The organism is Streptomyces sp. NPDC127100, from assembly GCF_042724095.1.
Classification (GTDB): Bacteria; Actinomycetota; Actinomycetes; order Streptomycetales; family Streptomycetaceae; genus Streptomyces.
In genome coordinates this window covers 57,672-112,285 of the sequence record NZ_JBHXFL010000002.1, presented here as the reverse complement: position 1 = coordinate 112,285, position 54,614 = coordinate 57,672, and the positions used below count along the sequence as shown (strand labels likewise).

Annotated in this window: 54 protein-coding genes, 2 tRNA genes and 1 riboswitch (2 of these 57 cut by a window edge); of the genes, 19 read left to right on the top strand and 37 right to left on the bottom strand. The window is 71.9% G+C overall.

Annotated features, from left to right (window positions below):
• A protein-coding gene (locus tag ACFWJB_RS03345) for a transglycosylase domain-containing protein (protein ID WP_386919965.1) crosses the window boundary here: on the top strand, nucleotides 1-1,102 show its end. 1,262 nt of this gene lie to the left of the window's left edge; the window shows 1,102 of its 2,364 coding nt (coding positions 1,263-2,364); its start codon lies beyond the left edge, outside the window; its stop codon occupies nucleotides 1,100-1,102.
• A 13-nt stretch (nucleotides 1,103-1,115) separates the two neighbouring features.
• Here ACFWJB_RS03345 and sugE read toward each other — a convergent pair whose 3' ends face one another.
• The 3 genes from sugE to ACFWJB_RS03330 form a co-directional block, all read right to left on the bottom strand.
• Complete coding sequence (sugE, locus tag ACFWJB_RS03340; protein ID WP_385461362.1) at nucleotides 1,116-1,436, bottom strand: quaternary ammonium compound efflux SMR transporter SugE; 321 nt, start codon at nucleotides 1,434-1,436, stop codon at nucleotides 1,116-1,118.
• Nucleotides 1,437-1,467: 31 nt separating this feature from the next.
• A riboswitch (guanidine-III (ykkC-III) riboswitch) is annotated at nucleotides 1,468-1,534 on the bottom strand.
• Between the two features lie 69 nt (nucleotides 1,535-1,603).
• The gene (locus ACFWJB_RS03335; RefSeq protein ID WP_189230979.1) at nucleotides 1,604-1,960 is read right to left on the bottom strand and encodes a co-chaperone GroES; all 357 of its coding nucleotides are present in this window, start codon (nucleotides 1,958-1,960) and stop codon (nucleotides 1,604-1,606) included.
• A 24-nt stretch (nucleotides 1,961-1,984) separates the two neighbouring features.
• Nucleotides 1,985-2,314 carry a DUF3618 domain-containing protein gene (locus ACFWJB_RS03330; protein ID WP_386919962.1) on the bottom strand — a complete coding sequence of 110 codons (330 nt, stop codon included), beginning with the start codon at nucleotides 2,312-2,314 and terminating at the stop codon, nucleotides 1,985-1,987.
• 93 nt (nucleotides 2,315-2,407) lie between these two features.
• Between ACFWJB_RS03330 and bcp the strand changes: the two genes are divergently transcribed.
• The 4 genes from bcp to ACFWJB_RS03310 all read left to right on the top strand — a co-directional run bounded on the left by bcp (nucleotide 2,408) and on the right by ACFWJB_RS03310 (nucleotide 4,242).
• Nucleotides 2,408-2,875, top strand: coding sequence for a thioredoxin-dependent thiol peroxidase (gene bcp / locus ACFWJB_RS03325; protein ID WP_385461368.1), 468 nt, complete (start codon nucleotides 2,408-2,410; stop codon nucleotides 2,873-2,875).
• A gap of 128 nt (nucleotides 2,876-3,003) precedes the next feature.
• Nucleotides 3,004-3,654: an HNH endonuclease signature motif containing protein gene (locus tag ACFWJB_RS03320; RefSeq protein ID WP_386919960.1), complete on the top strand. Its 651-nt coding sequence runs from the start codon at nucleotides 3,004-3,006 to the stop codon at nucleotides 3,652-3,654.
• Between the two features lie 350 nt (nucleotides 3,655-4,004).
• Nucleotides 4,005-4,193 (top strand): hypothetical protein, encoded by a 189-nt coding sequence (locus tag ACFWJB_RS03315; protein ID WP_386920263.1) that lies wholly within the window; start codon nucleotides 4,005-4,007, stop codon nucleotides 4,191-4,193.
• Nucleotides 4,159-4,242: transfer RNA gene (locus ACFWJB_RS03310), tRNA-Leu, on the top strand. The genes ACFWJB_RS03315 and ACFWJB_RS03310 overlap by 35 nt, the downstream gene beginning before the upstream one ends.
• A 53-nt stretch (nucleotides 4,243-4,295) precedes the next feature.
• Here ACFWJB_RS03310 and rdgB read toward each other — a convergent pair.
• From rdgB to ACFWJB_RS03290, 4 genes are all read right to left on the bottom strand, one after another.
• Nucleotides 4,296-4,898, bottom strand: coding sequence for an RdgB/HAM1 family non-canonical purine NTP pyrophosphatase (gene rdgB, locus ACFWJB_RS03305; RefSeq protein WP_385461377.1), 603 nt, complete (start codon nucleotides 4,896-4,898; stop codon nucleotides 4,296-4,298).
• Nucleotides 4,899-4,950: 52 nt separating this feature from the next.
• The gene (locus ACFWJB_RS03300) at nucleotides 4,951-5,358 is read right to left on the bottom strand and encodes a hypothetical protein (protein ID WP_385461380.1); all 408 of its coding nucleotides are present in this window, start codon (nucleotides 5,356-5,358) and stop codon (nucleotides 4,951-4,953) included.
• A 151-nt stretch (nucleotides 5,359-5,509) separates the two neighbouring features.
• Entirely contained in the window at nucleotides 5,510-6,247 is a 738-nt protein-coding gene (gene rph / locus ACFWJB_RS03295; RefSeq protein ID WP_385461383.1) for a ribonuclease PH, read from the bottom strand.
• A 98-nt stretch (nucleotides 6,248-6,345) separates the two neighbouring features.
• Complete coding sequence (locus ACFWJB_RS03290) at nucleotides 6,346-6,579, bottom strand: PTS glucose/sucrose transporter subunit IIB (RefSeq protein WP_356196196.1); 234 nt, start codon at nucleotides 6,577-6,579, stop codon at nucleotides 6,346-6,348.
• A gap of 206 nt (nucleotides 6,580-6,785) precedes the next feature.
• Between ACFWJB_RS03290 and ACFWJB_RS03285 the strand changes: the two genes are divergently transcribed.
• Nucleotides 6,786-8,081: a PTS transporter subunit EIIC gene (locus ACFWJB_RS03285; protein WP_386919956.1), complete on the top strand. Its 1,296-nt coding sequence runs from the start codon at nucleotides 6,786-6,788 to the stop codon at nucleotides 8,079-8,081.
• A 215-nt stretch (nucleotides 8,082-8,296) separates the two neighbouring features.
• Nucleotides 8,297-9,547, top strand: a complete 1,251-nt coding sequence (locus ACFWJB_RS03280; protein WP_385461390.1) for a PTS transporter subunit EIIC — start codon at nucleotides 8,297-8,299, stop codon at nucleotides 9,545-9,547.
• Nucleotides 9,548-9,622: 75 nt separating this feature from the next.
• On the opposite strand, the gene ACFWJB_RS03275 is transcribed toward ACFWJB_RS03280, so the two are convergent.
• Entirely contained in the window at nucleotides 9,623-10,375 is a 753-nt protein-coding gene (locus ACFWJB_RS03275; RefSeq protein ID WP_385461393.1) for an MBL fold metallo-hydrolase, read from the bottom strand.
• Nucleotides 10,376-10,577: 202 nt separating this feature from the next.
• Here ACFWJB_RS03275 and ACFWJB_RS03270 point away from each other — a divergent pair, with 202 nt between their 5' ends.
• Complete coding sequence (locus ACFWJB_RS03270) at nucleotides 10,578-11,036, top strand: type II toxin-antitoxin system PemK/MazF family toxin (protein WP_385461396.1); 459 nt, start codon at nucleotides 10,578-10,580, stop codon at nucleotides 11,034-11,036.
• 4 nt (nucleotides 11,037-11,040) lie between these two features.
• Here ACFWJB_RS03270 and ACFWJB_RS03265 read toward each other — a convergent pair whose 3' ends face one another.
• The 7 genes from ACFWJB_RS03265 to clpS all read right to left on the bottom strand — a co-directional run bounded on the left by ACFWJB_RS03265 (nucleotide 11,041) and on the right by clpS (nucleotide 15,813).
• The gene (locus tag ACFWJB_RS03265; RefSeq protein WP_385461399.1) at nucleotides 11,041-11,991 is read right to left on the bottom strand and encodes a PLP-dependent cysteine synthase family protein; all 951 of its coding nucleotides are present in this window, start codon (nucleotides 11,989-11,991) and stop codon (nucleotides 11,041-11,043) included.
• Between the two features lie 5 nt (nucleotides 11,992-11,996).
• Nucleotides 11,997-12,284, bottom strand: coding sequence for a MoaD/ThiS family protein (locus ACFWJB_RS03260; protein ID WP_239766340.1), 288 nt, complete (start codon nucleotides 12,282-12,284; stop codon nucleotides 11,997-11,999).
• Between the two features lie 100 nt (nucleotides 12,285-12,384).
• A complete protein-coding gene (locus ACFWJB_RS03255; RefSeq protein ID WP_385461403.1) occupies nucleotides 12,385-12,480 on the bottom strand; it encodes a putative leader peptide in 96 nt (31 codons plus the stop codon).
• 79 nt (nucleotides 12,481-12,559) lie between these two features.
• Nucleotides 12,560-12,982 (bottom strand): Mov34/MPN/PAD-1 family protein, encoded by a 423-nt coding sequence (locus tag ACFWJB_RS03250; RefSeq protein ID WP_385461406.1) that lies wholly within the window; start codon nucleotides 12,980-12,982, stop codon nucleotides 12,560-12,562.
• A gap of 83 nt (nucleotides 12,983-13,065) precedes the next feature.
• Entirely contained in the window at nucleotides 13,066-14,493 is a 1,428-nt protein-coding gene (locus ACFWJB_RS03245; protein WP_385461409.1) for an amino acid permease, read from the bottom strand.
• Between the two features lie 352 nt (nucleotides 14,494-14,845).
• On the bottom strand, nucleotides 14,846-15,454 hold the full coding sequence (locus tag ACFWJB_RS03240; RefSeq protein ID WP_385461413.1) for a DUF2017 domain-containing protein: 609 nt from the start codon (nucleotides 15,452-15,454) through the stop codon (nucleotides 14,846-14,848).
• Between the two features lie 41 nt (nucleotides 15,455-15,495).
• On the bottom strand, nucleotides 15,496-15,813 hold the full coding sequence (gene clpS / locus ACFWJB_RS03235; protein WP_385461416.1) for an ATP-dependent Clp protease adapter ClpS: 318 nt from the start codon (nucleotides 15,811-15,813) through the stop codon (nucleotides 15,496-15,498).
• Between the two features lie 180 nt (nucleotides 15,814-15,993).
• Between clpS and ACFWJB_RS03230 the strand changes: the two genes are divergently transcribed.
• Both ACFWJB_RS03230 and ACFWJB_RS03225 read left to right on the top strand, forming a co-directional pair.
• Nucleotides 15,994-17,340, top strand: a complete 1,347-nt coding sequence (locus ACFWJB_RS03230; RefSeq protein WP_385461419.1) for a nicotinate phosphoribosyltransferase — start codon at nucleotides 15,994-15,996, stop codon at nucleotides 17,338-17,340.
• 96 nt (nucleotides 17,341-17,436) lie between these two features.
• Nucleotides 17,437-18,024, top strand: a complete 588-nt coding sequence (locus ACFWJB_RS03225; RefSeq protein WP_385461422.1) for a nicotinamidase — start codon at nucleotides 17,437-17,439, stop codon at nucleotides 18,022-18,024.
• A gap of 10 nt (nucleotides 18,025-18,034) precedes the next feature.
• Here the strand turns inward: ACFWJB_RS03225 and ACFWJB_RS03220 are convergent, their stop codons facing one another.
• Nucleotides 18,035-18,358 (bottom strand): hypothetical protein, encoded by a 324-nt coding sequence (locus ACFWJB_RS03220; protein WP_385461425.1) that lies wholly within the window; start codon nucleotides 18,356-18,358, stop codon nucleotides 18,035-18,037.
• 134 nt (nucleotides 18,359-18,492) lie between these two features.
• The gene (locus ACFWJB_RS03215) at nucleotides 18,493-20,844 is read right to left on the bottom strand and encodes an immune inhibitor A domain-containing protein (RefSeq protein WP_385461428.1); all 2,352 of its coding nucleotides are present in this window, start codon (nucleotides 20,842-20,844) and stop codon (nucleotides 18,493-18,495) included.
• Nucleotides 20,845-21,247: 403 nt separating this feature from the next.
• On the opposite strand from ACFWJB_RS03215, the gene ACFWJB_RS03210 reads away from it, so the two are divergent.
• Nucleotides 21,248-21,523 carry a hypothetical protein gene (locus tag ACFWJB_RS03210; protein ID WP_385461431.1) on the top strand — a complete coding sequence of 92 codons (276 nt, stop codon included), beginning with the start codon at nucleotides 21,248-21,250 and terminating at the stop codon, nucleotides 21,521-21,523.
• 18 nt (nucleotides 21,524-21,541) lie between these two features.
• Here the strand turns inward: ACFWJB_RS03210 and ACFWJB_RS03205 are convergent, their stop codons facing one another.
• From ACFWJB_RS03205 to ACFWJB_RS03195, 3 genes are all read right to left on the bottom strand, one after another.
• Entirely contained in the window at nucleotides 21,542-22,258 is a 717-nt protein-coding gene (locus tag ACFWJB_RS03205; protein ID WP_386919950.1) for an RDD family protein, read from the bottom strand.
• Between the two features lie 276 nt (nucleotides 22,259-22,534).
• Nucleotides 22,535-24,145 (bottom strand): RDD family protein, encoded by a 1,611-nt coding sequence (locus ACFWJB_RS03200; RefSeq protein WP_386919948.1) that lies wholly within the window; start codon nucleotides 24,143-24,145, stop codon nucleotides 22,535-22,537.
• 137 nt (nucleotides 24,146-24,282) lie between these two features.
• A complete protein-coding gene (locus tag ACFWJB_RS03195; protein ID WP_385461440.1) occupies nucleotides 24,283-25,707 on the bottom strand; it encodes an FAD-binding oxidoreductase in 1,425 nt (474 codons plus the stop codon).
• Between the two features lie 92 nt (nucleotides 25,708-25,799).
• Here ACFWJB_RS03195 and ACFWJB_RS03190 point away from each other — a divergent pair, with 92 nt between their 5' ends.
• Nucleotides 25,800-27,212, top strand: coding sequence for a tetratricopeptide repeat protein (locus ACFWJB_RS03190; protein WP_386919946.1), 1,413 nt, complete (start codon nucleotides 25,800-25,802; stop codon nucleotides 27,210-27,212).
• A 13-nt stretch (nucleotides 27,213-27,225) separates the two neighbouring features.
• On the opposite strand, the gene hppD is transcribed toward ACFWJB_RS03190, so the two are convergent.
• On the bottom strand, nucleotides 27,226-28,371 hold the full coding sequence (gene hppD / locus ACFWJB_RS03185) for a 4-hydroxyphenylpyruvate dioxygenase (RefSeq protein WP_386919944.1): 1,146 nt from the start codon (nucleotides 28,369-28,371) through the stop codon (nucleotides 27,226-27,228).
• Between the two features lie 126 nt (nucleotides 28,372-28,497).
• Here hppD and ACFWJB_RS03180 point away from each other — a divergent pair, with 126 nt between their 5' ends.
• The 5 genes from ACFWJB_RS03180 to ACFWJB_RS03160 are packed head-to-tail and all read left to right on the top strand — an operon-like array spanning nucleotide 28,498 to nucleotide 32,742.
• Nucleotides 28,498-28,983 (top strand): Lrp/AsnC family transcriptional regulator, encoded by a 486-nt coding sequence (locus ACFWJB_RS03180; protein ID WP_385461449.1) that lies wholly within the window; start codon nucleotides 28,498-28,500, stop codon nucleotides 28,981-28,983.
• Nucleotides 28,984-29,011: 28 nt separating this feature from the next.
• Nucleotides 29,012-29,659, top strand: coding sequence for an ABC transporter permease (locus tag ACFWJB_RS03175; protein WP_386919942.1), 648 nt, complete (start codon nucleotides 29,012-29,014; stop codon nucleotides 29,657-29,659).
• Nucleotides 29,652-30,926: an ABC transporter ATP-binding protein gene (locus tag ACFWJB_RS03170; RefSeq protein ID WP_385461455.1), complete on the top strand. Its 1,275-nt coding sequence runs from the start codon at nucleotides 29,652-29,654 to the stop codon at nucleotides 30,924-30,926. The genes ACFWJB_RS03175 and ACFWJB_RS03170 overlap by 8 nt, the downstream gene beginning before the upstream one ends.
• Nucleotides 30,923-31,780 (top strand): ABC transporter permease, encoded by an 858-nt coding sequence (locus ACFWJB_RS03165; RefSeq protein WP_385461458.1) that lies wholly within the window; start codon nucleotides 30,923-30,925, stop codon nucleotides 31,778-31,780. Before ACFWJB_RS03170 ends, ACFWJB_RS03165 begins: the two co-directional genes overlap by 4 nt.
• A complete protein-coding gene (locus tag ACFWJB_RS03160) occupies nucleotides 31,777-32,742 on the top strand; it encodes a glycine betaine ABC transporter substrate-binding protein (protein ID WP_386919939.1) in 966 nt (321 codons plus the stop codon). Before ACFWJB_RS03165 ends, ACFWJB_RS03160 begins: the two co-directional genes overlap by 4 nt.
• A gap of 7 nt (nucleotides 32,743-32,749) precedes the next feature.
• Here ACFWJB_RS03160 and ACFWJB_RS03155 read toward each other — a convergent pair whose 3' ends face one another.
• The 4 genes from ACFWJB_RS03155 to ACFWJB_RS03140 all read right to left on the bottom strand — a co-directional run bounded on the left by ACFWJB_RS03155 (nucleotide 32,750) and on the right by ACFWJB_RS03140 (nucleotide 38,140).
• Complete coding sequence (locus ACFWJB_RS03155; protein ID WP_385461464.1) at nucleotides 32,750-33,541, bottom strand: S16 family serine protease; 792 nt, start codon at nucleotides 33,539-33,541, stop codon at nucleotides 32,750-32,752.
• 229 nt (nucleotides 33,542-33,770) lie between these two features.
• Entirely contained in the window at nucleotides 33,771-34,421 is a 651-nt protein-coding gene (locus tag ACFWJB_RS03150; RefSeq protein ID WP_385461467.1) for an IclR family transcriptional regulator, read from the bottom strand.
• Between the two features lie 302 nt (nucleotides 34,422-34,723).
• Nucleotides 34,724-36,520, bottom strand: a complete 1,797-nt coding sequence (locus ACFWJB_RS03145) for a DEAD/DEAH box helicase (RefSeq protein WP_386919936.1) — start codon at nucleotides 36,518-36,520, stop codon at nucleotides 34,724-34,726.
• A gap of 162 nt (nucleotides 36,521-36,682) precedes the next feature.
• On the bottom strand, nucleotides 36,683-38,140 hold the full coding sequence (locus ACFWJB_RS03140) for an MFS transporter (protein ID WP_385461473.1): 1,458 nt from the start codon (nucleotides 38,138-38,140) through the stop codon (nucleotides 36,683-36,685).
• Between the two features lie 207 nt (nucleotides 38,141-38,347).
• Between ACFWJB_RS03140 and ACFWJB_RS03135 the strand changes: the two genes are divergently transcribed.
• Nucleotides 38,348-38,422, top strand: a tRNA-Cys gene (locus tag ACFWJB_RS03135).
• A gap of 81 nt (nucleotides 38,423-38,503) precedes the next feature.
• Here ACFWJB_RS03135 and ACFWJB_RS03130 read toward each other — a convergent pair.
• From ACFWJB_RS03130 to ACFWJB_RS03090, 9 genes are all read right to left on the bottom strand, one after another.
• Nucleotides 38,504-40,816 carry a xanthine dehydrogenase family protein molybdopterin-binding subunit gene (locus ACFWJB_RS03130; protein ID WP_386919934.1) on the bottom strand — a complete coding sequence of 771 codons (2,313 nt, stop codon included), beginning with the start codon at nucleotides 40,814-40,816 and terminating at the stop codon, nucleotides 38,504-38,506.
• Nucleotides 40,813-42,717, bottom strand: a complete 1,905-nt coding sequence (locus ACFWJB_RS03125) for a 2Fe-2S iron-sulfur cluster-binding protein (protein WP_386919932.1) — start codon at nucleotides 42,715-42,717, stop codon at nucleotides 40,813-40,815. The genes ACFWJB_RS03130 and ACFWJB_RS03125 overlap by 4 nt, the downstream gene beginning before the upstream one ends.
• Complete coding sequence (locus tag ACFWJB_RS03120) at nucleotides 42,714-43,607, bottom strand: FAD binding domain-containing protein (protein ID WP_385471596.1); 894 nt, start codon at nucleotides 43,605-43,607, stop codon at nucleotides 42,714-42,716. The genes ACFWJB_RS03125 and ACFWJB_RS03120 overlap by 4 nt, the downstream gene beginning before the upstream one ends.
• A gap of 232 nt (nucleotides 43,608-43,839) precedes the next feature.
• Entirely contained in the window at nucleotides 43,840-45,453 is a 1,614-nt protein-coding gene (locus ACFWJB_RS03115) for a beta-N-acetylhexosaminidase (RefSeq protein WP_386919930.1), read from the bottom strand.
• A 1-nt stretch (nucleotide 45,454) separates the two neighbouring features.
• On the bottom strand, nucleotides 45,455-46,300 hold the full coding sequence (locus tag ACFWJB_RS03110; RefSeq protein WP_386919928.1) for a carbohydrate ABC transporter permease: 846 nt from the start codon (nucleotides 46,298-46,300) through the stop codon (nucleotides 45,455-45,457).
• Nucleotides 46,297-47,262 carry a carbohydrate ABC transporter permease gene (locus ACFWJB_RS03105; RefSeq protein ID WP_386919926.1) on the bottom strand — a complete coding sequence of 322 codons (966 nt, stop codon included), beginning with the start codon at nucleotides 47,260-47,262 and terminating at the stop codon, nucleotides 46,297-46,299. Before ACFWJB_RS03105 ends, ACFWJB_RS03110 begins: the two co-directional genes overlap by 4 nt.
• The gene (locus ACFWJB_RS03100; protein ID WP_385471608.1) at nucleotides 47,259-48,557 is read right to left on the bottom strand and encodes an extracellular solute-binding protein; all 1,299 of its coding nucleotides are present in this window, start codon (nucleotides 48,555-48,557) and stop codon (nucleotides 47,259-47,261) included. Before ACFWJB_RS03100 ends, ACFWJB_RS03105 begins: the two co-directional genes overlap by 4 nt.
• A gap of 206 nt (nucleotides 48,558-48,763) precedes the next feature.
• A complete protein-coding gene (locus ACFWJB_RS03095; protein WP_171991040.1) occupies nucleotides 48,764-49,048 on the bottom strand; it encodes a DUF3039 domain-containing protein in 285 nt (94 codons plus the stop codon).
• A 30-nt stretch (nucleotides 49,049-49,078) separates the two neighbouring features.
• On the bottom strand, nucleotides 49,079-49,651 hold the full coding sequence (locus tag ACFWJB_RS03090) for a YqgE/AlgH family protein (RefSeq protein ID WP_385471611.1): 573 nt from the start codon (nucleotides 49,649-49,651) through the stop codon (nucleotides 49,079-49,081).
• A gap of 233 nt (nucleotides 49,652-49,884) precedes the next feature.
• On the opposite strand from ACFWJB_RS03090, the gene murA reads away from it, so the two are divergent.
• The gene (gene murA, locus ACFWJB_RS03085; protein WP_385471614.1) at nucleotides 49,885-51,231 is read left to right on the top strand and encodes a UDP-N-acetylglucosamine 1-carboxyvinyltransferase; all 1,347 of its coding nucleotides are present in this window, start codon (nucleotides 49,885-49,887) and stop codon (nucleotides 51,229-51,231) included.
• A gap of 216 nt (nucleotides 51,232-51,447) precedes the next feature.
• On the opposite strand, the gene ACFWJB_RS03080 is transcribed toward murA, so the two are convergent.
• The 3 genes from ACFWJB_RS03080 to ACFWJB_RS03070 all read right to left on the bottom strand — a co-directional run.
• Nucleotides 51,448-51,729, bottom strand: a complete 282-nt coding sequence (locus ACFWJB_RS03080; RefSeq protein ID WP_003950507.1) for an HU family DNA-binding protein — start codon at nucleotides 51,727-51,729, stop codon at nucleotides 51,448-51,450.
• Nucleotides 51,730-52,086: 357 nt separating this feature from the next.
• The gene (locus ACFWJB_RS03075; RefSeq protein ID WP_386919922.1) at nucleotides 52,087-53,502 is read right to left on the bottom strand and encodes an NAD-dependent malic enzyme; all 1,416 of its coding nucleotides are present in this window, start codon (nucleotides 53,500-53,502) and stop codon (nucleotides 52,087-52,089) included.
• Nucleotides 53,503-53,917: 415 nt separating this feature from the next.
• Nucleotides 53,918-54,614 carry the 3' portion of a HelD family protein gene (locus ACFWJB_RS03070; protein ID WP_385470465.1) on the bottom strand. 1,601 nt of this gene lie beyond the right edge of the window, so the window shows 697 of its 2,298 coding nt (coding positions 1,602-2,298); its start codon lies off the right edge, out of view; the stop codon is at nucleotides 53,918-53,920.

Genomic DNA, 54,614 nt, shown 5'->3' with positions numbered 1-54,614 from the left:
CACGACCTACGACGGCACCAGCGAACGCCCCGTCGAGGGCTGGAGCGGCGCCCGCTACGCCCCCGAGAACGAGGACCACCGCGACTACGGCAACATCACCGTGCGCGAGGCCACCGACAAGTCCGTCAACGCCGTGTACGCGCAGATGGCCGTCGACGTCGGCGCCGACGAGGTCCGGCAGACCGCGATCGACCTCGGCCTGTCCCCCAAGACGCCCAGCCTCGGCGACGCCGGCCCCTCCATCGCCCTCGGCGTCGCCCAGGCCAGCCCCCTCGACATGGCCCAGGCCTACGCCACCCTCGCCAACCACGGCCGGCACAGCACGTACACCCTGGTCGAGAAGGTCATGAAGGACGGCAAGCACGCGCTGGAGCTGCCCGAGCGGCGCGAGAGCCAGGCCGTCAGCCGCGAGGCCGCCGACACCACCACCTCCGTGCTGCGCAGCGTCGTCCAGAACGGCACCGCGACCGCCGCCCAGGCCGCGGGCCGCCCCGCCGCCGGCAAGACCGGCACCGCGGAGGAGGACACCGCCGCCTGGTTCGCCGGGTACACCCCCGAACTCGCCACCGTCGTCGCCGTCATGGGCCAGGACCCGGTCACGGCCGCCCACAAGTCCCTCTACGGCGTCATGGGCCTCGACCGCATCAACGGCGGCGGGGCACCCGCCGAGATCTGGGGCCAGTACACCCGCGACGCCCTGAAGGGCAAGCCGGTCACCGACTTCGACCTCCAGCTCCAGGCGGGCGCCGACGTCACCGCACCGCCCTCCGCCGAGGCCTCCGACGACACCGGCACGGGCGACGAGACCGACGGCGGCACGGGCGACGAGGACGGCACCGACGCCCCGGAGACCGGCACCGCGACCCCCGGCCAGAACGGCGGCACCAGCACCGAACCGGGCGACACGGGCGGCGACGGCGACTCCTCGACCGGCGGGCCCACCACCGGCGGCCCCACCACCGAGCCCGGACCCACCGGCGGCGGGGACGGGGACAACGGCGACGGCGGCACCGGCGAGGGCGATCCCGGCGGGGCCGGCGGCGGGGAACCGGACCCCGGCGGACTCGTCGGCGGCATCCCCGCCACCCCACGGGGCCAGTGACCCCCGCGCCGGGTCAGTGACCCGAGGTCGCCTTCAGACCCACCACGGCGACCAGCAGCAGACAGATGAAGAAGATCCGGGCGGCGGTCGCCGGCTCCCCCAGCACCACCATGCCGAGCACCGCCGCCCCGGCCGCGCCTATCCCCACCCACACGCCGTAGGCGGTACCGATGGGAAGCGTCCGGGCGGCGTACGACAGCAGCACCATGCTGGTCACGATCCCGGCGCCGGTGAGCAGACTCGGCACGAGCCGGGTGAAACCGTCGGTGTACTTCATCCCGACCGACCAGCCGACCTCGAGCAGACCGGCGACGACAAGCAGGACCCACGCCATGACAGGCACCTCCGTGGAGCGAACTGAACGGGGTGCGTCGTCTTTTCCTTCGACCCGGTACGGCGCGTCTCGTCGGGATGCGTCCAAGGTAGCAAAGACAGGACGAAGGGGCTGGTGACACTGGTCACCAGCCCCTTCGCCACCCCTCGGCGGATACCGCCGCCGCGCTACAGGTACAGCCCGGTGGAGTCCTCCGACCCCTCGAACCGGTCCGCGGCCACGGCGTGCAGGTCGCGCTCGCGCATGAGCACGTACGCGGTGCCCCGCACCTCGACCTCCGCACGGTCCTCCGGGTCGTACAGCACCCGGTCGCCGGGCTCCACCGTGCGCACGTTCTGCCCCACCGCGACGACCTCGGCCCAGGCCAGCCGCTTGCCGACCGCCGCCGTCGCGGGGATCAGGATGCCGCCCCCGGAACGGCGCTCGCCCTCACTGGTGTCCTGCCGCACGAGTACCCGGTCGTGCAGCATCCGGATGGGCAGCTTGTCGTCCGGGGAACTGTGCTCGTTTCTCTTGGCGCTCACGCCCTGAAACCTACCTGCCCGGCCTCAGTCCCTGCGCCGCCGGGTGCCGAGGGCGAGGAGCCCCACGACCCCGACCACGACGAGGGCCACGGGCACCACCCGCTCCATGCGCGGCGAGCCCTCCTCGTCCACGAACTGCGACTTCACATCGCTGACCACCTTGTTGACCTGGACGTACGCCCGTCCGAGTGTGTGATCGACGCTGGAAGCGACCTTGGCCTTCGCATCGCCCATGATCGTCTTCGGGTGCACCCGCACCCCGATCTCGTCGAGCGTCTCGGCCAGCACCTCGCGGCGGCGCCTGATGTCCGCCTCGATCTGCGCCGGGGTTCTGATGTCCGACGTGTCCGCCACCGTACGGCCTCCGAAGTCTGCTGACGCTGTTCCGGACAGTCTGTCAGCTCCTGCCCGAGCCGCACTGTCAGGACCCCCCGATACCCTGGATCGATGAGCGAGCGACTCCAGCCGGGGGACCCGGCCCCCGCCTTCACCCTCCCGGACGCCGACGGCAACGAGGTGTCCCTGGCCGACCACAAGGGCCGCAAGGTCATCGTCTACTTCTACCCTGCCGCGCTTACCCCCGGCTGCACGAAGCAGGCGTGCGACTTCACGGACAACCTGGAGCTGCTGGCCGCCGCCGGCTACGACGTGCTCGGCATCTCCCCCGACAAGCCGGAGAAGCTCGCGAAGTTCCGCGACACCGAGTCCCTGCGGGTCACCCTCCTCGCCGACCCGGACAAGAAGGTCCTCGACGCGTACGGAGCCTTCGGCGAGAAGAAGAACTACGGCAAGACCTACATGGGCGTCATCCGCTCCACGATCGTCGTGGACGAGGCGGGCAACGTCGAACGCGCCCTGTACAACGTCCGCGCCACGGGTCACGTGGCCAAGATCATCAAGGACTTGGGCATCTGAGGTCCCCTGCGGGGCCCGTACCGGCCTACGCCGGTACGGGCCCTTCCGCATGCCGTGCGTGACGGTCCGATAAACGGTTCGTTACTCCGTACGAGGCTGCGAACGTGCGGCCGGGACGGAGGGGCGTGATGGGGACGAGCGCGTACAGCCGGGAGCGGCTGGAGGAGGCGGCCCGGGGGGCGAGAACGCTGTCGGAGGCGTTGGTACGGCTGGGGGTGGACCCGAAGAGCCCGACACGGCGGTACGTGCTGGGGCGGATGAGGAAACTCGGCGTGGACGTGTCGCACTTCCAACGCGAGGGCGCGAAGTGGACCAGAGAAGTCCTCGAACCGGTGGTCGCCTCGTCCACGAGCGTCAACGAGGTCCTGCGTCGTCTCGGTCTCGACCTGGTGGGAGGCCACCACACGAACATCTCCCGGCGTATCTCGGCGCACGGCATCGACACCTCGCACTTCACGACCGCCGTCCGCACCGAACGGCAGAGGGAAGACCGGCGCCGCCGAACCGCGGGGGAGATCCTCGTCGAGGCGACTTCGGAGCATGCCAAGCGCGTACCGGGGAGCCGACTGAAGAGGGCGATGCTCGAACTCGGCATGGTAGAGCGTTGCGCGCTCTGCGGGATCGAGCCGATGTGGCTCGGGGAGCCACTCCCGCTCGAGGTCGACCACATCGACGGCGACTGGCGGAACAACCGGATCGAGAACCTTCGGACGCTCTGCCCCAACTGCCATGCGGCGACGGACAATTACCGAGGCCGCGGCAAGGGGCGTACCTCGTGACGGGCAGCAGGCGACCTCGGCCCTCGGAGGGCGAGTTGCGGGCGGCGATCGCCGGCGCGGTCTCCCTGGCGGAGGCTCTGCGCCTCCTGAATCGTCCTGGCCATGGTTCGCAACGCGCACAGCTTCGGAAGTGGATCGCCGAGCACCAGATCTCGACGTCGCACTTTCTCGGGCAGGCACACCAACGAGGGAAACCGGGCACCACGACCAAGCCGCCGGAAGAAGTGCTCGTCAAGCACAACGGCCCTGGCCGGAATTCGACCGAACGCCTTCGCCGAGCGCTCCTCGCTGTCGGTGTGGCCGAGAAGTGCGTCCGCTGCGGCACCGGGCCCGAGTGGCGGGGGAAGCCGATGACTCTGGAGCTCGATCACATCAACGGTGACTGGACCGACGACCGACGCGAGAACCTGCGGTTGCTGTGTCCCAACTGCCACGCGACGACCGGCACCTGGTGCAGGGGACGCGCAAGGCGACGTGCGACTCCCGGTACGATGTCAGACGCTGGCGGCGGTGGCGCAATGGCGACGCAGCAGACTTAGGATCTGTGGCCCCTGACCGGGCTTGAGGGTTCGAATCCCTTCCGCCGCACACAAACGGCCTGCGATTCCAAAGAGGATGCGCAGGCCGTTGTCATAGGCGTCTCACCCCAGCAGCTCCCGCACCGCCGGTACCAGGGCGCGGAAGGCCTTGCCTCGGTGGCTGATCGCGTTCTTCTCCGCGGCCGTCAGTTCCGCGCAGGTGCGGGTCTCGCCGTCCGGCTGGAGGATCGGGTCGTAGCCGAAGCCGCCCGTGCCCGCCGGGGCGTGGCGGAGGGTGCCGCGGAGCTGTCCCTCGACCACGCGCTCCGTGCCGTCGGGCAGTGCCAGGGCGGCCGCGCACGCGAAGTGCGCGCCCCGGTGCCCGTCGGCGATGTCGCCGATCTGGGCGAGGAGGAGGTCCAGGTTCGCCTTGTCGTCACCGTGGCGTCCCGCCCAGCGGGCGGAGAAGATGCCGGGGGCGCCGTTCAGGACGTCGACGCAGAGGCCGGAGTCGTCGGCGACGGCGGGGAGGCCGGTGGCCCGGGCGAGGGCGTGGGCCTTGAGGAGGGCGTTCTCGGCGAAGGTGACGCCGGTCTCCTTGACGTCGGGGATCTCCGGGTAGGCGTCCGCGCCGACGAGGTCGTGGGGCAGGCCCGCGTCGGCGAGGATGGCCCTGAGTTCGGTGATCTTTCCGGCGTTGCGGGTGGCGAGGATCAGGCGGGTCATGGGGCCCAGTATCCCGGACGCCCCCGGGGCCCTTTCCCCGCGGCGGCCCTCGCTAGGGCGTGCACACCTTCGTCAGTTCGCCGGCCGCGTCGGTGACGGGGCTGATGTCGGGGGTGTTGTCGCCGTTGCGGACGGACGTGCGGATGTTGTCCACGGCCTTGCCGAGGTCGTCGACGGCCTTGTTGACGTCGGCGTTGTCGGTGCGGTCGCCGATCCGGTCGAGGTCCTTGTCTATGGAGTCGAGGGACTCCTCGAGCCGCGTCGGGTCGTCGGACGCGTTCTCCACGGCCTGCTGGAGCGAGGTGACGCTGTCGGCGATGGCGTCGGCGGTCTGGACGCAGTCGAGTGCCTTGCCGACGGCGTCGCAGCCGGTGGTCAGGCCCACGGTCAGGGCGGCGGCCGTCAGGGCTGCGGCGGCGTAGGCAGTGCGGCGACGGCGGCTGCGTCGGGTCGCGGCCATGGGTCTCGGTCCTCCCCTTGGGACGGGGCCGGTCGGCCCGTGTGCGGTGCGGCGCGGGGCGTACGGCGGTGTGGCCGTACGCCCGTACTGCCGAAGACGCGGTGGCGGGCGGTCGAGTTGCGCGCCGGGCGTTGTTTTCTTGGCGTCCTCTTTACCGTTCGAGGGTGGTGGCGAGTGCCTTGCGCTGCAGCTCGGCCAGTTCCGTGCAGCCGGCGGTGGCGAGGTCGAGGAGGGCGTTGAGTTCGTCGCGGGCGAAGGGTTCGGCCTCGGCGGTGCCCTGGACCTCGACGAAGCGGCCGTCGCCGGTGCAGACGACGTTCATGTCGGTGTCGGCGCGGACGTCCTCCTCGTAGCGGAGGTCGAGGAGCGGGGTGCCGCCGACGATGCCGACGGAGACGGCGGAGACGGTGCCGGTGAGGGGCTTGCGGCCCGCCTTGATCAGCTTCTTGCCCTGGGCCCAGCCGACGGCGTCGGCCAGCGCGACGTAGGCGCCGGTGATGGCGGCCGTGCGGGTGCCGCCGTCGGCCTGGAGGACGTCGCAGTCGAGGACGATGGTGTTCTCGCCGAGCGCCTTGTAGTCGATGACGGCGCGCAGGGAGCGGCCGATGAGGCGGCTGATCTCGTGGGTGCGGCCGCCGATGCGGCCCTTGACGGACTCGCGGTCGCCGCGGGTGTTGGTGGCGCGGGGCAGCATGGCGTACTCGGCGGTCACCCAGCCTTCTCCGCTGCCCTTGCGCCAGCGGGGGACGCCTTCGGTGACGGAGGCGGTGCAGAGGACCTTGGTGTCGCCGAAGGAGACGAGGACGGAGCCTTCGGCGTGCTTGCTCCAGCCGCGCTCGATGGTGACGGGGCGGAGCTGTTGGGGGGTGCGGCCGTCGATTCGTGACATGCGGGTGAGCCTAGCGGCCCATGCGGAAGGGGCCTTCCCCGCTGCGGAGGACCGCTGCGGGGAAGGCCCCTGGCCGGTGCACCGGTGTGGGCCGGTGGTCACATCATGTCTTCGATCTCCGCGGCGATCGGGTCGGCGTCGGTGCCGATGACGACCTGGATGGCGGTGCCCATCTTCACGACGCCGTGGGCGCCGGCGGCCTTGAGGGCGGCGTCGTCGACCAGGGCGGGGTCGTTGACCTCGGTGCGGAGGCGGGTGATGCAGCCTTCGATCTCGTCGATGTTGTCGATGCCGCCGAGGCCGGCGACGATCTTCTCAGCCTTGCTGGCCATGTTCCTTCTCCCTGATCCGAACCGCTTTGTCGCAGTAACCCACAGTTGGCCCATCTTCGCGAGCGTTCATGCGGTGTGTACCGAATGATGGCGTCACGACGGCGGAACCGTCTCATTTGGTCTACACCACTGTGGGGACGGCCGCCAAACCGCCTCCTGCCCGAGGGGACTTCCAGGCGGCCGGACGCAGACCGGATGGAGACCGGATGAGTGCCGAGAGCGCGGTCAGTCCTGCGCGCGCCCGCTGGAACAAGGGGTTCCAGGGTCTGCAGAAGATGGGCCGCAGCCTCCAGTTGCCGATCGCGGTCCTGCCCGCCGCGGGCATCCTCAACAGGCTTGGGCAGCCGGACGTGTTCGGGGCCGACGGCCTGGGGTGGACGGACGTCTCGAAGGTGATGACGGGCGCGGGCGGCGCTCTGCTCGACGGTTCGCTGGGGCTGCCGCTGCTGTTCTGCGTGGGCGTGGCCATCGGGATGGCGAGGAAGTCGGACGGTTCGACGGCGCTGGCGGCGGTGGCGGGGTTCCTCGTCTACTTCAACGTGCTGCGGCAGTTCCCGGAGGACTGTCCGGAGGGGTCGAAGGCGATCCCGCAGGTCGGCTGTCAGGTGACCGACGGTTCGGGCACGGTGACGGCGTTCGTCTTCCAGAACCCGGGGGTGTTCGGCGGGATCGTGATGGGGCTGCTGTCGGCGTACTTCTGGCAGCGGTTCCACCGGACGAAGCTGGTGGACTGGCTGGGCTTCTTCAACGGCCGGCGGCTGGTGCCGATCATCATGGCGTTCGTGGCGATCGCGTTCGCGGCGCTGTGCCTGTGGGTGTGGCCGCCCATCGGTGACGCGCTGGAGAGCTTCAGCGACTGGCTGAACGGGATCGGCGCGTGGGGCGCGGGGGTGTTCGGGCTGGCGAACCGGGCGCTGCTGGTGATCGGGCTGCACCAGTTCCTGAACGTGCCGACGTGGTTCCAGTTCGGCAGTTTCACGAAGCCGGACGGCACGGTGGTGCACGGCGACATCAACATGTTCCTCGCGGGCGACCCGGACGCGGGCCAGTTCACGTCGGGCTTCTTCCCGATCATGATGTTCGCGCTGCCGGCCGCGGCGCTGGCCATGACGCACTGCGCGAAGCCGCACCGCCGCAAGGAGGTCGGCGGTCTGATGCTGTCGGTGGCGCTGACGTCGTTCGTGACGGGCATCACGGAGCCGCTGGAGTACTCGTTCCTGTTCGTCGCGCCGGCCCTGTACGCGGTGCACGCGGTGCTGACGGGTGTGTCGATGGCGGTGACGTGGGCGCTGGGGGTGCACGACGGGTTCAGCTTCTCGGCGGGGCTGATCGACTACGTCATCAACTGGAACCTGGCGACCAGGCCGTGGCTGATCATCCCGATCGGCCTGTGCTTCGCGGCGGTGTACTACATGGTCTTCCGGTTCGCGATCACGAAGTTCGACCTGAAGACGCCGGGGCGCGAGGCGGAGGACCAGGTCGAGGACGTCACCAAGGTGTAGGCGTCACGTATCCTGGGTGCGTGGTCTTGCGAAGGCCCCCGGACTTCTCGTCCGGGGGCCTTCGACGCGCTCTCCGGGGGTCTGACCTGGGCGGCTCGATCGGCACTGCGCGTAGTGCCGCGGTAGCGGAAGAGCGGGTTCCTCACGCGGCCTTCATCGTGCTACAACAGGTCTACACCACTCAGTGGTGTAGACCATCACCCGATGGAGGACTTATGAGCACCGCCACCGCAACGGCGGCCCCCGCAAAGAAGCGGGGACAGGGCCTTTTCCAGGGCCTGCAGAAGGTCGGCCGCAGCCTGCAGCTCCCGATCGCCGTACTGCCGGCAGCGGGCATCATGGTCCGGCTCGGCCAGAAGGACATCTTCGGTGCGGACGGCCTGGGCTGGGACAAGGTCGCCGCCGTCTTCAACAACGCGGGCGGTGCCCTCACCGGCTCGCTGCCGCTGCTGTTCTGCATAGGCGTGGCCATCGGCTTCGCCAAGAAGGCGGACGGCTCGACGGCCCTGGCCGCCGTGGTCGGCTTCCTCGTCTACAGCAAGGTCCTCCAGGCCTTCCCGGTCACCGAGGCGGTGGTCCAGAAGGGCGAGGACATCGCCGCGACGTACAACGACCCCGGTGTGCTCGGCGGCATCATCATGGGTCTGCTCTCCGCCGTGCTGTGGCAGCGGTTCCACCGGACGAAGCTGGTGGACTGGCTGGGCTTCTTCAACGGCCGCCGGCTGGTGCCGATCATCATGGCCTTCGTCGGCATCGTCGTCGGCGTCTTCTTCGGCCTGGTCTGGGAGCCCATCGGCACCGGCATCTCGAACTTCGGCGAGTGGATGACCGGCCTCGGCTCCGGCGGCGCCGCCCTGTTCGGCGGCGTGAACCGCGCGCTGATCCCGGTCGGCATGCACCAGTTCGTGAACACCGTGGCCTGGTTCCAGCTCGGCGACTTCACCAACTCCGCCGGTGAGGTCGTGCACGGCGACATCACCCGTTTCCTGGCCGGCGACCCGAACGCCGGGCTCTTCCAGGCCGGCTTCTTCCCGATCATGATGTTCGGCCTGCCGGCCGCCGCGATCGCCATCGCCCACTGCGCCCGCCCGGAGCGCCGCAAGGCGGTCCTCGGCATGATGGTCTCGCTCGCCCTGACCTCGTTCGTCACCGGTGTGACCGAGCCGATCGAGTTCTCGTTCATGTTCATCGCGCCGGTCCTGTACGTCCTGCACGCGGTGCTGACGGCCGTCTCGATGGCGGTGACCTGGGGCCTCGGGGTGCACGCCGGCTTCAACTTCTCGGCCGGCTTCATCGACTACGCCCTGAACTGGCACCTGGCGACCAAGCCGTGGCTGATCATCCCGATCGGTCTGGTGTTCGCCGCGATCTACTACGTGACGTTCCGCTTCGCGATCGTCAGGTTCGACCTCAAGACCCCGGGCCGCGAGCCCGAGGAGGAGGTCGAGGACCTCACCAAGGCGTGAGGTCCCGCCACCCGGCACGACGAGGCCCCCGGAGCATCCTGTTCCGGGGGCCTCGTCGTGTGCGTCGCGCTCTCGTCAGATCCGGTACACCGCGCCCGGCGCCGCCACGTCCACCGGGCCGTCGTAGACCTCGCGGGCGTCGGCCAGGTTCACCTGCGGGTCGGTCCACGGCGGGATGTGGGTGAGGACCAGGCGGCGGGCACCGGCCCGGCTCGCGCTCTCCCCCGCCTCGCGCCCGTTGAGGTGCAGGTCGGGGATGTCCTCCTTGCCGTGCGTGAAGGCGGCCTCGCACAGGAACAGGTCGGTGTCCCGGGCGAGTTCGTCCAGCACGGGGGTGACGCCGGTGTCGCCCGAGTACGTCAGCGACCGGCCGCCGTGCTCCACGCGGACGGCGTAGGCCTCGACGGGGTGGGCGACGCGCTCGGTGTGCACGGTGAAGGGGCCGACCTCGAATGTGGACGGCTTGACCGTGTGGAAGTCGAAGACCTCGCTCATGGACGAGGCGGAGGGGGTGTCGGCGTAGGCGGTGGTGAGCCGGTGCTCGGTGCCCTCGGGTCCGTAGACGGGGAGGGGCTCGCAGCGGCCGCCGTCGTGCCGGTAGTAGCGCGCCACGAAGTAGGCGCACATGTCGATGCAGTGGTCGGCGTGCAGGTGGCTGAGGAAGATCGCGTCGAGGTCGTAGAGACCGCAGTGGCGCTGCAGCTCGCCCAGGGCGCCGTTGCCCATGTCGAGGAGCAGCCGGAAGCCGTCGGCCTCGACGAGGTAGCTCGAGCAGGCCGATTCCGCGGACGGGAACGACCCCGAGCAGCCGACGACGGTGAGCTTCATGAAGCAGAAACCTCCGCTGCGGGTATGGGGAGACGGGGGTCGTGCGGTCCGTCGAGCGTAAGGCGCAAAACCTTGGGTCGCTCCTCCGCCAGGGGCCGTTGTGGGCGAACTCACCTGTGGTGTCACCGGTTCGGCTGGAAGTGGGGCGCCCGGGACCACTGAGGGGCGCGCGGTGCGGGCGCGCGCCGGTAACGTCTGCGGTATGGACACGTCCTGGTGGCTCGCCCTCGCCGCGGTGGTGCTTCTCGCGCTCGTGGCCACGGTCGTCGACGGCTGGGGCCCGGGGCGGCGGCGGCCCGCCGGCAGCCGGCGCCCGCCGGGACGCCCCCGGGGCCCGCGCGACCGGGCCGTGCGGCCGCGGCCGGCGGAGATCTGGTGGGCGAACGTGCCCTTCGAGGACGTCCGGGGCGCGAAGGACCGGCCCTGTCTGGTGATCGCGGTGCGCGGGCGGCAGGTGCTGGTCGCGAAGATCACCAGCAGGCACCGGGAGGGGCGCCCCGGGGTGATCCCGCTGCCGCCCGGCTCGGTCGGGGACGGACAGGGGCGGGCGAGCTACCTGGAGACGGACGAGCTGCGCCGGGTCCCGGTGGGGGACTTCCGGCGCCGGGTGGGCGAGGTGGACCCGGCCCTGTGGGACCAGGTGCGGCACCTCGCCCGGTGAGACGTCAGGCCCAGAGCTGGCCGTGGAGGGTCTCGATGGCCTCTTCGGTGGTGGCGGCGGTGTAGACGCCGGTGGAGAGGTACTTCCAGCCGCCGTCGGCGACGACGAACACGATGTCCGCGCTCTCCCCCGCCTTGACCGCCTTCCTGCCGACGCCGATGGCGGCGTGCAGGGCGGCGCCGGTGGAGACGCCCGCGAAGATGCCCTCCTGCTGGAGGAGTTCGCGGGTGCGGGTGACCGCGTCGGCCGAGCCCACCGAGAAGCGGGTGGTGAGCACGGAGGCGTCGTACAGCTCGGGCACGAAGCCCTCGTCGAGGTTGCGCAGGCCGTAGACCAGGTCGTCGTAGCGCGGTTCGGCGGCGACGATCCTGACGTCGGGCTTGTGCTCGCGCAGGTAGCGGCCGACGCCCATGAGGGTGCCGGTGGTGCCGAGGCCGGCCACGAAGTGGGTGATCGAGGGCAGGTCGGCGAGGATCTCGGGGCCGGTGCCGGCGTAGTGGGCGCCGGCGTTGTCCGGGTTGCCGTACTGGTAGAGCATCACCCAGTCGGGGTGCTCGGCGGAGAGTTCCTTGGCGACCCGCACGGCGGTGTTGGAGCCGCCCGCGGCCGGGGAGGAGATGATCTCCGCGCCCCACATGGCGAGGAGGTCCCGGCGCTCCTGCGAGGTGTTCTCGGGCATCACGCAGACGATGCGGTAGCCCTTGAGCTTGGCGGCCATGGCCAGCGAGATGCCGGTGTTGCCGGACGTGGGCTCGAGGATGGTGCACCCGGGGGTGAGACGGCCGTCCTTCTCCGCCTGCTCGATCATGTGCAGGGCGGGGCGGTCCTTGATCGAGCCGGTCGGGTTGCGGTCCTCCAGCTTGGCCCAGATGCGGACGTCGTCGGACGGCGAGAGCCGCGGCAGGCGCACCAGGGGGGTGTTGCCCACCGCGGCCAGCGGGGAGTCGTACCGCATCCCGATCAGGCCATACCGCCGGCGACGGCCGGCAGGATCGTGATGCTGTCGCCGTCGGCGAGCTTGGTGTTGATGCCGTCGAGGAAGCGGACGTCCTCGTCGTTCAGGTAGACGTTGACGAAGCGGCGCAGCTGGTCGCCGTTCGCCTTGTCGATGAGTCGGTCCTGAATGCCCGTGTGCCGGGTCTCGAGGTCGGCGAAGAGCTCGGTGAGGGTGTCCCCGTTGCCCTCCACCGCCTTCTGGCCGTCGGTGTACTGGCGGAGGATGGTCGGGATGCGGACCTCGATGGCCATGGCTGAGGGCTCCTGTCGGAAGGTGTCGTGGGTTCGGTGGGGCGCGCTGCGGCACGCGGCGGCCCGCCGCGGCTCACGGCCGGACGGCGGCAGCGGACGATCAACAGATGGCGCTGTTCAGCCTGCACAGGTCGACGTGCAGCCGCGCCACGAGCAGCGTGCCCGGCGGCTTTTCGCTCACGTCGAGATGAACCATGAACTCATCGTATCGATTCCCGGTCCGGCCCCCGGAGTGTGATCTCACCCTTCGGACGTTTTTCATCCGCGATACGAGATCAGTACGCCTCCACCACCTTGACCTCCTCCTCCGTGACCTCCCCTTCCAGGATCCGGAACGAGCGGAACTGGAAGTCGCCCGCGCCGTCGGTGTCCGCGGTGGAGACGAGGACGTAGTGGGCGCCGGGTTCGTTGGCGTAGGTGATGTCGGTGCGGGAGGGGTACGCCTCGGTGGCCGTGTGGGAGTGGTAGATGATCACCGGCTCCTCGTCGCGGTCGTCCATCTCCCGGTAGAGCTTGAGCAGATCCTGCGAGTCGAACTCGTAGAAGGTGGGCGAGCGGGCGGCGTTGAGCATGGGGATGAACCGCTCCGCGCGGCCGGCGCCCACGGGACCGGCCACCACGCCGCACGCCTCGTCGGGGTGGTCCTCGCGCGCGTGGGCGACGATCTGGTCGTACAGGGCCTGGGTGATGGTCAGCATGCGGCCAGCATAAGCAGAAGGGCCGATCCGTACCGGTGGGTGGTACGGATCGGCCCATATGCCGGACATTCGGGGAGGAGAGGTCAGCCGACCTTCTCGAACTCCGGCTCGCCGCGGCGGTCGGTGATCTGCGGGTTGCGGGCCTTGAGCACGAACCAGCCGATGCCCAGGGCGGCGGCCCAGCCCGCCATCACGTACAGGCAGATCCGCGAGTCGGCGTCGTAGGCGATCAGGCCGGTGACGAAGAGCAGGAAGGCGATGGCGACGTAGGAGAAGACCGAGCCGCCCGGTGCCGGGAAGGAGGAGGCGGGCAGCCGCCCCGCGACCACGTGGCGGCGGTAGAGGACGTGGCTGACCAGGATCATCAGCCAGGTCCAGATGCCGGCGGCGGTGGCGACGGAGGTGACGTAGCCGAAGGCCTTCTCCGGGACGATGTAGTTCAGCACCACGCCGATGCCCATGAAGAAGACGGAGACCGTGATGCCGAACGCCGGGGTCTTGGTCGACGACAGCCGGCTGAAGACCCTGGGCGCCTCGCCGTTGTCCGCGAGGGTGCGCAGCATCCGGCCCGTGGAGTACATGCCGGAGTTGCAGGAGGACAGGGCGGCGGTGAGCACGACGAAGTTGACGATGCCGGCGCCGGCCGGGATGCCGATGACCGCGAACGCCTTGACGAAGGGGCTGACACCCTCGGCGAACTCGGTCCACTTGACCACGGCCAGGATGACGGTGAGGGCGCCGACGTAGAACAGCGCGATGCGCCACGGCAGGGTGTTGATCGCCTTGGGGAGGGTCTTCTCGGGGTTCTCCGACTCACCGGCGGTGACGCCGACCAGCTCGACGGCGAGGTAGGCGAACATGACGCCCTGGAGGGTCATCAGGGACGAGCCGATGCCCTTGGGGAAGAAGCCGTCGAACTCCCACAGGTTGGAGACGGCGGCGGTGTCGCCGGCCTGGCTGAAGCCGAGGGTGAGCACGCCGACGCCGATCACGATCATGCCGATGATCGCGGTGACCTTCACCATCGAGAACCAGAACTCGATCTCGCCGAAGAGCTTCACCGAGATCAGGTTGGCCGCGAACAGCACGACCAGGAAGACCAGGGCGGAGACCCACTGCGGGATGTCCGGGAACCAGTAGTGGATGTAGATGGCGGCGGCGGTGAGTTCCGCCATGCCGGTGACCACCCACATCAGCCAGTACGTCCAGCCGGTGAAGTAGCCGAAGAAGGGGCCGAGGAACTCGCGCGAGTACTCGGCGAAGGAGCCCGAGACGGGTCGGTAGAGCAGGAGCTCGCCGAGCGCCCGCATGATGAAGAAGATGACCACGCCCGCGAGGGCGTACATGAGGATGATGCTGGGGCCGGCCTTGGCGATGTTGGCCCCGGCTCCCAGGAAGAGGCCGACGCCGATGGCGCCGCCGATGGCGATCATCTGGACCTGACGGCTGCCGAGCCCGCGCTCGTATCCCTCTTCGGGGGCCTTCTCCGTGTCGACCTGCGCAGAGGTCATGTGTGGTGCGCCTTTCTCCATGCCGACCCGGGCCTGTCGTCGGCCGCGGATCGGGTCTCGATCCCCCCGGATGATGGAGCTGAGCGGGCCTCGCGTACCGCTCGTGCCTGGCCGGCGGTCCGCCGGCTCGGTGGCGCACCCGGCCGAACATTCGGGTGGTGTTCGCCGGGCGGTCGTGAAGATTTACCACGGCCGCAGCACTGATCACAGGGGGCGCCTGTGACGTGTCCCACAGGCAGAAGCGGACAAAAGAACGCCGGAGGGTGCAAAGAAGGGCGCGGGTTTGACGCGATCGTTATCCGGATTTGAGGCTCCGCTGAGCGGACAGATGAGCCTCACCGAACGGGACGGATCAGGGCATAAGGGTCGCGACGAGCGTCTCCTGGAGCCCGCCGAGCCACAGGTACGCCATGACCATCGGCTTGCGCGGGTCCTCGTCGGGGAGCCGGAAGAGGAGGTCGGAGTCGTCCTCGTCGGCGATCTCCAGCCGGGAGCCGATCGCCAGGCGCAGGTCGTTCAGGGCGCCCAGCCACTGCCGGGACTCGTCCGGCGACAGCTTCAGCACCGCGCCGTCCTCGCCCGCCGACTCGGACGCCAGGGCGTCCAGGGCGCGGATCACCGCCAGCGCGTTCTCACGCTTGCCGGCGCGCAGGTCGTTCTCGGTGTAGCGGCGGAACTCGGCGGAGTGCGCGCGCTGCTCCTCGGCCTCCCGGGCCTGCGGCGTCTCCTCGGGGTCCCCGTAGGCGTCCGGGAACAGGCGGCGCAGCACCGGGTCGGAGGGCGGCTCGCTGGGGCCCTCGGCGAAGAGCTCCGCGAGCGGGTCGTCGGAGGCGTTCTCGGCCGGGCCGGGGCCGATCAGCTCCAGGAGCTGGACCGCCAGCGAACGGATGATGGAGATCTCGACGTCGTCGAGGGCGACGGCCGCGCCGCCGCCGGGGAGCGGTTCGAACTGTCCGGGCATGGAGGTGATTCAGCTGCTTCCGTCCTGCGGGCGGGCGTCGGTCATTTCCGGTCCTGCTGGAGAGTGGCCCACAGGCCGTAGCCGTGCATGGCCTGCACGTCCCGTTCCATCTCCTCGCGGCTGCCGCTGGAGACGACCGCCCGGCCCTTGTGGTGGACGTCGAGCATGAGCTTGGTGGCCTTGTCCTTCGAATAGCCGAAGTACGCCTGGAAGACGTAGGTCACGTAGCTCATGAGGTTGACGGGGTCGTTGTGCACGATCGTCACCCAGGGCACGTCGGGCTCGGGTACGGCGAAGACCTCCTCCGCCGGCTCGGTCTTCTCGATCTCCATGGGTGCGGCTGCCGTCACAGAGCCCATGCTGCCACCACAGGGGGGCACCCGCACAAACGGGCCCGCGGGCCGCGCCGCACGACCTTAAATCGTCAGACTGACGAAATGGGGGTAGCATCTGTCGTCGTGCTCAAACACGCCCGGGGACCTTCCCCGGAGCCCCGGCCTGCCCGGGGACGCCCGGAAAGTCACAGCTAGGAGAGTTCGGTGGACGTAGCGGACCTTGGGCTGCCGGTGGACGTGCCCTCCACGGCGCTCTTCACGGACCAGTACGAGCTGACCATGCTCCGGGCCGCCCTGGAGGCGGGCACGGCGGGGCGGCGGAGCGTGTTCGAGGTCTTCACCAGGCGACTGCCGAACGGGCGCCGCTACGGCGTCGTGGCGGGCACCGGCCGGGTGCTGGACGCGGTGGAGAACTTCCGCTTCGACGCCGGTGTCCTGCGCTTCCTGCGCGAGAAGGACATCGTCGACGACGCGACCCTGGACTGGCTCGCCGACTACCGCTTCAGCGGCGACATCTGGGGCTACCCGGAGGGCGAGGTGTACTTCCCCGGCTCGCCGATCATGCGGGTCGAGGGCACCTTCGGCGAGTGCGTGCTGCTGGAGACGGTGCTCCTGTCCATCCTCAACCACGACTCGGCCATCGCCGCCGCCGCCTCCCGCATGGCCTCGGCCGCCGGTGACCGGCCGCTGATCGAGATGGGCGCCCGCCGCACCCACGAGCTGGCCGCGGTGGCCGCCGCCCGCTCCGCCTACGTCGGCGGTTTCGCGACCACCTCCGACCTGGCCGCCGGCTTCCGCTACAACATCCCCACCGTCGGCACCTCCGCCCACGCCTTCACCCTGCTGCACGACACCGAGCGCGACGCCTTCCGGGCCCAGGTGGACGCCCTCGGCGGCGACACCACGCTGCTCGTGGACACCTACGACGTCGCCGAGGCCGTCCGCACGGCCGTGGAGGTGGCCGGGCCCGGACTGGGCGCCGTGCGCATCGACTCCGGCGACCTGCTGCTGGTCGCGCACCGGGTGCGGCAGCAGCTCGACGAGCTGGGCGCCACCGGGACGAAGATCGTCGTCACCTCCGACCTGGACGAGTACGCCATCGCCTCGCTGGCGGCGGCGCCCGTGGACGCCTACGGCGTCGGCACCCAGCTCGTGACCGGGTCCGGGCACCCCACGGCCTCCATGGTCTACAAGCTCGTCGCCCGTGCGGAGTCCGGCGACGCCGGGGCGCCGCTGGTGCCGGTGGCCAAGAAGTCCAGCGGCGGCAAGACCTCGATCGGCGGCCGCAAGTGGGCCGCCCGGCGCCTGGACTCCGCCGGCCACGCCGAGGCCGAGGTCGTCGGCACCGGTCCGGTCCCCGCCGGCCTGGCCGACCGGCAGCTGCTGGTCCAGCTCGTCAAGGGCGGCGAGGTCGTCGCCCGCGAGCCGCTGGACGTCGCCCGGGACCGGCACGCCGCCGCGCGCGCCAACCTGCCGCTGTCCGCCACCCAGCTCTCCCGGGGGGAACCGGTCATTCCGACGGAGTACGTCCACGAGGGCTCGGGTAGCTAATGCTGGTGCGACGCGACAAGGCCCGCACCACCCGTCCGACCACGTCCCCCCTGCCCCCGCCGACCCCGTAGTCGACCCAGTCGAAGGACACCGCCCATGCGCCGCGCCCTGATCGTCGTAGACGTGCAGAACGACTTCTGCGAGGGAGGCAGCCTCGCGGTGACCGGCGGTGCCGACGTGGCCGCCGCCATCACCGAGCTGATCGGGCAGGCGCCCGCCGGCTACCGCCACGTCGTGGCCACCCGGGACCACCACATAGCGCCCGGCGGCCACTTCGCCGACAACCCCGACTACGTCCACTCCTGGCCGGCGCACTGCGTCGCCGGCACCGAGGGCGTGGGCTTCCACCCGAACTTCGCCCCCGCCGTCGCGTCCGGCGCCATCGACGCCGTCTTCGACAAGGGGGCGTACTCGGCGGCCTACAGCGGCTTCGAGGGCACCGACGAGAACGGCACGTCGCTCGCCGACTGGCTGCGCGACCGGCAGATCGACGAGGTCGACGTCGTCGGCATCGCCACGGACCACTGCGTCCGGGCCACCGCCCTGGACGCCGCCCGGGAGGGCTTCCGCACGCAGGTGCTGCTCGACCTGACCGCCGGAGTCGCCCCGCGGACGACCGAGCGGGCGCTGGAGGAGCTGCGGGCGGCGGGCGTGGAGCTGTCGGGGAAGCCGGTCGTCCAGTAGGCCGGCCGTCCTAGGTCTGTGCCGCCGGGCGGCCGAGCAGGGCCCGGATCGGGTGCCACAGCTCCTGGACGAGGGCCCCGCCGACGGGGGCCGTGCGCCATATGAGGCCGTCGGGGTGGTGCAGGACCGCCGTGATCTCGTCCGGGGTGGGCGGTGCCGCGTTGCCCCGCAGGTAGACCGCGCGCAGACCCAGGTTGCGCAGCCTGGTCAGGGCGCGCGCCCGGTTGCGGGCGTGGACGAGGACGCGGACGTTGCCCTCGGCGGCGGGGCTGGGCAGGTTCAGCGCCACCACCACGGTGCCGTTCGGCAGCTTGCAGAAGCCTCCTGCGGCCATGCGGTCATACCCCCGTGTCGGTCGGTGCGGGTTCCGGTGTCAATAAGCGAGCCACAGGACGCACCTAAACACGGATCGGCGGCGACCCGCCAGGGGGTCGCCGCCGATCACGCGCTGACCTGCGCAGATACTACTTACCTACCTGCGGAGCCCACCTCGAGCTCGATCGTCGAGCCGTCCTTGGCCTCCTTGAGGATCTTGACCTGGGTGTTGGTGTCAGTGATCTTGACACCGCCGGTCGGGTTCGCCGGGTCGTAGTAGGTGTTCTTGCGGTCGTTGAAGACCGAGACGCCCTTCGAGCCCGGGAAGTACTTCGCCACGTCCGCCTTGTGCAGCGTGATGGCGTCCGTGCGGTACAGGCTGAACGGCGAGTCGTACGCCTGGATGCGGTTGCGCATCAGGGTGCCGTCCTTCCACTTCATCGCGGTCGGGTGCGAGTCGATGGGCAGGACCAGGCCGGTACCGGGGTGCTGGCTGGTGTTGTTGTCCGCCTGGGAGGTGTCCCACTTCCAGATCAGCAGGCCGTTCTGGTACGGGTAGTGCTCCACCCAGTCCGGACGCTCCGTGAAGCCGAAGTTGTACGGACCGGTCTGCAGCGTCTTGTCGTACGACACGTACTGCCGGTTCTCGGCGATGTAGTACTGCGCGTAGTCCTTGGTGAAGGACGCGCCCTGCCGGGTGAAGCCGTTGGCGGTCCACGCGGCGTCCGCGGTCTCGACGTCGTCCGCGAAGACGACGGCGCCGTCGGCCGTCAGCGTGATCTGGTCGGCGGCGAAGCCCTTCATGGCCAGACCACCGTCGGTCTGGTAGCGGAAGCGCAGGTCGAACTTCTTGCCGGCGTAGGCGTCCAGCGGGTAGACGAGCTTGCCGTAGGCGTCGACGGAGGCGCTCAGCGCGGGCTTGTCGCTGCCGTCGCGCTCGATCGGCCGGCCGTCGAACGTGCCGTCGAGGGCCGTCCAGTTGGCGCCGCCGTCGGTGGACACCTCGGCGTAGAGGTAGTCGTAGTTGGCCTCGATGTCGTACCAGGCGTCGAGGGACAGGGCGGCCGACGTCTTGCCGGTCAGGTCGACGCTGCGGGTCAGCGTGTTCTTGAGGTCGTCACCGCTGCCGCTCCACCACTGGGTCTGGCCCTGGGCGGGGGGAACGATCTCGGTGGTGACCGCCTTCTTCGGCAGCTCGACGACCAGGCCCTGCTTGTGCTTGGTGTTGTACTCGGCCAGGCCCAGCTTGTGCCAGGAGTTGACGCCCGCCTTGGCGGTGTCGTAGTTCAGCCAGCCCAGCTGGAGCTTGTCCCAGGCGTTCATGTCGCCGGGCAGGTCGCCGATCTCGTTGCGGCCGGTGCCGAGCCACGAGCCGGACGACATCAGCGTCCAGAAGCCGGTGGAGTTGTCGCCGCCGGCGGTGTCGTAGAGGTCCGGCAGACCGAGGTCGTGGCCGTACTCGTGGGCGTAGACGCCGAGTCCGCCGTTCTCCGGCTGGATGGTGTAGTCGCCGACCCAGATGCCGGTGCTGCCGATCTGGGCGCCGCCGAGCCGGTTCTGCGCCGGGCCGGTCGCGCCGGCGTCGGTGCCGAAGGCGTACCAGCGGTGGGCCCAGATCGCGTCGGTGCCCTGGACGCCGCCGCCCGCGGACTCGTCCTCGCCGGCGTGCACGATCTGGAAGTGGTCGATGTAGCCGTCGGGCTCGTTGAAGTCGCCGTCGCCGTCGAAGTCGTAACGGTCCCACTGGTCGAAGCGGGCGACGTCGGCCTGGATCTGGGCGTCGGTGCGGCCGGCCGCCTTCTGCTGGGCGACCCAGGCGTTCAGACCGTCGCTGACGACGTTCCACACGCTCGGGCAGTTGGTGTCGCCGCAGGCGTTGTTGCCGTACCGGGCCTCGTTGTACGGGACCTTGACCCAGTCGGACACCTCGCCGTCGACCGAGTAGCGGCCCGAGGACTGCTTCTCGTAGTACGTCTTGACGGAGTTGACGCCGCTGCCGGAACCGAAGTACAGGTCCTGGTAGTGCTGCTGGTCGTAGTCCTCCTGCCAGGCCGTGGAGTTGTCCTTCTTGCGGTTCGGCTTGGCTATCTGGTTGTGCAGCGGGCCGGCGTCGCCGCCGTAGCGGCTGTCGACCTTGTCGCCGAACTCGACCAGGATGGTGAAGATCTTGTCGGTCTTCTCCCGGCCCAGTTCGACGTACTTGGCGTCGCCCTTCTTGCTCTTGAGCTGGACGACGTTGGAGCCGTCCTTCTTCTTGACCGAGGCCTTGCCCGCGATGACCTGGTTCAGCGCCTCCTGACGCTGCGCCTCCTGGGTCTTGCTGAGCGGGCCGTCGAGGTCGTGCGAGTCCACGCCCGTGGCCGGGTGCGGGTCGTTGCCCTCCGAGGCCGCCGGGCGGACGGGTACGTCCGCGTAGGCCACGGTGGCGGTGGAGAGCGTGGCGCCCGCCGCGGCGAGCGCGACGGCGGTGGCCGCCGTTCTGAACGTCCAGGATCTACTGGTCACTTGAGTTCCTCCCCCGCGTCCACGCGCGCGGATCGGGGGACCAGGGCATGGCAAAGTCCGCGCACACGTGCTCAACGCGTGTATTCAAGTGACGACATTTGACTAGAGGTTCGCGGGAAAAGACAGACCTTGACTTGAGCAGAACAAGTGCACTATGCGGAGTCGCCGTTCGCTTTGCGGACACCGGCCACGGCCCGCGGGCGCGTGGGAGGGGTCCCGTGTCCGACACCATGAATCCGTGCGCCCCCCGTGCATCTGCCCTGTCGGTTAGGTCACGCTTACTATTTGTTCCACTCGGGCACACAGCCCGTTAGAGTCGTCTGGCGGAACGCCCGGAGGTCGGCGGAAAACCAGGCTGACAGCCGGTTCTACCCACAGATTGCCTTCCGAGGACACGATGGCCATGCCCCGTCCGACCGCCGCCCAGTTCGCCTACGGTTCGTGCACCGTGATCGTCTCGACGCTCGCCATGCTGCTGCTGTCACGGACGAGTTCGGGTCCGGGAGTCGCCGTCGTCGCCGTCGCCGCCCTCGCCCTCGGGTTGCTGGTCGCCATGACGGTCCCGCAGCCGAGGACACGCACGGTGGCCGCCGTACGGCCCGCCGCGACCGGCGAACCGGCGCGGACCGCCTCCAGGATCCACGCGACGGCCGGCGAGTCGCGGGGCCGGGCCGCCTGACCACGGGCCCGGCGTCCCTCAACGGGCGCTGACCACCACGGTCTTGGCCGCCTTGTCGTGCAGGCCCTGTTTGTAGGGCTTGTCGAAGAAGCTCCAGCCGCCCGCGATGATCGTCCACACACAGGCGCAGCAGAACGCGAACGGGATCCACAGCACGAGCGCGCGGATCAGCGAGGTCTGCACGGAGGGCGTGGCGCCGTTGTCCAGGTTCGCCACCCGCATCCCGAGCCACCTCTTGCCGAGCGTCTGGCCGGTGCGGGAGATCCAGTAGGTGTCGTAGGCGACGTAGAGCACGGCCGCGATCAGGGACTGCCCGAAGGACTTGCCGACCGAGGCGTCGTCGCCGTTGACCTGGTACTCCTGGACGTTGAAGGCCCAGCTCAGCAGCCAGACCACGATGCCCACGAGGATCATGTCGATGATGCGGGCGAGCGTGCGCCGGCCGCTGTCCGCGAGCGGCGGCATGCCGGCCAGCGGGTCGGAGGGGTAGGAACCGCCGCCGTACGGGTCACCGCCGTAGGGACCGCCGCCGCCGTAGGGTCCGCCGCCGCCGGGAGGCGGGGGTTCGCCGCCGCCGGGAGGCGGAGGCTCGCCGCCCCCGTACGGCGGCGGGTTGTCGTACGGCGAGCCGGCGCCGCCCGGACCCTGGCCCGGTCCGTGGGGCGGGGGAGGCTTCCTGAACGGGTCGTCCTCGGGCGGCTGCCCGCCGGGGCCGTGGGGCGGTTCGCTGCTCATGTCCCGAGTGGACCTCGGACCCTTTTACGGCGCATCCGCCGAGGGGCCGTCCGGTGGACGGGGGTGCGACGTTCGGTGGACGGGGTGCGCCGTTCGGGGAGGGGTGCGGGTTTCGTCGGCGGTGCGGGTGGTGTGTGGCTGGTCGCGCAGTTCCCCGCCCCTTCAAGGCACGTCCACTGAACGGCCCCTGAAAGGGGCGCGGGGAACTGCGCGAGCAACCACAACGCACCCGCACCCGACCGCGGGACGGGAGCCCCACGGCCTCCGCCCGACGAGCTAGCCCGCGACGAACGTGCCGGCCGCCTTGTCGTGCCAGCACTGGTGCCACGGACGGTCGAAGAGGCACCACGCGACGCCCACCACTCCGACCACCAGGAGGCCGGGGACCCCGTAGACCAGCCAGCGGCGCAGCGCGGCCCCGAAGGACGGGGGCTCGTGGGCCTCGATGTCCCGCACCTCGAGGCCCAGCAGCTTCTTGCCCAGGGTGCGGCCCCACTTGGCGGTGGGCAGCGCCTCGTAGACGACGCCGAAGAGCAGCAGGACGGCCAGCACGATGCCCAGGTACGTGGCCGTCGTGCCGTCGAGCAGCCACACGGTGACGGTCTCGCCGGAGAGCTTCGCCGCGTCGATCTTGTCGTTGACGTGGTCCAGCGCCTTGGTGCCGAGGGGTACGGCGGCCACGGCGGTCACGCCCGCCAGGAGAACGGTGTCGATCAGCCGGGCGGCCAGCCGCTTGCCGAGCCCGGCGGGGCGGGCCGAGGCCTGGCGCCGGGCGGCGGCCTGGAACACGTCGTCGACCGGCGGCTTCCAGGGCGCGACGGGCCCCTCGTCCCCGCCGGCCCCGGCGAGCCGGTGCACCTGCTGCGCCCAGGAGGACTGCCCGCCCCCGGGGCCGACGGCGACCGGGGGCGAGGCGGCGTACTGAGGCTGGGCGGGCTGCTGGGCGGGCTGGGGCGCGGCGGTCTGCCGGGGGACGCCGGGCCCGGCCGGACCTCCGGCCCGCTGCGGTCCGGAGGGGGCCGCCGGGACGGCTGTGGGGGCCGGCTGCGGGCCCGCCGTGCCCTGGACGGCGGCCCGGGCGGCGGCGGCCCTTCCGGCGGCGAAGCCGGGACCGCCCGTGGCGGGTGAGGCGCCGGGGGCGTCCGGGGTGCCGGGCACCGCCGGGCGCGGGGTGACCGCGCGGAAGGTGATGGTGCCCTCGTCGCCCCCCGGGGCGTCGGCAGCCGGTGCGGCCTGCGGCCCGGCCACCGGACGGCGGAAGACGAAGGTGCTGCCCGCGTCGGCGGATACGGACGGGGCGTCGGCACCGCCGTCGGCGGAGCCGACGGCGGCGGTCCGCCGGGCGTCCGGGACGCCGTACGCCGGTCCGGCCTGTGCCCCGGGCGCCGGACCGGTGGACGTCGACCCGGCGGGCGTCGATGCGGCAGGCGTCGTCGCGGCGGGCCCGGCGGGTGCGTGACCGGAGCCGTCGCCGGCGGGCCCCGTGGCCGCGTCACCGCCGGTGCGCGCGTGCGGCACCCTCGGGTCGGCTCCCTGCGCGTGGGGCCACGCGACGCGCCCGTCTCCCGGCCCCGCCGCGGGGTCGGCGCCCCAGGCCGAGGCGGGCTCCGGACGGCTGCCGTGCTGCGACGCGGCGGCGGGCGGCTCCTCGACCGGGTCCTCGTCGAAGAAGTGCGGCCCGGTCTCCTCCACGGAGGCCGCCGCGGGCGCCGCGGACCGCACGCCGGGCGGCGGCGCGAGCGGCTCGCCGTCCTTGGGCGCCGGCCGGCTGGTGCCGGCCACCCAGGAGGCACCGTTCCAGTACCGGACGTATCCAGGAATGGACGGGTCCGGGTAATACCCTTCGCGGGGCCTGTCGTCGCCGGGGGCCGGGGTTGGGGCGCTCATGTCCGTCGTCCCGTATCTGCTCGGGGGTTGATTTGGGGGCCTCCACATCTATCAGACGGGCGCAACCCGCACGCCCGGTCCCGCCGTACCGGCCCCTTTCCGGGCAATCCCGTGCACGGACCTTCACACGGAGGAGGTCAGAAGAGCTTGCCCGGGTTGAGGATGCCGAGCGGGTCGAAGACCTGCTTGACGGCCCGCTGCATCTCCAGTCCCACCGGGCCGATCTCGCGGGCCAGCCACTCCTTCTTCAGGACGCCCACGCCGTGCTCGCCGGTGATGGTGCCGCCGAGCTCCAGGCCGAGGGCCATGATCTCGTCGAAGGACTCGCGGGCGCGCCGGGACTCGTCGGGGTCCTGCGCGTCGAAGCAGACCGTGGGGTGGGTGTTGCCGTCGCCCGCGTGGGCGCAGACCCCGATGGTCAGGCCGTACTTGGCGGCGACGCGCTCGATGCCCTCCAGCATGTCGCCGAGCCGGGAGCGCGGCACGCACACGTCGTCGATCATGGTCGTGCCCTTCACCGCCTCCAGGGCCGTGAGGGACAGGCGCCGGGCCTGGAGGAGGAGTTCGGACTCGGCCGCGTCGTCGGCGGGGACCACCTGGGTGGCACCGGCGGCCTCGCACAGCGCGCCGACGGCGGCGAGGTCGGCGGCCGGGTCGGCGGTGTCGAAGGCGGCGAGCAGGAGCGCCTCGGTCGTCTCCGGCAGACCCATGTGGGCGAGATCGTTGACCGCCTTGACGGTCGTACGGTCCATCAGTTCGAGGAGGGACGGGACGTGCCCACCCTCCATGATCCGGCAGATCGCGTCGCAGGCGGCGGACGCGGAGGCGAACTCGGCGGCCAGCACCAGCTGCTCGGGCGGTTTGGGCCGCAGCGCGAGGACGGCCCGTACGACGATGCCGAGGGAGCCCTCGGAGCCGACGAACAGGCGGGTGAGGTCGTACCCGGCGACGCCCTTGGCCGTGCGGCGGCCGGTGGACATCAGGCGGCCGTCGGCGAGGACGACGTCCAGGCCGAGGACGTACTCGGCGGTCACCCCGTACTTCACGCAGCACAGGCCGCCGGAGGCGGTGCCGATGTTGCCGCCGATCGTGCACGTCTCCCAGCTGGAGGGGTCGGGCGGGTAGTACAGCCCGTGCTCTCCGACCGCGCGGGACAGCGCCGCGTTGACGACGCCCGGTTCGACGACGGCGACGCGGTCGACGGGGTTGATCTCCAGGATGGCGTCCATCCTGGTCAGCGAGAGGACCACGCAGCCGTCGGTGGCGTTGGCCCCGCCGGACAGGCCGGTGCGGGCGCCCTGGGGGACGACGGGGACGCGCAGCTCGGTGGCGGTGCGCATGACGTGCTGGACGTGCTCCACGGTGCGCGGCAGGACGACCACGGCGGGGGCGCCGGCCGGGCAGAAGCTCGCCATGTCGTTGGCGTACGAGGCGGTGACGTCGGGGTCGGTGAGGACGGCCTCGGCGGGCAGCCCGGCGAGCAGCCGGTCGACGAGGGTGCCGGAGACCGCCGTGGCTGCGTCGTCTGCGTCGCGAGGCGCTTCGATACGGCTCATGATCACAGCGTGGCACCCGGGGCCATCGGTGTGAACCCCGTCGACGGCACCCTTCGCCTGCCCGGGTGTGCTCGTCGTACTGACGCACAGTGAGCGCCATGGACATCCAGACGTCGAGCGCCCGGCCGGGCCCGCGGGGGCGGCGCGCGCACCGGGTGCTGATCGCCTCGGCCGCGGGCTGCGCGGTCCTCGGCGGGGCGCTGGTGCTGCTGCCGGACGGACGGGGCTCCGCTCCCCCGCCCGCGCCGGGCCCGGCGGCGCTGGCGCGGGGCGCGGTCACCGGTGGGACGCCGGCGTCGCCGGGGGACCTGGCGGCGCTGATCGGCGACCGGGAGAGGCATCTGCGGGCGCATCCGCTGGACGGGCCGTCGTGGGCGGTGCTGGGCGCGGCCTACGTGGAGCGGGGCCGGCGGACCGCGGACGCCGCGAACTGGCCGAAGGCCGAGGAGGCGCTGCGTACCTCGCTGCGGGTGGGGGCGCGCGGCAACGCGCAGACCCTGGAGTCGCTGGCGGCTCTCGCGGTGGAGCGGCGGGACTTCCCCGCGGCGAGGAAGTGGGGCGAGAGCGCGGTGGGGCTGGCGCCGAAGCGGTGGACGGCGCACGCGGTGCTGGTCGAGGCGTACACCGGGCTCGGCGACCACGAGGCCGTGGGGCGGGCCCTGGACCGGATGCGGAAGCTGCGCCCGGGCCTGCCCGCCGTGCGGGCGCGGGCCGCCGCCGTCTACCGGGACCGGGGCTGGCGGGAGGACGCGGCGGCGCAGGTCTCCGACGCGGCGGCTGCGGCCACGGCGCCGGCCGAGCGGGCGGCGTACCTGGAGCAGGCGGGCCGGCTGGCGTTCGAGCGCGGGGACCGCGAGGAGGCGCTGCGGTACTTCCGGGCGGCGCTGCGCACCGACCCCGGTGAGCGGGCCGCGCGGGCCGGCGAGGGCGGGGCGCTGGCGGCGCTGGGGCGGACGACGGAGGCGCTGGCCGCCTACCGGACGGCGCTGGCCGAGCGGCCGTGCCCGCGGTACGCGCTGGAGCTGGGCGAGCTGTACCAGTCGCTGGGGCTGACGCGGGCGGCGCGGGCGCAGTACGACCTGCTGCGGGAGCGGGTGCGGGACGCCGAGGAGGCCGGGGCGGACGAGGAGCTGGTGGTGGGCCGGTTCGAGGCGGACCACGGGGACCCGGAGGCGGCGGTGGAGGGGCTGCGGGCCGAGTGGCGGCGGCAGCCGGGGATCGCGGTGGCCGACGCGCTGGGCTGGGCGCTGTACCGGACCGGTGAGCACGACGAGGCGCTGCGGTTCGCGGAGATCGCGACGGACGGCGAGCAGGGCGGCGGCGTGCGCAGTGCCCCGCACATGTTCCACCGGGGGATGATCGAGCGGGCGCTGGAGCAGTACGGTCCCGCGCGGCGGCACCTTCAGGAGGCGCTGATGATCAATCCGTACTTCTCCCCGCTGGGCGCTCCCGAGGCGCGGCGGGCGCTGGCGGACCTGGGCGAGCCCTCCCTGGAGGACCCGCCCGGGTAGCCGCTCGCGGCCGTCAGAGGTTGCCGCGCTTCTCCTGCTCGCGCTCGATCGCCTCGAACAGGGCCTTGAAGTTGCCCTTGCCGAAGCCCATCGAGCCGTGCCGCTCGATCATCTCGAAGAAGACCGTCGGACGGTCCTGGACGGGCTTGGTGAAGATCTGCAGCAGGTAGCCGTCCTCGTCGCGGTCGACGAGGATCTTCAGTTCCCGGAGGATCTCGACGGGGACGCGGGTCTCGCCGGCCCACTCGCCGAGCGTGTCGTAGTACGAGTCGGGGGTGTCCAGGAACTCGACGCCGGCCGCCTTCATCGTGCGCACGGACTGCACGATGTCGTTGGTGTTCAGCGCGATGTGCTGGACGCCGGCGCCGCCGTAGAACTCCAGGTACTCGTCGATCTGGGACTTCTTCTTGGCGACGGCGGGCTCGTTGATCGGGAACTTGACCTTGAGCGTGCCGTCGGCGACGACCTTGGACATCAGCGCGCTGTACTCGGTGGCGATGTCGTCGCCCACGAACTCCTTCATGTTCGTGAAGCCCATGACCTTGTTGTAGAAGCCGACCCACTCGTTCATGCGGCCGAGTTCCACGTTGCCGACGCAGTGGTCGACGGCCTGGAAGGTGCGCTGCGCGGGCGGCTCGACCATCGGCGCGGCGGCGGCGTAGCCGGGCAGGTAGGGGCCGTCGTAGCCGGTGCGCTCGACCAGCGTGTGGCGGGTCTCGCCGTAGGTGGCGATGGCGGCGAGGACGACGGTGCCGTGCTCGTCCTTGACCTCGTACGGCTCCGCGATCGAGCGGGCGCCGTGCTCGACGGCGTAGGCGTGGGCGGCGCGGGCGTCCGGGACCTCGATGGCGAGGTCGACGACGCCGTCGCCGTGCTCGGCCACGTGCTGGGCGAGGAAGCTGCCCCACTCGGTGGAGGGCTTGATCACCGAGGTGAACACGAAGCGGGCGGAGCCGTTCTCCAGGACGTAGCTGGCGGTCTCGCGGCTGCCGTTCTCCGGTCCGGAGTAGGCGACCAGCCGCATGCCGAAGGCGGTGGAGTAGTAGTGCGCCGCCTGCTTGGCGTTGCCCACGGCGAAGACGACCGCGTCCATTCCCTTGACCGGGAAGGGGTCGGCCTGCCGGGCGGTGTCGGGAGTGTGGTGTGTGGTCTGCGTCATAGCGGCAGGGTCTCCCGCGTCCGCAAGGTGCGCAATAGTTTGCGTCTTCACTGGACATCCTGCCCAGTGGAACACCGGTCGTGGCGGGCGATCCGTACAGGATGACCAGCCGGGAGGGTCGCGGGGATGGGGATAGATCGTCTGGACGGGCGGATCATCGGGCTGCTGGCGCGGGAGCCCCGGATCGGGGTGCTGGAGATGTCCCGGCGGCTGGGGGTGGCACGCGGCACGGCGCAGGCGCGGCTGGACCGGCTTCAGTCGAACGGAGTCATCCGCGGATTCGGGCCCGAGGTGGACCCGGCGGCGCTCGGCTACCCGGTGACGGCCTTCGCGACGCTGGAGATCCGGCAGGGTCAAGGGGCCGATGTCCGGGCGCACTTGGCGAGCGTGCCGGAGGTACTGGAGCTGCACACCACGACCGGCACCGGGGACATGCTGTGCCGGCTGGTGGCCCGCTCGAACGCCGATCTCCAACGGGTGATCGACCGGGTTGTCGGTTTTGATGGCATCGTCCGGGCCGCCACGGCGATCGTGATGGAGAACCCGGTTCCGCTGCGGATCATCCCGCTGGTGGAGCAGGCGGCCGAGGACCGCGACCGACGACGTGAGTGAGACCGCCCGAACCCGGAGGTGAGCGGACGTGAACTTCTGGGAGTTCGTCAGCAGCCGCCACCAGCAACTGCTCACCGACGCCTACCAGCACGCCAGCGCCGTCTTCCAGTGCATGGTGGTGGCCACGCTGCTCGGGGTGCTGATCGGCGTCGCCACCTATCGCAGCGAGTGGGCGGGGAACCTGGCGACGCTCAGCACCGCCACCATCCTGACCATCCCGTCCCTGGCCATGATCGGCCTGCTGATCCCGCTCGTCGGGCTGGGCGTCCCGCCGACGGTGATCGCGCTGACCCTGTACGGGCTGCTGCCCATCGTGCGCAACGCGATCGTCGGACTGCGCGGGGTGGACCCGGCGCTGGTGGACGCGGCCCGGGGCATCGGGATGTCGCGGACGGCGCGGCTGCTGAGGGTGGAGCTGCCGCTGGCCTGGCCGCCGATCCTGACCGGCATCCGGGTCTCGACGCAGATGCTGATGGGCATCGCCGCGATCGCCGCCTACGCCTCCGGGCCCGGCCTCGGCAACGAGATCTTCCGCGGGATCGCGTCGCTGGGCAGCAAGAACGCGCTCAACCAGGTCCTCTCGGGCACGCTCGGCATCATCGTCCTGGCCCTGCTGTTCGACGCCGCCTACGTCCTGCTGGGGCGGCTGACCATCTCACGGGGGATCCGTGCCTGAGACGCCCGAGACGACCTCCGCCGAACCGACGGGCACCGCGGGTGCCACGGGCGCGACCATCGAGCTGGAGAACCTGACCAAGCGCTATCCCGGCAGCCCCCTGCCCGCCGTGGACAACGTCTCCATGCAGATCGGGGCGGGCGAGACGGTGATCTTCGTCGGCCCGTCGGGCTGCGGGAAGTCCACCACCCTGAAGATGATCAACCGGCTGATCGAGCCGAGCGGCGGACGCATCCGCATCGACGGCGAGGACGTCACCGACATCGACCCGGTGAAGCTGCGCCGGAAGGTCGGGTACGCGATCCAGTCCTCCGGGCTCTTCCCGCACATGACGGTCGCCGACAACATCGCGCTGGTGCCCCGCATGACCGGCTGGCCGAAGGCGCGGATCCGGTCCCGGGTGGAGGAGATGCTCGACCTGGTCGGCCTGGACCCCGGGGAGTTCCGCGACCGGTATCCCCGCGGGCTCTCCGGCGGCCAGCAGCAGCGGGTCGGCGTGGCCCGGGCGCTGGCGGCGGACCCGCCGGTCCTGCTGATGGACGAGCCGTTCGGCGCGGTCGACCCGATCACCCGGGACCACCTCCAGGACGAGCTGATCCGCCTCCAGCGCGAGCTGCACAAGACCATCGTCTTCGTCACGCACGACTTCGACGAGGCGATCAAGCTGGGCGACCGGATCGCCGTGCTGCGCGAGCAGTCCCACATCGCGCAGTTCGACACCCCCGAGGCGATCCTCACCAACCCGGCCGACGACTTCGTCTCCGGGTTCGTGGGCGCCGGAGCCGCGCTGAAGCGGCTGAACCTGACCCGGGTGCGGGACGTGGAGATCACCGACTACCCGACGGCGACCGTGGACGACCCGCTCCAGCACATCTTCGACCGGCTGCGGACCGGCGGCACCAACGAGATCCTGCTGCTGGACCGGCGCGGCCGCCCGTACAAGTGGCTGCGGCGCGGCGACCTGATGCTGGCCAGGACCTCGCTCGCGCGGGCCGGGACGCTGGTCAGCGACACGGTGACCCGGGACGCGACCCTGCGCGACGCCCTGGAGGCGGTGCTGACCGACAACGCCGGGCGGGTCGCGGTCACCGGGCGGCGGGGCGAGTACACGGGCGTCGTCGACATGGAGACGCTGATGACCTCCGTGCAGGAGCTGCTGGAGGCGGACCGGCTGGACGCGCTGGAGCACCGGCACGACCTGGAGGAGGCCCGGGCCGAGCGGACCCACTCCGAGCAGGAGGGCTTCGGAGGGGCGGCGAAGGCGTGACGTCACCGACGGGCCGCCGCGACGAGGACGGGCACGGCGGCGGCGAGGCGCCCACCGCCCCGGACGAGGCCGGCGGGGAGCAGGGGCCGCGCCCGCCGGGGCCCGCCCGGACCGCACGGCGGATCAGCTGGCAGAAGCTGACCGTCCTGCCCGCGGTGCTCGTGGTGGTGCTGCTGGTGACCTGGCTGTGGTTCCGGCAGGCCGAGCTGGACGCGCTCAGCGAGAACGCCCTCGCGGGCGGCGCCGTCACCAAGGCCCTGTGGCAGCACATCCAGCTCACCGTGATCTCGACGTTCTTCGTGCTGATCATCGCCATCCCTCTGGGGATCCTCCTGACCCGCCGGATGTTCCGGAAGGCGACCCCGGTGGCGATGGCGTTCGCCAACATGGGCCAGGCGACGCCGGCGCTGGGTCTGCTGGCCCTGCTGGTGATCTGGCTCGGCATCGGCCGCCGGTCGGCCCTGATCGGCATCATCATCTACGCCATCCTTCCGGTGCTCTCGAACACCATCGCGGGCCTGAAGGCCAACGACCCGACGCTGCTGGAGGCGGCCCGCGGGATCGGCATGTCCCCGACGGGCGTGCTCACCCGGGTGGAACTGCCGCTGGCGGTCCCGCTGATCCTGGCCGGGGTGCGCACCGCCCTCGTGCTGAACGTCGGCACGGCGACGCTGGCCGTGTTCGGGGGCGGCGGCGGCCTGGGCGTCCTGATCACCACCGGCATCACCAGCCAGCGCATGCCGGTGCTGGTGCTGGGCTCGATCCTCACCGTCGCCCTGGCACTGCTGGTGGACTGGCTGGCCTCGCTCGCCGAGGTGCTGCTGCGCCCCCGCGGCCTGGAGGTCGGCACATGAGGCGGCGTACCGGCCTGCTGGCCGCGGCGGTGCTGGTGGCGGCGTCCGGCTGCGGCCTGACCAGCGGCTCCCCCATGGTGGACGACGTCGATCCCGGCACGATCGGGCGGGGCCTGCCCCTGGAGGGCGCCGACCTCACCGTCGTCTCCAAGGAGTTCACCGAGCAGCTGATCCTCGGCGCGATCATGGGCATCGCCTTCGAGGCGGCCGGCGCGAACGTACTGGACCGCACCGGCATCCAGGGCTCCGTCGGCACCCGCGCGGCGGTGGAGAACGGCGACGGGGACGCGACCTACGAGTACACGGGCACCGCCTGGATCACGTACCTCGGCAACAGCAAGCCGATCCCGGATCCGCGGCGGCAGTGGGAGGCGGTGCGGGACGCGGACGCGGAGAAGGGGCTGACGTGGCTGCCGCCGGCACCGATGAACAACACCTACGCGCTGGCGATGAACCAGGCCAACTACCGCAAGTACCGCACCCGGACGATGTCGCAGGTGGCCGAGCTGGCCGAGAAGGACCCCGGCGCCGTGACGCTGTGCGTGGAGGGCGAGTTCGCCAACCGCGCGGACGGCCTGCCGGGCCTGGAGCGGGCGTACGGGATGAGCGTCCCGCAGCGCAACATCACCCAGATGGACACCGGCATCATCTACACGCAGACCGCGAAGGGCGCCTGCACCTACGGCGAGGTGTTCACCACCGACGGACGGATCAAGTCGATGAACCTGGTGGTGATGGCGGACGACAGGAAGTTCTTCCCGAACTACAACGCGGCGCCCATGGTCAGGACCTCCACCCTGAAGAAGTGGCCGGCCATCGCCTCCGTCCTCGCCCCCGTCACCAAGGCGCTGGACAACGACGTCGCGCAGACCCTGAACGCGAAGGTCGACGTCGACGGGCAGGACCCGCACCAGGTGGCGCTGGACTGGATGAAGGAGAAGGGCTTCGTGAAGGGGGGCTGAGCGCAGCTCAGCAGGAGGGGACCCGTCCCTGGCCCGTGCTCAGGGCCCGCAGCGCGTCGACCGCGCCCTTCAGGGAGGTCACCGGGACCAGCCGCAGCCCCTGGGGGAGCTCGGCCTGCGCGTCCGAGCACTCCGCCTCCGGCACCAGGAAGACGGTGGCACCGTCCCGCCGGGCGGCCTGCGTCTTCAGCGGCACGCCGCCGACCGCGCCGACCTTGCCGCCGGCGCTGATCGTGCCGGTGCCGGCGATGTTCCGGCCGCCGGTCAGGTCGCCCCCGTGGCCGTCGCCCTTCAGCTTGTCGACGATGCCGAGGGAGAGCATCAGGCCGGCGCTGGGTCCGCCGACGTCCCCCAGATCCAGCCTGACGTCGATGCCGGACGCGTCGAGGTCCAGGTAGTCCAGCGCGGCCGTCGTCGCCGTGTCCTGGGACTCCCGCATCTGGTCCAGGTTGTACTTCTCGATCTCCTTGACGTCGTCGCCCTCGGGGTAGACGGCGTCCAGGGGCATGACGGCCCGGTCGGTGTCGAACCAGTTGCCCAGCACGTCGCCGAGCGAGACCCGGGTGTCGGGGCCGGTCGCCACGATCGTCGTCATCCGCAGCTGGCCCTCGGTGTCCCGGGTGGGCGCGCCCGAGATCGTGATCACCTCGTCGCCCTGGTACTCCTTCAGCACGTTCGCCGTCGAACCCGGCTGGGCGACGGCGAAGGGCAGGGGGGCGAACACCGCGGTGGCGAACAGCGCCACGACGGGCAGGGCGCAGACGGTCACAGCCTTGGGCCGCGTGAGACGAGAGAGCACGAGGCAAATCTAACGTGCCCCGACCCCCGCCCCCGCTACGGGCAGCCGTGCGCAGCCACCCGCCCGAGCCGCGGGCAGTCGTCCACACCCCCCTGCGGGCAGTCGTGCCGCTGGGGCGGCACGGGTGGGCGCGGCGGCACCCCGCAGGCGCCGGGCCGCGCGACGCCCCCCGGGCCCGCGAGCACGCCCGGGCGCCCGCGAACCCCGGACCCCCGACGGCCACGTCACGTCACCGCAGCGCCTCCGCCACCTCCCGCGCCGCCTCCATCACCCGCGTCCCCACCCGCTCCGGCACCACGTCGGACAGCATCACGACCCCCACGCTGCCCTCCACCCCCGTCACCCCGAGCAGCGGCGCCGCGGCCCCGCACGCCCCCGCCTCCAGCTCCCCGTGCGTCAGCGTGTACCCGGGCCCCGGCTCCGCCACGGCGACCTGCTGCCGGGCCGACAGGATCGCCTTCCCCGCGGCTCCCCGCTCCAGCGGGTGCCGGAACCCGGCCCGGTAGGCCACGTGGTAGTCCGTCCAGGTCGGCTCGACGACGGCCACGGCGAGCGCCTCCGCGCCGTCCACCAGCGTCAGATGGGCCGTCGCCCCGATGTCCTCGGCCAGCGACCGCAGCGCCGGCATCGCCGCCTCGCGCACCAGCGGGTGCACCTGGCGGCCCAGCCCCAGCACTCCCAGCCCGACCCGGGCACGTCCGCCCAGGTCACGGCGTACGAGCGCGTGCTGCTCCAGCGTGGCGAGCAACCGGTACACGACGGTCCGGTTGACGCCCAGCTTGTGGGACAGCTCGGTGACGGTCAGCCCGTGGTCCGTATCGGCCAGCAGTTTGAGGACCCGCAGTCCCCGGTCGAGCGTCTGAGAGGTCTCCGCGGTCACGACGCCCACTCCTTAGTGGTGAGGTCGACGGCCCCCTCGCGGCGGATGCGTCACCGAGTCCCGTCGGTCACGCGCTTCAGAGGCCGCCGATCGGCTGACGGCCCGGCCTTCTGCCCGGGCCCAGTCGCTTCACGGCTGCGCTCCGCGGCGGCGCTGCCACGGGGCGTGTGCGTAGCGGGACAGTAGCGAGCCAGTCCGCTCAGCGGAAGGCTCCGTCCAGAATCCGGTCAGCAACCGGCGGAGACCGACCGTGTTTGTCCCCATACGTACAGCACACGCCGTGGCTCCCCCGCGCCACCGTGTCACTTCATGCGCGTCGCCCACTCCTGCACCTTGGCGATGCGCTGGCGGAGCTGCCCGGCGGTGGCCTCGGCGCTGGGCGGGCCGCCGCACACGCGGCGCAGTTCGGTGTGGATGACACCGTGCGGCTTGCCGCTCTGGTGGACGTAGGCGCCGACCATGGTGTTGAGCTGCTTGCGCAGCTCCATCATCTCCTTGTGCGAGACGACCGGGCGCCGCTCGGCGGGCAGTTCGAGCAGGTCGGCCTCGTCGTCGGGCTTCTTGCGGCTGTGCGCGATCTGCCGGGCCTGCCGCTTCTGGAGCAGCAGCTGCACCTGGTCGGGCTCCAGCAGTCCGGGGATGCCGAGGTAGTCCTGCTCCTCCTCGCTCCCCGGGTGGGCCTGCATGCCGAACTCGGCGCCGTTGTACATGACCCGGTCGAAGACCGCGTCGGACTCCAGCGCCTCGAAGGGCAGCTGGTCCTGGTCGCCGGTGTCCTCGTCCTGCTCCCGGTTCGCCTCGTCCATCTCCTTCTCGGACTCGGCGTACGGGTCCTCCTCGCCCTCCTTCTTGGGCTTGTCGAGGACGTGGTCGCGCTCGCGCTCCATCTCGTTGGCGAAGGTGAGCAGGTCGGGCACGGTCGGCAGGAACACGGAGGCGGTCTCGCCGCGCCGCCGGGACCGTACGAAGCGGCCGACGGCCTGCGCGAAGAACAGCGGCGTGGAGATCGTCGTGGCGTAGACGCCGACCGCGAGGCGGGGCACGTCGACGCCCTCGGACACCATGCGGACGGCGACCATCCACCGGTCGGTGCCGCCACTGAACGTGTCGATGTTCTTCGAGGCGCCGGTGTCGTCGGAGAGTACGACGGTGGCCTTGCTGCCGGTGATCTCCCTGATCAGCTTGGCGTAGGCGCGGGCGGAGTCCTGGTCGGCGGCGATGACGAGGGCGCCGGCGTCCGGGATGGCCTTCCTGACCTCGGTCAGCCGCTGGTCGGCGGCGCGCAGCACGGCGGGCATCCACTCGCCGCGCGGGTCCAGCGCGGTGCGCCAGGCCTGGCTGACGGCGTCCTTGGTCATGGGCTCGCCGAGCCGGGCGGCGATCTCGTCGCCGGCCTTGGTGCGCCAGCGCATGTTGCCGCTGTAGCTCATGAAGATGACGGGGCGCACGACGCCGTCGGCGAGCGCGGAGCCGTAGCCGTAGGTGTAGTCGGCGGCGGAGCGGCGGATGCCGTCGTTGCCCTCCTCGTACGTGACGAAGGGGATCGGGTTGGTGTCGGACCGGAACGGCGTACCGGTCAGCGCGAGCCGCCGCGTGGCCGGCTCGAAGGCCTCCAGGCAGGCCTCGCCCCAGGACTTCGAGTCACCGGCGTGGTGGATCTCGTCGAGGATCACGAGGGTCTTGCGCTGCTCGACCCGGTTGCGGTGCAGCATGGGCCGGACGCCGACACCGGCGTACGTGATGGCGATGCCCTGGTACTCGCGGCTGAGCGGGCCCGCGCTGTACTCCGGGTCCAGCCTGATGCCTATCCGGGCCGCGGCCTCCGCCCACTGCTTCTTCAGGTGCTCGGTGGGCGCGACCACGGTCACCTGCTGGACGACGTGGTGGTGCAGCAGCCAGGACGCCAGCGTCAGCGCGAACGTCGTCTTTCCGGCCCCCGGGGTGGCGACCGCCAGGAAGTCCCGGGGCTGCTCCTGGAGGTACTTCTCCATCGCCCCCTGCTGCCAGGCCCGCAGCTTGTTGGCGGTGCCCCACGGGGCACGGCCGGGGAAGGCCGGGGAGAGGTGGTGCGAGGTGCTGGGGCTGGCGGTGGTAGTCACGGTCTCCGAAGGGGTTGGAACGGCTCGGCCACGTATGACAACCGGGCCACCCTACCGGCGGGCCACCGCGATCGACGCGCGCACCGGGTCGGGTCACCCCCGGGTGGGACGGACGTCACAGCCGGCCCGATCGTCCCGCCGCCCCCTCGGGCCGCTCGCGGTTCAGCGCTCCCGCAGGCGCGTCGTCACCCATGCTCCCGCCAGGGCCACGGCGGCCATCGGGAGGAAGACCGCGGCGAAGGCCGCCGGGTGGGAGCCGGTGGTCTCCGTCGCCGCGTGGGTCACCGTGCCGCCGCCGAGGGCCGCGAAGGCCGCTCCGCCGGCGGCCAGCAGGATCACGTTGGACAGGCCGTCGGAGATCTGGAGGGCGGCCGAGTTGGCGCCGGCCTCCTCGGGGGCGGAGAGCTGGAGCAGCAGGACACTGGTGGAGGAGATCACCAGGCCCATGCCGAGGCAGCCGAAGCCCCAGGCCACGGCCACCGTCCAGGCGGGCACGGCGTCGATCAGCACGCTCGGGGCGGCGGCGATGGCCGCCGCGACCAGCACCATGCCCAGCGTCATCAGCCGGTCCCGGTACGGCTCGGTGCGGGGCCGGGACTGGATCCAGGAACCCGCCGCCCAGGTCGCGCCGCCCGCCGCCAGCGAGAGCCCGGCCAGCGTCGGGCTGAGTCCCCGCTGCGTGACCAGCATCAGCGGCACGAACGACTCGGCCGCGATGAAGGACCCGGCGGCGACGCCGCGCAGCAGGACCACGGAGGGCAGGCCGCGCGCCGCCCGGTAGGTGCCGCGCGGGAGCAGCCCGAGGACGGCCGGGACGAGCAGCGCCACGCCCGCCGCACCGGGCAGCAGCGAGATCCAGCGCAGGTCCTGGGCGGCGTACTGGAGCAGTCCGGCGCCCAGGGAGATGCCCAGGGCGAGGCGGATGCGGCGCCGGTCGAAGGAGGCCGGCGCCTCCCCGCCCCCCACCGGGCCGGATGCCTGGCTGCGTATCCGGGGCAGCGCGAGTGCCAGCGGGAACACCACCAGCACCGGTATGCCGACGAACACCCACCGCCAGCCGAGGTGCTCGGTGACGGCGCCGGAGGCCAGCGGCCCGACGACGGACGGCACGACCCAGCCCGCCGCGAACGCCGCCATGATCGCGGGCCGCAGCCGCTCCGGGTAGGCCCGCCCGACGACGACGTACAGCGCGACGATCACGAGCCCGCCGCCGAACCCCTGCACGGCCCGCCCGAGGATGAACAGCCACATCGCGCCCGCCGTCCCGGACAGCAGCAGCCCGGCCGCGAAGGCGGCGATCCCGCAGGTCAGCGGGGACAGCGGGCCCCGCCGGTCCGACCACTGACCGGAGAGCACCATGCCGAACAGGCTGGTCGTGAAGTACGCCGAGAACGCGAACGCGTACAGCGACACCCCGTCCAGCTCCCGGGCCGCGACCGGCATCGCCGTGCCCACCGCCGTCGCCTCGAAGGCGATCAGCACGACGACGGAGACGATGCCGATGCTCAGCGCCCGGTAGGCGCGGCCCAGCACGGTGTCGGCGGGAACGGCGAACTCGGTGGCCGGGGCGGGGCCGGCGGGATCCGCGACATCGGTGTCGCGCGGGTCAGGGACGGTCATGGGGGCCAGAGTAAGGTCCGCAGCACACTTTGACCCCTGTCGGGAGGCGGTACGGGACCGGGACCTTGGTCGTACGACCGCGCCCCGTTCGTGAACGGCGTGTGGCAGTCGCGTTGCGGCCGCTCCGGATCCCTTGAGCCCCTCTCCCGCCCCGCCGTACGGTCGGTTCACCGAGTTCGGCACGCACACCGACGGAGTCCGGAACACGGCCGTGTGCCCGAGTGGCCCAGGGGCTCGCCTGCAAAGCGAGTTACACGGGTTCGAATCCCGTCACGGCCTCCACTGCCTGACGAGGCAGAGCGAAGGGCGGCACCCCCGCGGGGTGCCGCCCTTCGTGTCGTCCGTGCCGTCCCCGCCGTCCGCTCAGCCGGTGACCACCGCGGCCTGGGGCCGGATCGGGAGGCGGTTGACCGGGCGGCCCGTCGCCGCGCGCACGGCGGAGGCGACGGCCGCCGGGGAGGCCACCACCGGCACCGCGCTGACGGCCTTCGCGCCGAAGGGCGCGACCACGTCCCGCTCCTCGACGAGCTTCACGATCCGGATGTCCGGGGCGTCGAGCGCCGTCGGCAGGGCGTAGCCGGTCAGGTCGGGGTGGCGGATCAGGCCGCGCGGGGTGCGCAGGTTCTCCGTCAGCGCGATGCCGACGCCCTGGGTGACGCCCGCCTCGATCCGCGCGGCCAGCTGGGCCGGGTTCAGCACCCGGCCCACGTCCTGCGCGACGGCCAGCTCCACCACCCGTACGGAACCGATCTCGATGTCGACGTCCACCACCGCGCGGATCGCGCAGAAGGACATGCCGACGAACGCGTCGCCCTGGCCCGCCTCGTCCAGCGGCTCGGTCGGGTGCGGGCGGCACTGGGCGGTGGCCCACAGCTCCTTGCCGTCCAGCGCCTCCGCGACGGGGGTCGACAGCACGCCGTCGTACGAGGTGATCCGGCCGTCGGTGATCTGGAGCAGTTCGGTCGACATCCCGAACTGGTGGGCCAGGGGCTGGAGGAGCTGGGTGCGGACCATCTTGGCCGCCCGTTCCACGGCGCCGCCCGACACCCAGGTGTGGCGGCCCCGGCAGCCCGCGCCGGCCGGGGGTTGGTCGGTGTCGACGGGCGCGACGTGGACCTCCTCGACGCCGAGCGTCTCCTGCACGATCTGCCGGGCCAGCGTGGTGAAGCCCTGGCCGGTCTCGACGGCCGCGCACAGCACCGTCGCCACGCCGTCCTGGACCTTCACGGTGGCCGTGGAGACCTCGTCGGCGCCCTCGGCGCCCAGCATGTGCACCATGCCGATGCCGTAGCCGACGCCCCGGCGCACCGCGCCCGGTTCGCCCGCGCCCTCGGGTCCGCCCGGCAGCAGCCACTCGTCCTCGGGGGTGTCCTTGGGCAGGGCGGGCAGCGGCACGTCCCGCACCGCCTGGAGGAGTTCGGCGACCGGCGCCGGGCAGGTGACCGTCTGGCCGGTGGGCAGCACGTCGCCGGTGGCCAGTACGTTGCGCATCCGCACCTCGGCCGGGTCCAGGCCGAGCTTCTTGGCGATCTTGTCCATCTGCGCCTCGTACGCGGCGCAGACCTGCATGGCGCCCTCGCCCCGGACGTGGCCGGAGGGCGGGTTGTTGGTGCGCACGGCCCAGCCCTCGATGAAGGCGTTCGGGACGACGTACGGGCCGCAGGCGAACGCCACCGCGGCGGCCAGGGCCTCGGAGGAGGTGTCGGCGTAGGCGCCCGCATCGAGCAGGATCTGCGCCTCGACCTTGACCACCCGGCCCTCGGCGTCCGCGTGGTGGCGGTAGCGCAGGAGGGTGGGGTGGCGGTGGGCGTGGCCGAGGAAGGACTCCTCGCGCGTGGCGGTCAGCTTCACCGGGCAGCCGGTCCGCAGCGCCAGCAGGCCGAGCGGAAGCTGGAAGCCCTGGTCCTCGCGGTCGGCGGTGGCGCCGGGCACACCGGTGACGACGATCTTCACCCGTTCGGGCTCGAGGCCGTAGCACGCGGCGGCCGTGTTCCGGTCGCCGTGCGGGTCGGTGGAGGCCAGGTACAGCTCCACTCCCCCGTCGGGCCGCGGCACCGCGAGGCCCGCCTCGGCGCCGATCGGGGCCGGGTCCTGGCGACCGATGCGGTACAGGCCCTCGACGACGATCTCGCCCGCCGCCTCCGGGTCGCCGTGCCGCAGCGGGATGTGCCGGATCAGGTTGCCGTCGGGGTGCAGCGGCTCGGCCTCGAAGGCCTGCTCGGGGTCGGTCACCGGGTCGAGCACCTCGTACTCGACGATGACGGCGGCGGCGGCCATCCGCGCGGTGTCCGGGTGGTCCGCGGCGACGGCGGCGATGGGCTCGCCGTGGTGGCGCACGACGTCGGAGGCGAACACCGGGCGGTCGGCCCGGCCGCGGCCGTGCAGCGGGCTGCCGGGCACGTCCTCGTGCGTGACGACGGCGCGCACGCCGGGCATCTCGCGCGCGTGGGTGGTGTCGATGGACACGATGCGCGCGTGCGGGTGCGGTGAGCGCAGGACGGCCGCCCACAGCAGGCCCTCGGCCCACAGGTCGGCGGCGTACGGGAACGTGCCCTCGGTCTTGGCGCGGGCGTCGGCGGCCGGCAGGGAGACACCGAGGCCGTGCGGGACCGGCTCGGGGGCGGGGGCGGCCTCCGCCGTCCCCGCGGCCTCGGCGGTGGCGGCTTCGTTGCTCACGCGTGGCCTCCGTCCTGGCCGTGGGGCCGGTCCCCGTAGGGCTGGTCGTCGTAGGGCTGATCAGCGTAGGAGCGGTCGTCGTGGGGCCCGGCGTGCGGTGCGTCCGGTGCACCGGGCGGGCCCGGGGACTCGAACGCCGAGGCGTGGACGCCACCGGCGCCCGGGCCCGCCTGGTGCGGGATGCGGGGCTCGTCGGCGCCCGCCTCGGCCGCGTCGGCGGCGGCGTGGGCCCCGCGCTCGGCTACGACCTCCCTGACCGCCTCCAGGACGCCCCGGTAGCCCGAGCAGCGGCACAGGTTGCCGCACAGGGCCTGCCGGGCCTCCAGGTCGGTCGGCGCGGGGTTGCCCTCCAGGAGGTTGTGCACGGTCATCGCCATGCCGGGCACGCAGAAACCGCACTGCACCGCCCCGCACCGGGCGAGCGCCCGCTGCACGTCCGAGGGCTGCCCGTCGGCGGCCAGGCCCTCGACGGTGCGCACCTCGCTGCCGGCGGAGGTGACGGCCGGGACCAGGCAGGAGGCGACCAGCCGTCCGTCGACCTGGACGTTGCAGGCCCCGCACTCCCCCTGCGAGCAGCCGTCCTTGGCGCCCGCGAGGCCGAGGCGCTCGCGCAGCACGTACAGCAGGGACTCGCCGATCCAGGCGTCGGTGACGGGGCGGTCGGCGCCGTTGACGCGGAGCACGTACGAGGCGAGGGGGTGCTCCTCGTTCGGGCCGACGGGGTCCGCCGGGGGCTCCGGGCGCGGCTCGTCCTCCGCCGCGGGCGCGGCCGCCGGGTCCGCGTGCGTGAGGGCGCCCTCGGGGGCCTCAGCGCCGGGATCCGTCTCCTCGTCCCCGGCGGGCGCCGCGGAGGGCTCGGCGGGGCCCTCAGGGGCCTCCTCGGCCTCCGGCGCCTCACCGGTCACAGCGGTCACAGCGGTCACAGTCTCGTCGGCCGTCTCCTCGCCGGAGGGCCCCCCGTCGGGAAGCGTCTCTTCGAGGTGCGTCTCGTCGGGGTGCGTCTCGTCGGCGGCCGTCCCGTCGGGGCCCGTCCCGTCGAAGTCCGTCCCGTCGGTCGCCTCATCGGCGGTCGCGTCGGCGCCGCTCGCCGCCTCGTCCCGCGCGGAAGCCGGCGGCGCGGTCACGGCGGTGGGGTCCTCGGGCGCCTCCTGGTACGCCGCGGGCGCGGCCTCGGCGGCGCGGCCGTCGCCGGTCCCGTCCGGCTCGGCCGGCCCCTGGGCCCACGGCTGGGAGGCCCAGGGCGCGGGGGCGCCGCCGGGGAGCGTGGCCGGTGCGGTGCCGCCCCACTGCTCGGCCAGCGCCGACGCGGTGAACTCGCCCGACTCGTCCGGGAGGTCGCCGCCGGCCACGGGGATGGACCACTGCCCGGTGACGTCCTGGCCGGGCGCCTCGTGGCCCGGTCCGGCGGACGCCGCCGCGTCGTCCTGGGCGGCGTCGGGGAACGCCCACTGCCCGGTGGCGCCCGGGTGGTACGTGAACCGGTCGTCGTGTCCCGCGCCGTACCCCGCGGCCTGGCCGTAGGGGTCCTGCTGGGCGTACCCGGCGTGCTCCTGGTGCCCCGGGTGCTGCTGCGGGTCGTGCCCGTGGGCGCCGTGCTGCTCGCCGGCGGCGTCCGGGGTGTGCCACTGCGCGCCGTCGGCGGGGGCGGCCGGCATCGTCCAGCTGCCGGTGGCGGCCGGGTCGGTCCCGGCCGTGGTGGCGGGCGCGACCGTGATCTGCGGCGGCACGTAACCGTGCCCGGGCGCGGCGAGCGGGCTGTCGGCCGAGGCCATCAGCGCGTCGATGCCGCCCTCGGGGAGCTTCACGAAGGCGGTCGCGCCGTCGTCGTAGTCGCCCTGGGGCAGCGGGTCCCAGCGTCCGCCGTTCCGGGGCGTGCCCTCTCCGTGCTGGTCGTCGGTCACGACAGCGCCCTCCCCAGTGCTCGTCGGGCCAGCGCGGCGACGGTGCGCCGCAGGTGCAGTACGGCGGGCGGAAGCTGCGGCACGGAGCCGTCCTCGGCCGGGGCCGCGTCGGGGATGCAGGCGGCGGCGACGTACTCGCCGAAGGCGCTCAGGGCCTCCGGGACGATCGCGCGGCCGTTGTCCCAGTCGATGAGCGAGGCCACCCACTGCTCGGCCTCCAGGGGCCGCAGCGGCATCGGCGCGATGGCGCCGACCGCGCAGCGCACGCCGCGCCGGGCGGGGTCGAGCACCAGGGACACGGACGCCATCGCGCGCCCCGGCCCGGTGCGGCCGGTCGCCTTGAGGAAGACCTGCGGCGCGTGCAGCAGCGGCACGCGCACGAAGCCGATGAGCTCGCCCGCGCGGAGCATCTCCATGCCGGCCAGCAGGTGCGAGACCGGAACCTCGCGGCGGACCCCGCCCGGGCCCGCGATGATCAGCGTCGCCTCCAGCGCGGCCAGCACGGGCAGCGCGTCCCCGGTGGGGGCGGCGGAGGCGATGTTGCCGCCCAGGGTGCCCGCGTTGCGGATCTGCGGCGGGCCGGCGGCGCGCGCGGCGGCGGCGAGCGCCGGGATGAGGGCCGCGAAGTCGGGGCGGCCCATGCGGGCGTGCGTGAGCCCGGCGCCGAGCAGCGCGTGACCGTCCTGGTACTGCCAGCCGCGGATCTCGCTGATCCGGCCGAGGCCGACCAGCGCGGCGGGCCTGAGCTGCCCGGAGTTGACGGCGGCCATCAGGTCGGTGCCGCCCGCCACCGGCACGGCGGCCGGCATGGCCGCGAGCGCCGCCACGGCCTCGTCCAGTGTCGCGGGCAGCGTGACGGCCTGCGCCGCCTGCGGTGCGTGCGTGGTCAACCCGACTGCCCCTTCCCGCTGTCCCACCTGGTCCCGCCCGTGTTGCCGTACGGTACGACCTGACAGGGCGGACGTGGCAACTCTGGCACATCTTCGCAGGGCCCGAACGCGGGGGTCCGCTAGGAGGCATTCGCCCACCTCGCCGACGGGATGGCCCGTTTCGTACGGGATCGCCGTCGGCCGGCGGTGCGCGCGAGTTGCCACTCTTCCGTGACGTTCCGGGGCGTTCCGCCTACTTGTTGGGCGGCGGCCCGTCGATCGGCCGGCCGAGCACGCCGGGCCGCCGCTGCCAGGGCAGGGGGCCGCCGGACGGCCGGTAGGCGACGCCCAGGGCGTCGAGCCGCCGGTAGTGGGCGGCCATCCGCCGTTCGAAGGCGTCGAAGTCCCGTTCGTCCGGGGCGGGCAGGGCGCTCCAGGCGACCTCGGCGAATGCGGCGAGCCGCGGGAAGACCTGGTAGTCCACGCGCGCCTGGGTCTCCATCACCTCCGTCCACACGTTCGCCTGGGTGCCGAGCACGTGTGCGGCCTCCTCGGGCGTCAGCTCCGGCGGAACCGGTTCGAACCGGTAGACGTCCTCCAGGGTGCGCACGAATCCGATCGGAACGGGCTCGTCCTCGCCCGCGGCCTGCCGGTGGTCCAAGTACACCTGCTGCTCCGGGCACATGACCACGTCGTGTCCGGCGCGCGCGGCGGCGACCCCGCCGGCGTACCCGCTCCAGGACGACACGGCCGCGCCCTCGGCCAGTCCGCCCTCCAGGATCTCGTCCCAGCCGATGAGCCTGCGCCCGCGCGCGGTCAGCCACCGGTCGAAGTGCTTGATGAACCACGCCTGGAGTTCGTCCTCGCCGGCGAGCCCGAGTTCGCTGATGCGCGCCTGCGCGGCGGGCGACCGCTGCCACTGTCCCTTGGGGCATTCGTCGCCGCCGACGTGGACGAACTGCGAGGGGAAGAGTTCCAGGAGTTCCTCGAACACGCCCTCGTAGAAGCGCAGGGTCCCGTCCGTCGGGGCGAGGACGTTCTCGCAGACGCCCCAGGTGTCCCAGACGGTGAGGGAGGCGGTGTCGACGACGTCGGTGTTGCCGAGTTCCGGATACGCGGCGATGGCGGCCTGCGAGTGCCCGGGCACGTCGATTTCGGGGACGACGGTGATGTGCCGTTCGGCGGCGTAGGCGACGATCTCCCGGATGTCGTCCTGGGTGTAGAAGCCGCCGTGCGGCTTGTCCTCCCACAGCGGTGACGCCCGGTGCCCGTATTTGGTGCGCGCCCGCCAGGAACCCGTCCCGGTGAGTTCCGGGTACCGCTCGATCTCGATCCGCCAGCCCTGGTCGTCCGTCAGGTGGAAGTGGAGGACGTTGAGTTTGTGCGCGGCCATCAGGTCCAGGTAGCGCAGGACGCCTTCCTTGGGCATGAAGTGCCGGGCGACGTCCAGCATGAGGCCGCGCCAGCGGAAGCGGGGCGCGTCCTCGACGCACGTCAGTGGCAGCCGCCACCGGCGCCCGGGCAGCGGGGCACGCCGGAAGGCGTCCGGGCCGAGCAGTTGCCGCAGCGTCTGGGCGCCCCAGAAGAGGCCCGCCGGAGAGCCGCCGGCGAGGTCCACGCCGTCCGGTGCGACGACGAGGCGGTAGCCCTCGGCGTCCAGGTCGCCGTCGAGGGACAGCCGCACGGTGCCGGCGTCGCCCGGGCCGGGGGCCAGCGGCAGGCCGGTGGCCGCGCCCAGCGTGGCCCGCAGCCACCGCTCGGTGGGCCCGGTGCCGTCGGCCGCCGCGATGCCGGTGTCCGGGCCGAGCTCGAAGAACGCGCCCTCCCGGGGCGTCACCTGCCGTGGCTGGGGAATCACGTCCGTCACGTCAGTCCTTTACCGCTCCGCCGAGTCCGGAGACGAGTCGTCGTTGCACGAGTACGAAGAAGACCAGCACCGGAATCGTCATCACGGTGGAGGCCGCCATGACACCGCCCCAGTCGGGGTCGTCCGGTTTGTAGAAGACCAGCAGCGCCATCGGCAGCGTCGACTGCGAGGTGTCGCTGATGATGAACGACTTGGCGAACAGGAAGTCGTTCCAGGTCGAGATGAAGGAGAAGACACTGGTCGCCACGAGCCCCGGGAAGACCAGCGGGAAAAGGATCTGCCACAGAAAGCGCGACCGGCTCGCGCCGTCGATGCAGGCGGCCTCCTCCAGGGCCTCCGGCACCGCTTTCACGAAGCCCCGCAGCATCCAGATCGCGAAGGGCAGCGAGAAGGCGATGTGGGGCAGGATCAGCGAACCCAGCGTGTTCAGCTGGCCGAAGTCCCGCATGAGGAAGAACAGCGGGATGGTGAGCGCCTCCACCGGCACCATCTGGGCCACCAGGAACATGATCAGCAGGGTGGTCCGGAAACGGAATCGGAAACGCGTCACCGCGGTCGCCGCGAGGAACGCGATGAGCGCCGAGGCGATCACGACGGTGCCCGCCACGATCAGGCTGTTGAGAAAGTACCGGCCGAATTCCTGCTGCCCGAAGACCCGCCGGAAGGAATCCAGCGTCGGCGTCAGCGTCCACGGCCGCGGCTCGCTCGACTCGATCTCCCCGGCCGGTTTGAAGGCGCTCAGCACCATCCAGTACAGCGGGAAGGCCACCACGACGGCGATCAGCAGCGCCGAGGCCTCGGCCGCCAGCCGCCACGGACGGCGCACCCGCGCGCGCGGAAGATTCACAGCTCCTCCCCCTGGCGGCGCAGCAGCCGCAGGTAGACCAGCGTCACGGCGAGCAGGATCAGCAGCATCACGACGCCGATCGCCGAGCCGAGGCTGTACTGCGAGGACGCGAACGCCTTCTGGTAGGCGTAGACGTTGAGGACGAGGTTCTGGCCGGCGATGCCGCCGCCGTTCGTCATGACATAGATCTGCGTGAAGACCTTGAAGTCCCAGATGACCGACTGGATGGTCACGACCACGAGGATCGGCCGGAGCATCGGCGCCAGCACCGAGCGCCAGATCCGCCACTGCGAGGCCCCGTCGAGCGCGGCGGCCTCCAGCACCTCGGCGGGGACGGCACGGATGCCCGCGTAGACGGTGACCATGACGAACGGGAAGGAGCACCAGACCACTTCGAGCAGGACGAGCAGGAAGGCGCTGTAGCGCCCGTACGTCCATGAGTGGTCGCCGAGGCCCAGCATCCGGTTGACCGGCCCGAAGTCCGGGTCGAACAGCAGCAGCCAGACCGTCGACCCGGTGACCGCCGGGGTCGCCCAGGCGCCCAGGGCCGCCAGCATGAGCGCGAGCCGGGGCAGCGCCCGTATCCGGGTGAGCAGCACGGCGAGCGCGCACCCGACCGCCAGCGTGGAGACGACGCAGGCGGCGGCGAACACGACGGTGGCGCCCAGCACCCGCCAGAACTCCTCGTCCCGGAACAGCTCGGCGTAGTTCCCGAAGCCCTGGAAGGTCGCCGGTTCCCCACCGCTGACCTGGGCCTGCGTGTACTCCAGGAAGGAGATCAGCCCGAGCTGGTACACGGGGTAGACGAGCAACCCGCCGAGGACGACGAGAGCGGGAGCGAGATACAGCCAGGGAGTGCCGGACCCGCGCCCGAAGGGGCGCGGGGCACCGCGCGACGAGCCGCGACGCACCCGCGTCCGCCCGCGCACCGCGCCCCCCACCTCCGTAGGCGCGCCCGTCATCCCGCGGAGCCGAACGCGTCGTTCATCTTCTTCGCCGCGTCCCCGGTGGCGGCGTCGGCGTCCTTCTTGCCGCTGACCACCTCCTGGAACATGGTCGGCAGCACCAGTGACGAGTCGATCGTCGCCCACGCGGCCGACGCCGGGACGAACTTCGTGCCCGCGGCGAGGGTGTCGACGAACGGCTTCACGAACGGCTCCTTGGCCGCGACCTGCTGCCGCACGTCCGCGAAGGTCGGCAGGAAGCCCATCGCGTCGAACAGCTCACCCTGCGCCTGCTTCGACGCGAGCCGTTTCATCAGGTCGACGGCGAGGGAGCGGTGCGAGGTGCTCTTGAGGACGCCGATGTTGTTGCCGCCCGCGAAGGCCGGGGCGATCGAGCCGGGCTTCACGCCCGGCAGCGGCACGACCGCGTACTTGCCCTTGACCGAGCCGGCCTCCACGGCCTGGTGGCTGAAGTCGCCGCCGATCGCCATGGCCGCCTTGCCGGAGGCGAACGCGGTGACGGTGTCGTTGCCGCCCATGCCGGCGCACTTGGCGGCCGGGCAGTTGTCGTCGCCGAAGAGGGACGTGTACTCCTCGACGCCCTTGCGGGCGGCGGGGCTGTCGATCGCCGAGGCGTACGAGCCGCCCTTGCCGGTGGCGAGTTCGCCGCCGTTGGCCCAGATGAAGGGCATCGCGCCGTAGGTGTAGGCGCCGCCGACCGCGATGCCGTACATGCCGGGCTTCGCGGCGCGGACCGTCTTCGCGGTGGACGCCAGCTCCCCGAGCGACGTGGGGGGCTTCAGCCCCAGCTCGTCGAAGACGTCGGTGCGGTAGTACAGGGCGCGGACGCCGACGAAGTACGGGGCACCGTAGACCTTGCCGTCCACGGTGACCGACTGGCGGGCGGTCGGGTCGGTGTCCTTGGCCTCGTCCCAGGCGCCGAACTCCTCGGTGACGTCGGCGAGTCCGCCGTCCTTCACGTAGCCGGCGGTGTCGGTGTTGCCGTACTCGATGACGTCGGGGGCGCTCTTCGGATCGTTGAAGGCGGCCTTGATGCGCTGGGCGCGGGTCTCGACGGGGATGTACTCGACGGAGACCTTCGTGTCCTCGTGGGCCTTTTGGAAGCCGGCGAGGACCTGGTCGACGACCTGTTCCTTGGGTTTGTTGTTGACCTCCTGGAAGAGCCAGACGCGCAGGGTGCCGCTCTTCTCGTCCTTGCCGGAGGAGGAGTTGTCGGACGTCTGCGGGGCGCAGGCCGCGGTGACGACGGCGGTGGCGGCCAGCAGGACGGCCAGCCGGGGGGAGAGCTTCATGGAGTTGTTCCTCCGGACGTGCGTTGCAACATATGCAATGACGGTTTCGCTCTGCACAACACCCAGGAGGTTATGGAGTACATGAACATGTCCACAAGAGGTCTCCACCACTTCGTGACCCACGAGGGCCCCCGGACATGCGAAAGCCCCCGGAGCGCGCGCGGGCACGCTCCGGGGGCCTCGGAAGGTCCGGTCGGGCGGGGCTGCTACTTCTTGTCGCCGCCCTTGCCCTGGTCGCCACCGGCGCTCATGGACTCGTAGATCTCCTTGCACATGGGACACACGGGGTACTTCTTCGGGTCACGTCCCGGTACCCACACCTTGCCGCACAGCGCCACGACGGGCGTGCCGTCGAGGGCGCTCGCCATGATCTTGTCCTTCTGGACGTAATGGGCGAAGCGCTCGTGGTCGCCGTCGCCGTGGGACACCTGTGGCGTCGGCTCTACGAGGGTTCCCGTACCAGTCCCGCGCTCGGGCTCGAGAGTGCTCATAACCGCCAAGGGTACTGAAGCTCACACGCTTCAGTTGAGCGAAGGGTCGTCCGGATACGTCGCCACCATCGCCAGTTCACCGCGCTGGCGGCGCAGCACCTCGCGCCACAGCCGCTCGGGCGACGGGCAGGAGATGTCGCCCGGCTCGGACTCCACCACGTACCAGGCGCCCTCCGTGACCTCGTCCTCCAGCTGACCCGGCCCCCAGCCGGCGTATCCGGCGAAGATGCGCAGGGCCCCCAGGGCGGGGGCCAGCAGCTCCGGCGGCGCCTCCAGGTCGACCAGGCCGATCGCGCCGTGGACCCTGCGCCAGCCCAGCGGGGCCGCCTCCCCGGCGGCGCCGCCGGGAACGACGGCGACCCCGAGGGCGGAGTCCAGCGACACCGGGCCACCCTGGAAGACGACCCCGGGCTCACCGGCGAGGTCCGCCCAGCCGTCCAGGATGTCGCCCACGCCGACCGGGGTGGGACGGTTGAGGACGACACCGAGGGAGCCCTCCTCGTCGTGGTCGAGGAGGAGCACCACCGCACGCTCGAAGTTCGGGTCCGCCAGGGCGGGCGTTGCCACGAGCAGCCGCCCTGTGAGCGAGGACACCTCGGTCATGCCAGACATGATCCCGCATGTTCCCCTTCCATGGGGAGGCAATCGGGGGCACGGGGGTGAACAGGCACTTCGCGCGCGCCCCGTCCGGTGACCGCACGTGCCCGGCGCGGGACCCTTCGTGTTGTGACACACCTATGACGCTGCCGGACCCTCCTCGGGCTTACTGAAGGGGGGTCCGGGGCGACTACCCTTTCCCTTCTGGCCCCTGCCCCACCCCACGGAACGCGAGATTCATGACCGTCAACGGCGCTGATGACGTACTGCTTGTCCACGGCGGAACCCCGCTGGAGGGCGAGATCCGGGTCCGCGGTGCGAAGAACCTCGTGCCGAAGGCCATGGTCGCCGCCCTGCTGGGCAGTGCGCCGAGCCGGCTGCGCAACGTGCCGGACATCCGCGACGTGCGGGTCGTGCGCGGACTGCTGCAGCTGCACGGGGTCACGGTCCGCCCGGGCGAGGAGCCCGGCGAGCTGGTGCTCGACCCCACCCACGTGGAGAGCGCGAACGTCGCCGACATCGATGCCCACGCGGGCTCGTCGCGCATCCCCATCCTGTTCTGCGGCCCGCTGCTGCACCGCCTCGGGCACGCGTTCATCCCCGGCCTGGGCGGCTGCGACATCGGCGGCCGGCCCATCGACTTCCACTTCGACGTGCTGCGGCAGTTCGGCGCGAAGATCGAGAAGCGCGCGGACGGCCAGTACCTGGAGGCCCCGCAGCGGCTGCGCGGCACGAAGATAAACCTGCCGTACCCGTCCGTCGGCGCGACGGAGCAGGTCCTCCTCACGGCGGTGCTCGCCGAGGGCGTCACGGAGCTGTCCAACGCCGCCGTGGAGCCGGAGATCGAGGACCTGATCTGCGTCCTGCAGAAAATGGGCGCGATCATCGCGATGGACACCGACCGCACGATCCGCATCACCGGTGTGGACCGGCTCGGCGGCTACACCCACCGTGCCCTGTCCGACCGCCTGGAGGCCGCCTCCTGGGCGTCCGCGGCGCTGGCGACCGAGGGGAACATCTACGTCCGCGGCGCCCAGCAGCGCTCGATGATGACGTTCCTGAACACCTACCGGAAGGTGGGCGGCGCCTTCGAGATCGACGACGAGGGCATCCGCTTCTGGCACCCGGGCGGTCAGCTGAAGTCCATCGCCCTGGAGACGGACGTGCACCCCGGCTTCCAGACCGACTGGCAGCAGCCCCTGGTGGTCGCCCTGACGCAGGCCACGGGCCTGTCCATCGTCCACGAGACGGTCTACGAGTCGCGGCTCGGCTTCACCTCCGCGCTCAACCAGATGGGCGCCCACATCCAGCTCTACCGCGAGTGCCTCGGCGGCTCCGACTGCCGCTTCGGCCAGCGCAACTTCCTCCACTCGGCCGTCGTCTCAGGACCGACCAAGCTGGAGGGCGGCGACCTGGTCATCCCGGACCTGCGCGGCGGCTTCTCCTACCTCATCGCCGCCCTCGCGGCCCAGGGCACGTCCCGGGTCCACGGCATCGACCTGATCAACCGGGGCTACGAGAACTTCATGGAGAAGCTCGTGGAACTGGGCGCCAAGGTCGAGCTGCCGGGCAAGGCGCTCGGCTAGACGGCAGCCGACAACGCCGATGGGGCGGTCACCCGGACTCGGGTGACCGCCCCATCGGCGTTGCGTGGTGCGCCCCGGAAGGGGCGCGGGGCTGTATCGATGTGCGGCTCCGCCGCGCGGGCGCGACCAGCCGCAACCGACCCGCGGCCGCGAGACGACCGCAGTCCGACCGAACGGTCCGCACAGCCCCCGGCACTCCGAGCGGAGCGCGGACGCTTACTTACCCTTGGCGGCTTCCTTGAGCTTCGAGCCCGCGGAGACCTTCACGCTGTAGCCGGCCGGGATCTGGATCGGCTCGCCGGTCTGCGGGTTGCGGGCGGTGCGAGCGGCACGGTGCGTGCGCTCGAAGGTCAGGAAGCCGGGGATGGTGACCTTCTCGTCGCCCTTGGAGACGATGTCGCCGACGACCTCGGCGAACGCGGCCAGAACGGCGTCGGCGTCCTTGCGGGTCACCTCGGCGCGGTCGGCCAGCGCGGCCACCAGCTCACTGCGGTTCATGTTGTTACTCCCGTGTTCTTCTTGCCGTTGAGGCGTGCCACGCGGCGGAGCCGCATGCGGGCACAGCGAAAGCCGATGCTGCCAGGGACCTCGGACAGTGCCCTCACCCGGGTCCGTCGTCGGGCCCTCGCGCCCAGACAGGCATCCTGCCTGCACCTGCGGCGGTAATGCCAATCCGGCACCCCCAGGAGTCGTGAGAACACCCTTGGGAGTCATACGGCGAGGGCCGGGGCCCTGGTCTGGCGCCACCCTAGAGGGCGCTCCGAGGCGCTCCGTTCCGCGACGCGCCGGTACGGCGGCCCGTCGTGGCGATCCTCACAGCCACGCCACGGGCCGCCGTGCCCCTGTCCCGGGTCCCTACGACGCCACGCCGGCGGCCTTGGCCGCCTCGCGCACGGCGCCCGCGACGGCACCGGCGACCTTGTCGTTGAAGACGCTGGGGATGATGTAGTTCGGGTTGATCTCGTCCTCGGTCACCACGTCCGCGAGGGCCTTCGCGGCGGCCAGCATCATCTCGGTGTTGACCGTGCGGGACTGGGCGTCCAGCAGGCCGCGGAAGACGCCCGGGAAGACCAGCACGTTGTTGATCTGGTTCGGGAAGTCGGAGCGGCCGGTGGCCACAACCGCCGCCGTCTGGCGGGCGATTGCCGGGTCCACCTCGGGGTCGGGGTTCGCGAGCGCGAACACGATCGCGCCGTCGGCCATGACGGCCACGTCGTCGCCGTCCAGGACGTTGGGGGCGGAGACGCCGATGAAGACGTCGGCGCCGTGCACCGCCTCCTTCAGGGTGCCGGTCAGGCCCTCCGGGTTGGTGTTGTCGGCGATCCAGCGCAGCGCCGACTCGGGCGCGGCGTCGACCAGATCGGCGCGGCCGGAGTGGACGACGCCGTGGATGTCGGCGACGACGGCGTTCTTGACGCCCGCGGCGAGCAGCAGCTTGAGGATGGCCGTGCCGGCGGCGCCGGCGCCGGACATCACGACGCGCACGTTCTCGATGGGCTTGCCCACCACGCGCAGGGCGTTGGTGAGGGCGGCGAGGACGACGATCGCGGTGCCGTGCTGGTCGTCGTGGAAGACGGGGATGTCGAGGGCCTCGCGCAGCCGGGCCTCGATCTCGAAGCAGCGCGGCGCGGAGATGTCCTCCAGGTTGATGCCGGCGAAGCCCGGGGCGATGGCCTTGACGATCTCGACGATCGCGTCGGTGTCCTGGGTGTCGAGGCACAGCGGCCAGGCGTCGATGCCGGCGAAGCGCTTGAACAGGGCCGCCTTGCCCTCCATGACCGGCAGCGCCGCCTTGGGGCCGATGTTGCCGAGGCCCAGCACCGCGGAGCCGTCCGTCACGACCGCAACGGAATTGCGCTTGATGGTCAGGCGGCGGGCGTCCTCGGGGTTCTCGGCGATCGCCATGCAGACGCGGGCCACACCGGGCGTGTAGACCATGGACAGGTCGTCACGGTTGCGGATGGGGTGCTTCGACGCCATCTCGATCTTGCCGCCGAGGTGCATCAGGAACGTACGGTCGGAGACCTTGCCGAGGGTGACGCCCTCGATGCCGCGCAGCTCCTCGACGATCTCGTCGGCGTGGGAGGTCGAGCCGGCCGCGATGGTGACGTCGATCCGCAGCTTGTCGTGGCCGGACGCGGTGACGTCGAGGCCGGTCACCGAGCCGCCGGAGGACTCCACGGCGGTGGTGAGCTGCGAGACGGCCGTTCCGCTCGCGGGCACCTCCAACCTGATGGTCATCGAGTAGGAGACGCTGGGCGCCGTTGCCATGGCCGACTTCCTCTGCTTTCACCGTGTCGCTTGTTGTGCCGTCCGATCGTCGCACCTACCACCGGGTACGTGGTAGCCGCCCCGGATTGCGAACTTTTTGTTCGCGCGCCGTCCGACCGGAGGAGAGCTTTTTTCGGAAAACGACTTCCACCATACGAGAAGTGGGGCGTCGGCGGAAGAGGTTCCCCCGAGCGGCGGTCGCCCGCACGAAAGAAGTCGCGGGACGGGAATTGTCTTGCGGGGATCGTTTGTTACCTTGGACGTGGCACCGGCTCGATCCAAGCCCCCGGGCCCAACCATCGTCGCTACGAGCGACCACTTGCCGCGAGGCGAGCATGGCGGGTCGGTGCCACTTGAACATCGCGGAAGGCCCGCGCCGTACGACGGCGCGGGCCTTCTCGTCGTTCGCGTGCGCTCAGTCGCGCAGCAGGTCCGGCACCCCGGCCGCGTCCGGCTCGTCCCGGTCGCACGAGACGATCGTGAGCTGCTGGGTGGCCCGGGTCAGCGCGACGTAGAGCACCCGCAGCCCGGCGGGCGACTCGTCCGCGATCTCCGCCGGCGAGACGACGACGGTCGCGTCGTACTCCAGGCCCTTGGCCTCCAGGCTGCCCAGCGCCACCACCCGGTCACCGAGCCCGGCGAGCCAGCGCCGGGCCTCCTCGCGGCGGTTCATGGCCACGACGACGCCGACGGTGCCGTCGACGAGGTCCAGCAGCCGGGCCGCCTCCGCCCGCACGGTCGCCGCGAGGGCGTCCCCGGCGACGGCGAAGCGCGGCTCGACGCCGGTCGAGCGGACCGCCGTCGGCGCCTCGGACCCCGGCATGGCGAGGGCGAGCACCTTGGCCGCCAGCTCGGCGATCTCGGCCGGGTTGCGGTAGTTCACGGTGAGCTCGAAGCGCCGCCGGGGACGGCTGCCCAGGGCCTCGTCGCGGGCCGCCGCCGCCTCGTCGGGGTCGGACCAGGAGGACTGGGCCGGGTCACCGACGACGGTCCACGTGGCGTGCCGGCCGCGGCGGCCGACCATCCGCCACTGCATGGGCGTGAGGTCCTGCGCCTCGTCGACGATGACGTGCGCGTACTCGGTGCGCTCCTGCGCCAGCCGCTCGGCGCGC

What these genes read in the sequence shown, in the direction of transcription:
- ACFWJB_RS03300 (WP_385461380.1), bottom strand. Translation starts at nt 5,358, where the DNA reads ATGGCCGCGACCCGACGCAGCCGCCGTCGCCGCACTGCCTACGCCGCC.
- ACFWJB_RS03200 (WP_386919948.1), bottom strand. Translation starts at nt 24,145, where the DNA reads ATGAGCGCCCCAACCCCGGCCCCCGGCGACGACAGGCCCCGCGAAGGG.
- ACFWJB_RS03270 (WP_385461396.1), top strand. Translation starts at nt 10,578, where the DNA reads ATGGACACGTCCTGGTGGCTCGCCCTCGCCGCGGTGGTGCTTCTCGCG.
- ACFWJB_RS03080 (WP_003950507.1), bottom strand. Translation starts at nt 51,729, where the DNA reads ATGAACCGCAGTGAGCTGGTGGCCGCGCTGGCCGACCGCGCCGAGGTG.
- ACFWJB_RS03320 (WP_386919960.1), top strand. Translation starts at nt 3,004, where the DNA reads ATGGGGACGAGCGCGTACAGCCGGGAGCGGCTGGAGGAGGCGGCCCGG.
- ACFWJB_RS03190 (WP_386919946.1), top strand. Translation starts at nt 25,800, where the DNA reads ATGGACATCCAGACGTCGAGCGCCCGGCCGGGCCCGCGGGGGCGGCGC.
- ACFWJB_RS03255 (WP_385461403.1), bottom strand. Translation starts at nt 12,480, where the DNA reads ATGGTTCATCTCGACGTGAGCGAAAAGCCGCCGGGCACGCTGCTCGTG.
- hppD (WP_386919944.1), bottom strand. Translation starts at nt 28,371, where the DNA reads ATGACGCAGACCACACACCACACTCCCGACACCGCCCGGCAGGCCGAC.
- ACFWJB_RS03260 (WP_239766340.1), bottom strand. Translation starts at nt 12,284, where the DNA reads ATGGCCATCGAGGTCCGCATCCCGACCATCCTCCGCCAGTACACCGAC.
- sugE (WP_385461362.1), bottom strand. Translation starts at nt 1,436, where the DNA reads ATGGCGTGGGTCCTGCTTGTCGTCGCCGGTCTGCTCGAGGTCGGCTGG.
- ACFWJB_RS03105 (WP_386919926.1), bottom strand. Translation starts at nt 47,262, where the DNA reads ATGACGGGCGCGCCTACGGAGGTGGGGGGCGCGGTGCGCGGGCGGACG.
- ACFWJB_RS03090 (WP_385471611.1), bottom strand. Translation starts at nt 49,651, where the DNA reads ATGACCGAGGTGTCCTCGCTCACAGGGCGGCTGCTCGTGGCAACGCCC.
- ACFWJB_RS03210 (WP_385461431.1), top strand. Translation starts at nt 21,248, where the DNA reads ATGCCCCGTCCGACCGCCGCCCAGTTCGCCTACGGTTCGTGCACCGTG.
- ACFWJB_RS03095 (WP_171991040.1), bottom strand. Translation starts at nt 49,048, where the DNA reads ATGAGCACTCTCGAGCCCGAGCGCGGGACTGGTACGGGAACCCTCGTA.
- ACFWJB_RS03275 (WP_385461393.1), bottom strand. Translation starts at nt 10,375, where the DNA reads ATGAAGCTCACCGTCGTCGGCTGCTCGGGGTCGTTCCCGTCCGCGGAA.
- ACFWJB_RS03280 (WP_385461390.1), top strand. Translation starts at nt 8,297, where the DNA reads ATGAGCACCGCCACCGCAACGGCGGCCCCCGCAAAGAAGCGGGGACAG.
- ACFWJB_RS03225 (WP_385461422.1), top strand. Translation starts at nt 17,437, where the DNA reads ATGCGCCGCGCCCTGATCGTCGTAGACGTGCAGAACGACTTCTGCGAG.
- ACFWJB_RS03240 (WP_385461413.1), bottom strand. Translation starts at nt 15,454, where the DNA reads ATGCCCGGACAGTTCGAACCGCTCCCCGGCGGCGGCGCGGCCGTCGCC.
- ACFWJB_RS03075 (WP_386919922.1), bottom strand. Translation starts at nt 53,502, where the DNA reads ATGGCAACGGCGCCCAGCGTCTCCTACTCGATGACCATCAGGTTGGAG.
- ACFWJB_RS03160 (WP_386919939.1), top strand. Translation starts at nt 31,777, where the DNA reads ATGAGGCGGCGTACCGGCCTGCTGGCCGCGGCGGTGCTGGTGGCGGCG.
- ACFWJB_RS03265 (WP_385461399.1), bottom strand. Translation starts at nt 11,991, where the DNA reads ATGCGGTACGACTCCCCGCTGGCCGCGGTGGGCAACACCCCCCTGGTG.
- clpS (WP_385461416.1), bottom strand. Translation starts at nt 15,813, where the DNA reads ATGGGCTCTGTGACGGCAGCCGCACCCATGGAGATCGAGAAGACCGAG.
- rph (WP_385461383.1), bottom strand. Translation starts at nt 6,247, where the DNA reads ATGTCACGAATCGACGGCCGCACCCCCCAACAGCTCCGCCCCGTCACC.
- bcp (WP_385461368.1), top strand. Translation starts at nt 2,408, where the DNA reads ATGAGCGAGCGACTCCAGCCGGGGGACCCGGCCCCCGCCTTCACCCTC.
- ACFWJB_RS03220 (WP_385461425.1), bottom strand. Translation starts at nt 18,358, where the DNA reads ATGGCCGCAGGAGGCTTCTGCAAGCTGCCGAACGGCACCGTGGTGGTG.
- ACFWJB_RS03290 (WP_356196196.1), bottom strand. Translation starts at nt 6,579, where the DNA reads ATGGCCAGCAAGGCTGAGAAGATCGTCGCCGGCCTCGGCGGCATCGAC.
- ACFWJB_RS03205 (WP_386919950.1), bottom strand. Translation starts at nt 22,258, where the DNA reads ATGAGCAGCGAACCGCCCCACGGCCCCGGCGGGCAGCCGCCCGAGGAC.
- murA (WP_385471614.1), top strand. Translation starts at nt 49,885, where the DNA reads ATGACCGTCAACGGCGCTGATGACGTACTGCTTGTCCACGGCGGAACC.
- rdgB (WP_385461377.1), bottom strand. Translation starts at nt 4,898, where the DNA reads ATGACCCGCCTGATCCTCGCCACCCGCAACGCCGGAAAGATCACCGAA.
- ACFWJB_RS03180 (WP_385461449.1), top strand. Translation starts at nt 28,498, where the DNA reads ATGGGGATAGATCGTCTGGACGGGCGGATCATCGGGCTGCTGGCGCGG.
- ACFWJB_RS03100 (WP_385471608.1), bottom strand. Translation starts at nt 48,557, where the DNA reads ATGAAGCTCTCCCCCCGGCTGGCCGTCCTGCTGGCCGCCACCGCCGTC.
- ACFWJB_RS03315 (WP_386920263.1), top strand. Translation starts at nt 4,005, where the DNA reads ATGACTCTGGAGCTCGATCACATCAACGGTGACTGGACCGACGACCGA.
- ACFWJB_RS03245 (WP_385461409.1), bottom strand. Translation starts at nt 14,493, where the DNA reads ATGACCTCTGCGCAGGTCGACACGGAGAAGGCCCCCGAAGAGGGATAC.
- ACFWJB_RS03140 (WP_385461473.1), bottom strand. Translation starts at nt 38,140, where the DNA reads ATGACCGTCCCTGACCCGCGCGACACCGATGTCGCGGATCCCGCCGGC.
- ACFWJB_RS03250 (WP_385461406.1), bottom strand. Translation starts at nt 12,982, where the DNA reads ATGCTGACCATCACCCAGGCCCTGTACGACCAGATCGTCGCCCACGCG.
- ACFWJB_RS03285 (WP_386919956.1), top strand. Translation starts at nt 6,786, where the DNA reads ATGAGTGCCGAGAGCGCGGTCAGTCCTGCGCGCGCCCGCTGGAACAAG.